Consider the following 42,099-nt stretch of genomic DNA (forward strand, 5'->3'; position numbering starts at 1 on the left):
GGAAAAAGCCTGGGTCCCCGCTTTCGCGGGGATTTTACGGGAGGGGGCAGGCTCCCCGCTCGTAACTTCCCTCGCCCCCCAACACCGCCTTCCTGGGCCTTGTGCCCAGGATCCATCGTTCAGCCGCTCAGACCTTGGCAGGACGGTCGAGGTCTGAGCGGTCGCCGGCATGGGCCCTCGCCACGGGGGCGAGGGAGGCGGAGTTTTGTTGCTGGGTGCAGAGACGGCCGGCGTCGCGGAAGCTGAAAACGGCCCCCCTCCGGCCCTGCGGGCCGCCTCCCCCAGAGGGGGAGGATCAGCACGCGGCCTCCCCGCCCCCGCGGAACAAAAAACGGCGGGTCCTTGCGGACCCGCCGTTGATTACCGTCAGTCCCGGCGATCCGAAGACCGCCGGGGCGAACGCCGAGCTGCTTAGAAGCGCAGCTTGGCGCCGACGAAGTAGGAACGACCCAGGATGTCGTAGGTGTTCGGGTCGGTGTTGCCGTCCGGCGAGTTGTCGAACACCGGCGGCTTCTTGTCGCCGAGGTTGCGAACGCCGCCGAAGACTTCGACGTTGTCGTTGACGTTCCAGCGGGCGCTGACGTCGTGGTAGAAGTAGGCGTCAACCGCGCTGTAGCCGCCATCCTCGAACTCGGGGATGTTGCCCTGGTTGTCCATCTCGCCGATGTAGGTGCCGGTGTAGGCCAGGCGGACCGGGCCGACATCGTAACCAACGCGCAGGCTGGCCTTCCATTCCGGCAGCGAGGCCGAGATGTTGTAGGCGCCGATGGTGCCCTTGTAGTCGATGCCGTCCAGCTCGTAGCTGTCGAGATAGGTGGTCGACAGGTCGAACTGCAGCTTGTCGCCCCAGACGCCGCCGGCCCACGGCACGTTCCAGCCGTACGAAACGGCCACGTCGATGCCCTTGGTCTGCAGCGACGACACGTTGCCGAGCGGCGCGCGGGCCTTCAGGTTGCCGGCCGGGTCGCGGTAGATCAGCGGCAGGTTGATGCCCGAGTCGAAGCAGGCCGACGAGGTCAGGCTGCCCGAGGCGAAGCAGGCCGAGACGATGCCCGAGACGCCGCCACGGATCGTGCCGATGTAGTCGTCGATCTTGATGTCGTAGTAGTCGACCGTGGCGCTCAGGCCCGAGATGAAGCTCGGTTGCCAGACGACGCCGAAGGTGACGGTTTCCGACTTTTCTTCGTTCAGGCTCGGGTTGCCGTAGAAGAACGACTCCGTCTGGGTGTTCTGGGCGACGAAGTTGCCGGCGACCGGATCATAGCCCAGCTGAGCGGTACAGAAGGTGCGCACCGCGGCGGTCAGGGTGCGCGCGGCGCCCGTGCCCGGGTTGACGGTGGTGCAGGGGTCGAGCACGGCCGGGAAGCCCTGGTCGCCCGACTGGTACAGTTCGAACACCGACGGGGCGCGGCTGGCCTTCTGGAACATGGCCCGCAGCTTGACGTCGTGGATCGGCTTGTACTCGACGCCGACCTTGTAGCTGTAGACGCTGCCGACCGACGAGTAGTCGGAATAGCGGCCGCCCAGTTCCAGGCCCAGGTAGTTGGCGCCGGTCACGTCGGCGATCAGCGGAACCACGGCTTCGGCGTAGAGTTCGCCGACGCTGGAACCACCGCCCACGGCCTTCTCGGCGTTGAAGCCGAAGATGTCGCCCGAGTTCTTGGCGGCGTCCGGGGTGAAGGCCAGGGTGTCTTCACGCCATTCGGCGCCGACGGCCACCGACAGGTCGCCGGCCGGCAGCTTGAACAGCGGGCCGGTCGCGTAGACCGAACCGACGTTGCGCTCGAACACGGTCAGGTCCGAGAAGTTCAGGCGCACGAAGTTGGCCGCGGCGCTCGAGATGTTGCCGGCGCCGAACAGGTTCAGCGGGGCGCAGGTCGGGAACAGGGCCAGCGAGGCGGTCGAGCAGCTGGTGGTGCTGGCGCCGGCGCCCGAAGCGATCGCCGCGGCGACCTTCGAACGCGAGACGTCGTTCTGCACGCCGACGCGGAACTCGGTGCGGCCGAAGCTGTAGAAGGCTTCACCGGTCCAGCCGTGACCCAGGTCGGCCTTCAGGCCGAGGTTGATCTGATAGAGATCCGAGTCGCGGGTTTCGACGCGCGGACCGACCTCGGCCATACGACGATCGACGAAGATGTTCGCGGTCGGGTTCGGACGGGTGGCCAGCAGGGTGGCCAGGGCCGGCGTGACGAAGGCGTTGTTGTACGGCACCTGGATGCCGGTGGCCGGGGTCGGCGCCAGCTGGGCGGCGTTGCGGCTGTCGGCGTAATAGAGCTCGGCGGTGGCGGTCAGCCAGTCGGCGATCTCGTAGTTGCCCAGGGCGGTGATGTTGAAGCGCTCGCCGGGCGAGAGCAGGTTGTTGACCGGCGAGAAGTTGTAGCGGTCGCCGGCCAGGGTGTTGACGAACGGACGCGGGGTGCCGTCCGGGTTGAAGCCGTAGCGCACGTTCAGCGGGCTCGAGGTCGAACCGCCGAAGGGGTTGGTGCCGATGGCGTTGGCCGCGCCGGTCACGCCCGTGCCCGAACCGCCGGCGTTCGAGACCAGCGACCACGGACGGTCGCTGTTCGGCAGGATCTTGTCGCGGCTGTAGTAGTTGGCGTAGGCGGTCACGTTGCCCTTGCCGTCCGGCGTGTTGGCGCCGATCAGCACGTAGCTGTTCGTGGTCTTGCCGTCGCCGATTTCAGTGCCGCTCCACTGAGTGCCGACTTCGACGCCTTCGAAGTCCTTCTTCAGCTGGAAGTTCACGACGCCCGACAGAGCGTCCGAACCGTACACGGCCGAGGCGCCGCCGGTGACGATCTCGACCTTGTCGATCAGGGCGGTCGGGATGTTGTTGAGGTCGACGGTGTTCGAACGCGTCGACGGGTTCATGCGGTGGCCGTTGACCAGCACCAGGGTGCGAGACGCCCCCACGCCGCGCAGGTCGACGGTGGCGGTGCCGTCCGACGGGTTGTTCGAGGCGGCGGTCAGGCCGGGCATCACCTGCGGCAGGCGGTTCAGCACGTCTTCAGTGGTGGTCGAGCCGGCCGCCTGAATGGCTTCCGAGGTCACCGTCGAGATCGGGCTGTTGGCCACGTAATCCTGGCGGGCGATGCGCGAACCGGTGACGACGACGGCTTCGATTTCGGTCGAATCGCTCTCCGGCGCGGTCTGGGCCGAAGCCACCCCGGCGCTGGCGGCGGCGATCGCGAGACCGCTGATGATGGTCGTCGTCAGGAGGCGCTTACGCGTCATCTGAGTCTTCAATGGAATCCCTCCGAGAATGGGCCGCGCCTGGCGATGTCGCCGGCCCTTCGCCCACGTCTTGCAATCCCAGGCTGCTCACAGCCCGGTTGGGCCGGACGTTAGGAGCGCCCCCTCGGAGCGGTCAATTCCGATTACTGTTATGTAACGTGAAGCATCCTTTCTGTCGCAAATTGAACACACCCCTGTCGCCTTGATGGCAGATAGGGGCGCTTTCGAACCGCGATGCATAGCCAAGCTTGGGTCGGAAGGTCCAAATATGGCGCCTTGGTGGCAAAACTCTCCACTTTGAAATAACGCAGCTATCGAAATATGTTCTCGCATCGCTACATAATTTCGGAACAATGTTGCGCCTTCGGCGTTGCTGAACGCCTTCGCGGGAACACAATCTGAACGCGTGTCTTTCGAGTCACGCTCGCGACTTCGCCGCCCTCCGATTCCTCTCCGCCCCTGACTGGAAGTCTTCATGCGCTTCATCCGCCTGCCGCTCGCGCTTCTCGTCCTCGCCGCGACGGCGCCCGCCGCCCTGGCCGCGCCGGCCGCCGAGAAGGCGCCCCAGGCCGGGGCGCTGGGCGCGGTAGCGGCCTGCCGGGCGGTTCCCGAGGCTGCCGCCCGCCTGGCCTGCTACGACAAGGCGGCCGCCGACCTCGTGGCCGCCGACGCGGCCGGCGACATCGTGGTGCTGGACCGGCAGAAGGTGGAAAGCGTCAAGCGCGAGGCCTTCGGCTTCAACCTACCCAAGCTCGACCTGTTCGGCGGCAAGGGCGACCAGGCGCCGGCCAGCCTCGACCGCATCGAGGGCGTGGCCAAGCAGGCCTGGCAGAACGGGGCCGGCGGCTGGACGATCGTGCTGGAGGACGGCGCCAAGTGGGACCAGGTCGGCCGCGATCCGGTGCGCCGCGCGCCCAAGGCCGGCTCGAAGATCTCGATCCGCCGGGCCTCGATGGGCAGCTTCTTCCTGAACGTCGACGGCCAGACGGCCATCCGCGCGCGACGGATCGACTAGGCGGCGGGTCGGACAAGTCGAGCGGAAGGGCTTGCCCAAGGCGCGCGCGCCGCGCATCTGAAGGGTTCGAGACGTTCCTTCCAGAGGCTAAAGCGCCCATGACCGACTTCCGCCGCGTCACCGACAGCCTGTCGGTCAGCCCCCAGATCACCGTCGAGGACGTGGCCCGGGCCAAGGCCGAGGGCTTCACCCTGATCGTCAACAACCGTCCGGACGGCGAGGATCCCAGCCAGCCGACGGGCGCGGAGATCGAGGCGGCGGCGAACGCCGCGGGCCTTTCCTACGTGCACGTGCCGGTGCGCGGCGGACCGACCCAGGAGCAGGTGGACGCGGTGCGCGAGGCTGTCGAGGCGGCCGGCGGACCGGTCCTGGCCTTCTGCCGCTCGGGCACCCGCTCGATCGTCACCTGGTCGATCGGCCAGGCGCTGTCGGGCGCGGCCGATCGGGAAACGCTGGTGCGACAGGGCTATGAGGCCGGCTACGACCTCTCCGGCGTCCTGCCGCACTAAGTAAAGGCCTCAGTAGCCGCCCAGCGTGGTGACGCGGGCGGCCATGGGGCTGGGTTCGGGCTCGCACGAGGCCAGCACGAACTGCGCCGCAATGAGACACAGCACGGCGAAGCACGCGCGCTGGAGCCGTTTTGAGACAAAAATCGCCGCGTCGGCCGCCATGATCCGTACTCCACAGGGTTTACGGTTCGTTAAGCGCAAGACCGGCGCCGCTCAGGATGGGTCGCGATGATCCCCTTCGTCCGCGAGATCGAGTTCGAATACGGCCGCTGCGACCAGGTCTCGCCGCTGATCCGGCGGGTGATCGCCGACAATCCGGGGCCGTTCACCTACACCGGCACGGGGACCTACATCGTCGGCCGCGGGACCGTGGCGGTGATCGATCCGGGTCCGGACCTGCCCGCGCACCTGGACGCCCTGCTGGCGGCGATCGAAGGCGAGACGGTGAGCCACATCCTGGTCACCCACCACCACGCCGACCACTCTCCCCTCGCCGGACCGCTGGCGCAGCGGACCGGGGCGCGGATCTGGGGCAGGCCGGCCCCGGCCGCGCCGGTGGCCGAGGAGACGGGCGTCAAGCTCGACGCCGAGGACGACGGCCATTTCCGGCCCGACATCGAGATCGCCGACGGCGACGTCTTCGAAGGTCCAGGCTGGACGCTGGAGGCGATCACCACGCCCGGCCACACCTCCAACCACGTCTGTTTCGGCCTGAAGGAGGAGAACGCCCTCTTCAGCGGCGACCACGTCATGGGCTGGTCGACGACAGTGATCACCCCGCCCGACGGCGACATGGGCGATTATTTCGAAAGCCTGGCCAAGATCCAGGCGCGGGACTTCCAGACCCTGTGGCCGACCCACGGCTCGCCGGTGCGCGAGGTCGCCCCGTTCCTGCAGGCCTATGTCGACCACCGCCGGGCGCGGGAAGCCCAGGTGCTGGGCGCGCTGGCCAACGGCCCGGCGCGGATCCGGCAGATGGTGCCGGTGCTCTACGCGGCGGTGGACCCGAGACTGCACCCGGCCGCGGCGCTGTCGATGCTGGCGCATCTGATCCAGCTGGTGCGCGAGGGGCGGGTGACGTGCGACGGGGCGCCGGGGCTGGAGAGTGAGTATCGGTTGGCGGGGTAGCGCTGGCTCCCTTCCGCCTTCCCGCTTCTTTGCTTCCCTCGCCCTTGTGGCGGGGGCCCATGCCGGCGACCGCTCAGACCTGGGCCGTTCGATAGAGGTCTGAGCGGCTGAACGATGGATCCTGGGCACAAGGCCCAGGAAGGCAAAGAGAGGGATAGGCGCGAACGACTACAAGCGCGCCCTCACCGTCGCCCGCAGCGTCCGCGGCGCGCCGGGGAAGATCCAGACGGGGCTGTAGGAACTCTGGGCGTAGTGCTCGTCCAGCAGGTTGTCGACCTCCAGGCGGGCGTCGAGCCTGGGGGTGATCGCGTATTCCACCGCCGCCTTGGCCTTCCAGTAGGACGGCAGGATCAGACCCGAGCCGTCCAGCGCCCCGGCGCGGTCGCCGACGTAAGAAGCGCCGACCGTCAGCGACCACTTGTCGAACCGGCCGACGGCGAAGGCGCCGCCCGAGTGTTCGGGCACGTTCAGCACCGCGTCGGTGGCGAAGGCGACGTCGTCGGCGACCGCGTCGGTCCAGCTGTAGTTGACGACGACGCGCCAGGCGGCGCTGACCTCGAACGATCCGTCCAGCTCGACGCCCCGGCTGGTCAGCTTGCCGACCGGAGCCAGGAAGCTGGCGTCCACGGGGTCGTTGGCCAGGATGTTGCGCTTTTCGATGTCGAACACCGAGACCGCCAGGTCGACGCCCGGCCAGGCGCCGGCGAGGCCCAGCTCCCAGCCCCTGCCCTTCTCGGGCGCGAAGCCCTCGCCGGTGCGGCCGGTGCCGGAATTGAGCAGGAACGAGCGGCCGTAGCTGGCGTGGGCGGTCAGGGCGTCGGTCAGGCGGTAGCGGGCGCCGAACCGGTAATCGACGGGCGAGCCCTCGCCCCGGCCGACCGCGCCGGTGCGGTTGTTGCGGATGGTCTGGCGATAGCGATCGACCCGCGCGCCGGCGAAGACACCCAGGCGGTCGGACACCTGCCACAGGTCCTGGGCGTAGAGGGTGGCCACGCGCCGGGTCTCGCGGTTGTCGGTGAAGGGCAGCAGCGACAGGGCCGTGCCGTCATAGACCGGCGCGTCGATCGAGATGGCGTAGGGCGCGGCGGCGCTGGGATTCCGGCGCAGCAGGCCCTCGTGGTAGTCGAGGGTGTAGCCCTTCACGCCGATGTTGAGGTGATGGGCGCCCAGGCGACCGTCGAGTTCGACGCGGCCCGACAGGTCCTCGACGCTGTAGTCGCGCTGGCGGCGCTGGCGCCACAGCTCGCGGCCGACGAGGCGCGACTGGTCGCTGGAGAAGCCCTTCATGTCGCCGGTCCGGTAAGCCGCGCCCGCCGTCAGCCGCCAGTCGGGCGACAGTTCGTATTCGCCGGTGACCTGATGGCGCTCGTTACGGAAGCGGGTCGTTCCGTCGCCCGGCTCGCCGAAGAAGCGCGAGCGCGGGATGGCCAGGGCGTCGCCGTTCACGGCCGGCACGCCGCGATCGAAGGGCGCGTCGAAGACGGTGAACTCGCCGACATAGGTCAGGCGCAGGGCGTCCGTCGGCCGCCAGGTCAGGGACGGGGCGATGGCGCGGCGGTGCAGGTCGACATGGTCGCGCCAGCCGTCGCTGTGTTCGTCGGCCACGACCAGGCGGGCGGCGATCGTGTCGGAGAGCGGGCCGGTCAGGTCGAGCTCGGCCCGGCGCAGGCCGTAGGAGCCGACGGTGGCCGCCACGCTGCCCGCGCGGGCGAACTGCGGGGTCTTGGAGACGATGTTGACGCGGCCGGCGGGGTCGATGTCGCCGAACAAGGCGCCGGCAGGACCTTTCAGGATTTCGACCCGCTCGGCCGTGGCCGGATCGCGCGGCGGGGCCAGGCCGCGATTGGCCAGGAAGCCGTCGACATAATATTCGGCCCCGCCGTCGGGCGTGCCGAGGAAGCCGCGGATGGCGAAGTTGTCGAGGAAGCCGCCGCGATTGTTCTGCTGGGAGACGCCGCTGGTCAGCTCCAGGGCGTCGGCCAGCCGGCCCGCCCCGACCGCGTCGAGCAGGTCGCGCTCGACCGAGCGGCTGGAGGGCGAGGTGGCCTGGGTGATCTCGCCCGCGCCCAGGGTGGCGTCGCGGGCCGCGCCGCGCCGGCCCAGGATGACGATCTCGCCCACGGCATGGGGTTCGGCCTCGACAGCCTCGGTCGACGGCGAGGGTTCGGCGGCCGATAGGGCCAGCAGGCACGCGCTGACGCAGCTCCACGACAGGGGCAAGATGCAACTCCATTTGTAATGTTATTACATATCAGCTATGCCGCAGACACGATGCTGTCAACCGCCCCTTCCCCCGCCTCTTCTTCCGGCCGGATCGCCGCCATCGACGCCCTGCGGGGCCTGGTCATGCTGCTGATGATGGTCGACCACGTGCGGGAGTTCTTCTTCATCCACGCCCAGGTCTCCGACCCGATGGACGTGGACGCGACGCAGCCCTCGCTGTTCTTCACCCGCCTTTCCGCCCACCTGTGCGCGCCGGTGTTCGTGGCCCTGACCGGCCTTGCCGCCTGGCTCTATGGCCGCAAGCAGGGCGGCGAGGATCCGCGCGCCATCGCCAGGGCGGCCAGCGGCTTCCTGTTCAAGCGCGGCCTCTTCCTGGTGTGCCTGGAACTGACCTTCGTCAGCTTCGCCTGGACCTTCGACCTGACGCCGAAGACCTATTACCTGCAGGTGATCTGGGCGATCGGCCTGTCGATGATCGCCCTGGCGGCGCTGGTCCATCTGCCGCGCGCGGCGATCGCCGCGGTGGGGCTGGTGGTCGTGCTGGGCCACAACCTGCTGGACCCGATCAGCATCGCGCCGGGCCAGCCCGGCCACGCGCTGTGGGCCATACTGCACGACCGCGGCTTCATCGACCTGCCGTGGGGCGCGCGGGCGCGGACCTCCTACCCGCTGCTGCCGTGGATCGGTGTCGCCGCCCTCGGCTATGCCATCGGCCCGTGGTTCGTGGCGAGCTGGCGCGACCGTCGCAACCGCCTGCTGCTGACGGGCGTCGGCGCCCTGACCCTGCTCCTGCTGCTGCGCAATCTGAACGGCTATGGCGAGACGCCGTGGGTTCATGGCGTCGACGCCGTGCGCACGGCGATGAGCTGGCTGAACTTCACCAAATACCCGCCCTCTGCCGACTTCCTGCTGCTGACGCTGGGGGTCGGGGCGCTGCTGCTGGCGGTGCTGGAAAAGGTCCCGCCCCGGCTGCTCGCCCCCCTGGCGGTGCTGGGAAGCGCGCCGCTGTTCTTCTACCTGATCCACCTCTACGGCCTGCACCTGCTGCAGCTGGCGGCGGTCGCGACGCTGGGGCCCAACCAGGGCGAGGTCTGGAGCCTGCCGGGCGTCTGGGCGATCTGGCTGACGGCGGGGGTCGTGGCGGTTCCGTGCTGGTGGGCCTGCCGCTGGTTCGGACCCGTGAAGCGGGCCAGCCGGCAGCCGTGGATGAAGTATCTGTAGGCAAACCTCTTTTCTCCTTTTCTCCCGTCATTCCCGCCCTCGTGGCGGGAAACCCTGGTTCCGTTCGCACGTGAAGCGCCAGCGGATCGCCGGCGATCCGCCCCACCCGCACCTGCGGCTGACAGAGGGGTTCCCGCCACGAGGGCGGGAATGACGGGAGAAATGAAGAGACGGCGCACGACGGATTGCCTTGCCGCCGCCCCCTCGACAGACCCTCGCCCGGTAGGCGAAATACGCCCCGCGGCGTTTCTCCCGCGCCGAGGCGGTCAGCGTAAGAGTTCATGTTCACCAGCGACGAGAACGCCCGGCTGGCGGCGCTGCACGAATACGGCCTGGTCGACACCCCGCCGGAGGCCGCGTTCGACCGCATCACCGCCCTAGCGGCCGAGCTGTTCGACATGCCGATCGCCGCCATCACCCTGATCGACGCCGAGCGCCAGTGGATCAAGTCGATCGTCGGGCTGGAGCCGGGCGGCACGCCGCGCGAGGACGCCTTCTGCCACTACACGATCCAGTCGGACGAGGTGACCGAGGTGCTCGACCCCGAGCACGACGAGCGGTTCAGCAGCAATCCCTTCGTCACCGACGACCCGAACATCCGCTTCTACGCCGGCGCGCCGCTGCGTCTGCCCAGCGGCCATCGCCTGGGGGCGCTGTGCCTGATCGACCGCAAGGCGCGGCCGCCGCTGTCGGCCGAGGAGAAGCGCCGGCTGGAAGCCCTGGCCCAGATCGTCGTCACCGAGATGGACCTGCGCCTGCTGGCCGCCCGCAGCGAACTGCTGACCCGCCAAGCCCAGGCGGCGACCGAGGCCAAGAGCGAGTTCCTGGCCAACATGACCCACGAGCTGCGCACGCCGCTGACCAGCGTGATCGGCTTCAACGGCCTGCTGGCCGCCTCGCCCAACCTGCCCGACAAGGAGCGGATGCTGGCGACCAAGGCCAAGGGCGCGGGCGAGAAGCTGCTGACCATCGTCAACGACGTGCTGGACCTGGCCCGCCTGGAAGCGGGGGCGAGCGATCTCGCCGACGCGCCGATCGACGTCGCCCCGATCGCGCGCTCGGCCGTCGAGCTGTTCGCCGAACGGGCGCAGGACAAGGGCGTGGCCCTGACGCTGGAGATCGGATCCGGCCTGCCGACGGTGAGCGGCGACGCCGCCCGCCTGCGCCAGATCCTGGTCAACCTGCTGGGCAACGCCCTGAAGTTCACGGAGAGCGGCGAGGTCTCGCTGCGGGTGGCCGCCCGTGACGGCGCCTTGGCCCTGGCGGTCGGCGACACCGGGGTCGGCATCCCCGCCGACCAGCTGGACCGCATCTTCGAGCGCTTCGAGCAGGTGGCCGGCACGGCCCAGCAGTTCGGCGGCACGGGCCTGGGCCTGGCCATCTCGCGCCGCCTGGCCCGCCAGATGGGCGGCGAGATCACGGTGCAGAGCCGGCCGGGCGAGGGCTCGACCTTCACGTTGACCCTGCCGGCCGCGACCTAGGCGCCCCGCGCACGAGGCGAAACACGGCCGATACGCGGGACATCGACCGACACGCTCGCATTGTTCGCCGTAAGCGCGCGCTCATACCCGCGACGTCTAACCCGGCTGGACTGACCCACGGGCCGCAGTCGGCGGCCGTGGAAGGCGGCCAGCATGTCGATCTACGAAACCGTCTACAGACTGATGGTCTCCCTGCCCTCGGCCGACGGCGAACTGCGCGAACCGGTCAGGGCCGCCATCCGCAGCGCCGGCGGCCGCAACCGCCAGATCATCCTGTCCTATCCGCCCAAGGTCGCCGGCACCTTCATGCGCACGGCGCTGATCCACCTGCTGGAGAAGCACTACCAGGCGGGCCTGTCGCGCGGCTCGTACGCCAATTCGGACCACGCCCGCGATCCCTACTTCCCGCTGCTGCTCAACCAGCACCTGGCCCGGGGGCCGCGCCCGCAGGCGTCGGTGATGCACCTGCACATGTATCCGAGCCGGCATGCGACCGACATCCTGGAGGTGTTCGGGGTTTCGGTGGTGACCGCCTCGCGCGACATCTTCGACACCCTGGTCAGCCTGCGGGACATGCACGAGAAGGCCGAGGCCGAGGGCCGGCGGATGGACGACGCCCTGCTGCATTCGGGCCGCAGCTATTATGACATGAGCGTCGAGGAGCGCCGCCACAGCCTCGTCCACGTCGCGCCGCTCTGGTACGCGCGGTTCTACGGCCAGTGGCTCGACTACCAGCGCCGCTGCATCGCCGAGGGTCGGCGCGCGCCGCTGTGGATCGGCTACGAGCAACTGCGGACCGATCCCCGCGCGGTGCTGTCGCGGATCGCGGGGCACGTCGATCCCGACCACGCCTACAGCGCCGCCGAACTCGACTCGGCCCTGGCCCGCAGCCTGGTCGACAAGGAGAGCGTGCGTATCAACAAGGGCGTCTCGGGCCGCGGCGAGGCCTTCTTCTCCGAGGCGGAGAAGAAGGCCGTCCGCGCGATCCTGGCGCCGGTCGGCGAGGAGGCGCTCGCCGAGCTAGGCGTCCTCTAGGCGCGCGGCCTGAAGCGGGGTCGCCCGTCCCATGCGCGCGCCCAGATGCTCGGCCAGGCGGATCGACAGCGCCACGATGCTGAAGGTCGGGTTGGAGATGCCGCCCTGCGGGAACACCGACGAGCCGGCGACATAGAGGTTGTCGAGGCCGTGGACCTTGAGGTCGGCGTCGACCACGCCCAGGGTCGGGTCGGCCGCCATCCGCGTCGTGCCGATATGGTGGCCGTTGACCACCAGCTGGCTCTTCAGGTCGTCCCACGACGGGTAGTAGATCTGGCCGCCCAGGGGACCGATCGCCTCTTGGAACAGGCGGGTCGAGATCTCGTAGGTCGCCTGGTCGCCGTCGCCGACCTCCCAGCGGATCTTCGTCTGCGGCTGGCCGAACACCGGATCGACGGTGTCGGCCAGGGCGACGAAGCTGTCGTCGTTGGGCAGCATCTCGAAATAGTAGGAGGCGGTGTAGGGGCGGAACCAGCAGCTGCCGATGCCGTGCGCGCGCTGGGTCTCGGCGCTGGGCGAGAACCGACCCTGGACGGTGACGCCGTTCGGGTCGCTCCAGCCGCCGGAACCGGCGCCTCGCAGCGCCTCGCCGGTCAGCAGCCGGGTCTCGGCCTCGTTCAGGAAGGTGCTGCGCACGCCGATGGCGTTGCTGTTGCTCAGCGGATGGCACTGGAAGTAGCGGCCGACCTGGCCGTGGGCGTTGCCGGCGTCCGACAGCAGCAGCTGGCGGGCGTTCTCGACGGCGCCGCAGGCCAGGACATAGGCGTCGGCCTTGATCGTGAACTCGGTGGCCTTGGTCGGCGGCGAGCCCGTGTTCAGCGAGGCGACGCGCAGGTCCTGCACGACGCCGCCGGCGTGGCGGATCTCCAGCAGGCTGGCGTTGACGATGACCTCGGCGTCGCTGTCGCCGATCGTCACGCCGTCGAAGGTGCGGGTGGCGAAGTTCAGATAGGCCTTGCCCATGAACTGGTACATCTCGGTGTCGAAGCCGGGGATGTCGGGAACCTCGGCGCGCAGCACCCCGGCCCAGTACTCGGCGGTGAAGTCGTCGCTGTAGAGGGCGCACAGCGCGGCCGCCTGGGCGTAGTAGGGCTTCAGGTCCTCGTAGGTGATCGGCCAGCCGGGAAAGCCCGGCCGCGCCTCGAAGCTGATCGGATCCAGCGACCGCGACTGGCCGCCCCAGTGGGAAGAGGTGCCGCCGAACACCCGCTCGCGCTCCCAGGCGCGGCTCGACTGGCCCAAATAGGGCAGGACCAGGAACTCGCGCTCATTGGTGGCGAACAGCCCCTCGGCCTGGCCGGCGTAGAGCAGCGACTTCTCGGGCCAGCTTTCCTTGTAGGGCACGTTTCGGCCGCCCTCGATCAGCACGACCTTGTAGCCGGCCTTCTGCAGCAGCCAGGCCGCCGTGACCCCGGCCGGGCCCGTGCCGATGACGCACACCTGGGCGGAGATGACGCCGCCGTCGCCGATGTCCTTGCCGTCCGTGATCATGAGAGCCTCCCGATCGCTCTCATGTAGAATGCGGCAAATTGCGCGCTTTGGTTGTGTAGAAGTTCACACGATCGACAGCGCCTAGTCGGAGGAACCAGGCGGCCCGGATCACGCCATCGGCGGTTCCCGCGGAGGACTGAACGATCAATGCGCCGACCGATCGGGACGGCCTGTCGATCCACATCGCCCTGTCGGCGCGCCAAGCTTCCGACAAAACCATCCCGAGCAAAACGTCCAGAACAAATCAAAGGACGAAATTACAAAAATTCCGGACGCATAACGCTCAAATTACATCAGCTATATTACTATTTCTCACGTATAAATCATGAAGATAACTAAAGTCTTTTATACTCAAGAGCTCAACGAACTTGGTATCGACTGTCCCCAGCGTTCCGAGCCGAACGATTGCTCGCGAAAGCAAGATGATGCTTAGGTAGGCGGGATTGCTCCGCACCCGGTGGTCGTTCCACGGCGGAAGATCGTCGGCGACGGTGACTATGCGCATCACGCCCTCGCGGTGCACGGTTCCATCCGCATCGACGTAGCCACCAGGCAGAGTGAATGCGAACTCGTTCTGCTGATCCTTCATGAGGCCCCCCTCTTTCTCACTTTCCAGTATGGCGGATCGGACGGAGTTCAGCCGCCGATCGCCTTGAGCACGCCCGCCACGCGGCCGCAGTTGCGGCCGAGATCGCCGCCGGCGTCGCGGGCGATCGAGCGGACGTCGACGCGGGCGCCGGCGCTGTCGGGGCGGACGCGGACGACCAGGTCGTCCTTCATGCCGAACCAGAAGCTGGCGCCGGCGGCCTCGATGCGGCCGTCGTTGGGATCGTCGGTGACCAGCCTCAGGCCCTTGGCCTGGACGGCGGCCTTGGCGGCCTCGTAGACGTCGGCCGGCGTGCGGTCGAGCACCAGGGTCTTGGCGGCCGGGCAGGTCTCGGCGTTGACCTCGGCGACGCGGCGGCCGGCGAACAGCTCGGAGCCGACCGGCAACTGCGGGTCGTCGATCACCGGCGCCGAGGCCTCGCCCCGCGCGGCCATGACGGTCTCGGAGAAGCCCAGCGGGGCCTTCCAGTCGGTGGCGACGTCGCCGACGGGCGCGGCGCGGCCGCCGACGCCGGTGGCCAGGAACAGCACGCCGAGGGTGGCGATGGTGATCGCCAGGGCCAGCAGGGCCCGCTTCCAGTGGCGCTGGATGCCGCCGATCATCGCCACGACGACGCCCAGCGCCCCCGTGCCGAGGCTCAGCCAGGCGACCAGCGGTGCGAGGTCCCGGGTCATCAGGTCGTAGGCGACCGCCTTGTCGAGCAGTCCGAAGCGCGCGCCCAGCGCCCCGACCACGATCAGCGCAGCCGGGATCAGGGCGATGACCACCGCCCCGATGAGGATCGGCGAAGCCCAGCCGCCCTTCCCGCCCGTTTCAGCCTTGGCCGTCTTGGCGGCCTTGGCCTTGCGGGATTTGGACGGCTGGATCGGCATGGCCAGCGGCGCTTCTTCGGCCACGAACACCGGCGGGGCGTCGAAGGCCGTCTCGGGCGTCGGCTCCAGCGGCTTGGTCTCGGCCTCGACCAACGGCTCGTGCGGGAAGACGTCTTCCGGCGCGGGCGGTTCGGCGGGTTCGGCCACCTCGGCGACGTGCGCGACCGGGGTCGGCTCGGGATCGGGCAGCGAGGCGGCCAGGGCCTCGGCGCTGATCGGCTCGGCTTCGGCTTGCGAGGCCAGGACCTCGGGCTCGTGGACGGGCTCGACGGCCGCTTCAGCCACGTCTTCCGGCGCCTCGACCGGATCGGGCGCGTATAGCACCGGCGCGCCGGCGCCGTCGGCGGCGGCCAGGGTGGCGGTTCCGGCCGCGGCGGCGGCGATGGTCGGCAGGACGTAGTGCTTCATCCGCTGGCGGATGACCTTCTTGTCGATCTTGCCGGTAGCGCCCAGCGGGATCTCGTCGACGAAGACGACGTCGTCGGGCATCCACCACTTCGCGATCTTGCCCTGCAGGAAGTCGAGGAACTCCTCCTTCGTGGCGGTCTCGCCCTCCTTCAGCTTGACCAGCAGGATCGGGCGCTCGTCCCACTTGGGGTGGGGCACGCCGATCACGGCGGCCAGGGCGGCCTTGGGATGGCCGACGGCGATGTTCTCGATCTCGATCGTGCTGATCCACTCGCCGCCGGACTTCACGACGTCCTTGGCGCGGTCGGTGATCTGCATGAAGCCCATCTCGTCGATGGTCGCCACGTCGCCGGTGTCGAAGAAGCCGTCGGCGTCGAGGATCTTGCCGCCGGCGCCCCGGAAGTATTCGGCGGCGATGATCGGCCCGCGGATCTTCAGGTGACCGAAGGCCTTGCCGTCGTGCGGCAGCGCTTTGCCCTCGTCGTCGGTCAGCTTCAGCTCGACGCCCATAGGCGGGCGGCCCTGCTTGAGGCGATAGGGCATCTGCTGGTCGTAGGGCAGCTGCTCCAGCGCGTCGGTCATGGTCGACAGCGTGCCGACCGGCGAGGTCTCGGTCATGCCCCAGGCGTGAACCACCTCGACGCCGTACTTCTCGTGGAAGGCGCGGATGATGCTTTCCGGACAGGCCGCGCCGCCGATCACCACCTTCTTGAGGGTCGAGATAGTGCCGTTGGTGCTTTCCAGGTGCTGCAGCAGCATCTGCCAGACGGTGGGCACGGCGGCCGAGAAGGTGACGCCCTCGGTCTCGAGCAGCTCGTGGATCGCCGCCCCGTCCATGCGCGCGCCCGGCATGACGATCTTGGCGCCGGTGGCCGGGGCCGAGAACGCCACGCCCCAGGCGTTGGCATGGAACATCGGCACCACCGGCAGGATCACGTCGCGCTGCGACAGGCCCATGACGTCGGGCTGCATGGTGATGAAGGTGTGCAGGAAGTTGGAGCGGTGCGAGTACATCACCCCCTTGGGGTCGCCCGTCGTGCCCGAGGTGTAGCAGAGGCCGGCGGCCGTGCCCTCGTCGAACCCGCCCCAGACGCAGTCGGCCGACTGCTCGGCGACCAGGTCCTCGTAGCAGAGCAGGCCCTTGAAGTGTGGGGCCTCGCCGGCCGGCCGGAAGTCGGCCGGCATGTGGTCGCGATCGGTGAACACCACCACGTGCTCGACATTGGGCAGGCGCGGGATGATCCCGGCGATGATCGGCAGGAAGGTCAGGTCCGTAAAGATGAGCTTGTCGCCGCCGTGGTCGGCGATCCAGGCGATCTGCTCGGGGAAGAGGCGTGGGTTGAGCGTGTGGCACACCGCCCCGACGCCCATGATCCCGTACCAGGTCTCGATGTGGCGGGCGGTGTTCCAGGCCAGGGTGCCGACCCGGTCGCCGGGCTTGATCCCGAGCGTCAGCAGCAGGTTCGACACCCGCTTGGCCCGGTCGTGGATCTCGCGATAGGTCGTGCGGACGATGGGCCCCTCGACCGACCGGGTGACCACCTCGCGGCCGCCGTGCCACTGGGCGGCGTGGTCGATGATCTTGTCGAGCGTCAGAGCGCCATGCTGCATCAAACCTTGCATCGAAACCGCTCTCCCGCGTCCTGCTTATCGTTGTTCAGGAGAGGCTAGCGGCCGTCGCCGCCCCGCGCAACGCATGGCGCGCCTCAAGCGAACCCCAGGGAAGGTCATGCTTATCCCAGGCGGCGAGCGGACTTTGCGTCCATCTGCACGCAAGTGTAGAGTTTAGCCTCCTCCACACGGCCGCGCTGATCGGCCGCACCGCCCGTTCACTCCCAGAACGCCGTTTTGCGGCTAGCTTCAGCGTCGACTGTTTTGACCCGCGTACGAGACGGGAGCGCAAGCCTTGAGATGGCTCGACGCGCTAGGCGCAGACGAACGGCTGGACGAAGTGGCGGCGGACACCCACCGCCTGATGACCGTGCGCATCGTGTCGGCGGCCGTGGTCGCCCTGGTGGTCGGCGCGGCCCTGGGTCCGGTCATGGCCGTCGCCTGGTTCGCCTCGCTCACCGCCTGCGAGACCCTGGCCTGGACGGTGACCCGCCGCTTCAAGCCCGGCATGCCGACCACCGACCGCCTGCGCGCGGCCTTCGTGCTGGCCTCGATCCCGATCAACGTGGTGTGGACCTGGCTGGCCGCGGCGCTGTGGCTGTTCCCCGACGCCGACCTGCGCATCGCAGCCCTGGGCGTGTGCGTGGGCGGCATCATCTTCACCCAGAACTTCCGCCACCAGCCGCTGAGCCTGCTGGTTATCACCGCCGCGCCGCCGCTGGCCAGCCTGGTGATCTTCCCGTTCTTCCTGCATGCGCCGCACGGGGTGGGCCATCCGACCAACAAGTGGGCGCTGGTCATGGTGGTGGCCACGACGATCAACGCCATGCTGCTGAACCGCGCGGCGGCCCGCCGGATGGACGCCCTGACCCGCGGCCTGCGGCAGGAAAAGGAGCGCGCCCTGGCCGCCTCGCAGGTCAAGTCGGTATTCGTGGCGACCATGAGCCACGAGATGCGCACGCCGATGAACGGCCTGCTGGGCCTGGCCCACGCCCTGAAGAGCACCGATCTGGACGAGCGCCAGCGCGACTATGTCGACCTGATGCTGCAGTCGGGCGACAGCCTGATGCAGCTCTTGACCGACGTGCTCGACATCTCCCGCCTCGATGCCGGCGAGACCGAGCTGACGCCCTGCGACTTCGACCTGCACGACCTGGTCCACGCGGTGGCCGACGCCTGGACCGACATGGCCATGGCCCGCGGCCTGACGGTGGACGTGCGCATCGATCCATCGGCCCCGCAGCGCCTGAACGCCGACCCGGCGCGGATCCGCCAGGTGCTGGGCGGACTGATGTCCAACGCCCTGAAGTTCACGCGGCTGGGCGGGGTGACGATCGAGGTTTCGAGCCAGGGCGACGCGCCGGACGGCCTGGAGACGATCGCCGTGCGCATCACCGACACCGGGCCGGGGATCGATCCGGCCCATGCCGAGAGGATCTTCGAGAGCTTCACCCAGGCCGACGAGACCGTCTCGCGCGCCCATGGCGGCATGGGGCTGGGCCTGACCATCGCCCGGGCCCTGGCCCGGCGGATGGGCGGCGACCTCAGCCTGGAGCCCGCCCCGCGCGGGGCGAGGTTCCTGTTCCTGATCCGCGCCCCCCAGCCGGCGCCCCCGCCCCTGCCGGCCGCCATGCCGCAGACGGCCAACGAGGACGACGAGGTCGCGCCACGCGTGCTGATGGCCGAGGACAATCCGATGAACCAGATGGTCGTGCGGCTGATGCTGGAGGCCGCCGGCGTCGACCTGACGGTGGTCGAGGACGGCCGCCAAGCCCTGGACGCCCTGCGGGCCTCGCGCTTCGACTGCGTGCTGATGGACATCAACATGCCGGTGATGGACGGGGTCACGGCCCTGTCGGAAATCCGCTCCGGCGCGGCCGGCCCCGCCGACACCCCGGTGATCGCCCTGACCGCCTCGGCCATGACCGGCGACCGCGAACGCTTCCTGAAGCTGGGTTTCGACGAGCACCTGGGCAAGCCGGTCAAGCCGCTGGACCTGATCGCGGCCATCGTCGCGACGCTGGACAGGACGCCCCCGCCGCAGGCGGCGGTGGGATAGCCGGGATCCTTCTCCCCTTGCGGGAGAAGGTGGCGGCCGAAGGCCGACGGATGAGGGGTCTCTCAGACGTGAGACGCTTCACCCGACACGACTGCTGTCGCGGCTTTGAGGTCTGAGAGACCCCTCACCCGACCTCGCTCTGCGAGGCCACCCTCTCCCGCAAGGGGAGAGGGATCACCCCATCTGTTCCGCCAGCGCCCGCGCCTCGTCCTCGAAGGCGCTGACCGTATCCACGCGCCGCCAGTCGATCTCCCCCGTATCCCGCACCAGCTGGCTTTCCAGCACGGCGACGTCGGCGTCGGAGGCGTCGTTGACGCGGGCGGCGACGCGGGCGCGGAGGACTTCGGGCGGGGCTTCCAGCCAGACGCCCTGGAAGGCGACGTCCAGTTTCTTGGCCAGGGCCTCGGCGCGGGCGCGCTGCTCGGGCTTGATGAAGACGGCGTCGACCACCACCGAGCGGCCGGCCTTCAGCACGAACTCGGCGTCGCGGAACAGCTCGTCATAGACCTTGTCGCTGACCTCGGGGGTGTAGGCCTCCTTGGGCAGGCGCTCCAGCGAGGGAACGTTCCACAGGCGCTTGCGGATCTCGTCGGTGCGCAGCACCACCGCGCCGGGGGCAGCCCCCAGGCCCGGCGCGCAGACGCGGGCGAAGGTCGACTTGCCCGAGCCCGACAGGCCGCCGGTAGCCACCAGGCTGACCGGCTTGGGCGCTAGGTGCTCGATGGCGGCGGCGAGATAGGCCCGCGCGGCCTCGTCGTCGCCGGTATAGGCCCAGACGTGGGTGCGCACGGCGGCGCGAACGCTGAGCATCAGCGGCAGGGCCGCCAGACCGGTCCACAGGCCCTCGCCGAAGGTGCGGGCGGCCTCGTCGAGATAGGCGTTCAGCACCCGGCCGGCGGCGTCGCGGCGACGGCGGAAGTCCAGGTCCATCAGCAGGAAGGCCAGGTCGTACTGCACGTCGATGTCCGACAGGGCGTCGTTGAACTCGATGCAGTCGAAGAGGATCGGCCTGCCGTCCTCGATCAGGATGTTCCCCAGGTGCAGGTCGCCGTGGCAGTGGCGGGCGAAGCCCTCGGTCGCGCGGGCGTCGAGCTGCGGACCCAGGCGCTTGAGGGCCAGATCCGTCTCCTCGACCAGCCGCTCGACGGCTTGCCCACCCAAGCGTGAAGCCAGGCCTCGCAGCAGGTTGGCGTTGGAGGCGATGGTGTAGCCCAGGGCCGAGACGCCGCCGCCTTCGGGGCGCAGCGCGGCGCCGGCGTGGAACTGGGCGACGGTGCGGCCCAGCGAGTCTTCCAGGGCGTCGTCGATGGCCCAGGGCTGGGAGGCCAGCACGGCCTCGCCGTCGAAGCGGCGCATCTCCAGCACGTACTCGACGACCTCGCCCTGGCCGTCGATCTCGACCCCGCCGTCGGCGGCGCGGGTCAGCTGGCGCACGGCGCGATAGATGTCGGGGGCGGCGGCGCGGTTGAAGCTGAGTTCGCGCTGCAGGGCCCAGCGGCGCAGCTCCAGCGTCGAATAGTCGAGGAAGCCGAAGTCGACCGGCCGCTTCACCTTGAAGGCGGACTCGCCCACCAGGAACACCCGCGCGCACGAGGTCTCGATCGTCTGGTCGGCCTTCGCACCGAGCCAGGCCGCGATTTCCTGTTCGCGCGCCGCTTCCGCGTCCTTGATCACGCCGTCCAACCTCGTCTTCGACCGCCCCGATCGGCGGCGCCGGGGCGTCCCATAGCGCAAAGTTCGGTGCAAGTCCTCGCGGACGCTTGCTACATCTACTTATACGATAGTAGCGTTTGATAACCACAGTCTGATGTTGAGGCCACCATGCTCATCGGCTCCGGCCTGAAGCGCTCCGAGCACAAGAAGGCCGAGATCCTGGCGGCGGCGCGCGAGATCTTCCTCAAGGAAGGCTACGCCGACGCGGGCATGGAATCGGTAGCCCGCGCCGCGGGCGTCTCGACCGCCACGCTCTATGCCTACTTCCCAAGCAAGGCCGAACTGTTCCGCACCGTCGTCGTCGACAGCGTGCGCAGCATGGCCGAGCCGGTGCGCGAAAGCGCCAAGGCGGTCGGCGACGCCCGCGCCCGGCTCACCGCCCTCTCCCGCGCCTACGCCACCTTCTTCGCCACGCCGGAGACGCGGGCGATGTTCCGGATGGTGACCTCCGAGCGGCGGCGCTTCGAGGGGGTGGCCGACCACTTCCTGGGCGCGGCGCGCGAGTCGCTGGGCGGGGCGGCGATCCAGGTGGTCAGGGAACTGAGCGAGTCCGGCGACCTCAAGGTCGACAAGCCCTCATGGGCGGCCGGCCAGCTGATGGGCATGCTGGACCACGCCACCCTGGTGCTGGGCCTGTCGGCCGGCGACGAGGTGCAACCCGACCGGCCGGTGGCCCAGATCGCCGAGGACGCCGTCGAGACCTTCCTGGCCCGCTACGCGACCAAGTGAGGCGTCCGGACGTGACGCGAGAGCGCGACATCAACCGCCCCAAAGCGCGCCCTATCAGGGGAACAGGCGCCTGGTCGTCCAGGCGCCGTCGACGCGGTCATAGACCAGGCGCTCGTGCAGGCGGAACGGCCGGTCGCGCCAGAACTCGATGACCTGCGGCACGATGCGGAAGCCCGACCAGTGCGGCGGACGCGGCACCTTGCCGATCAGGCCGTGCTTGAGGCCCATCTCGGCCACGCGGCGCTCCAGCGCCAGGCGGTCGGGCAGCGGCCGCGACTGGTCGCTGGCCCAGGCGCCCAGCTGGCTGTGGCGGGCGCGGCTGGCGAAATAGGCGTCGGCCTCGGCCTCGCTGACCGGCTCGACGACGCCGCGCACCCGCACCTGGCGGCGCAGCGACTTCCAGTGGAACAGCAGGGCGGCCTTGGGATTGGCGGCCAGCTCCACGCCCTTGGCGCTTTCCAGGTTGGTGTAGAAGACAAAGCCCCGGCTATCGACGTCCTTCAGCAGCACCATGCGCGAGTCGGGCATGCCGGACTCGTCGACCGTCGAGACGGTCATGGCGTTGGGATCGTTGGGCTCGGACTTGCCGGCCTCGGCCAGCCACTCGCCGAACAGGTGGATCGGGTCGCCCTCCGGCAGCAGCGGCGGCGGGGTCGCGTTGGTCACCTGGGAGACGTAGTCGTCCTCGCTGGGCGAGGCGGGGATCAGCGGCGCGTCGGTCATGGTGCTGGATATAGGCCCGCGCGCGGCGGTGGACCATGCTTGACCGACACGTACGCGCCCCTCAGTTTCGCTCCCATGACTCTCGCCGCCCGCGCCCGCCTCGCCTGGATCCCGCTCGCCCTGTGGGCGGTCTTCGTCGCCTGGAAGGTCACGGAGTTCGCGATCGAGCGCCCGCCGACGACCTTCGGCTTCTGGGCGGGCAAGGTGTTCATCGCCGCCTTCCTGGTTCCCGCCGGCTACGCGGCCTTCGCCTTCGCGCGAGGATGGGGCCGCCGCGCCCGGACCGAGGGCCCGCAGGTCGAGCTGCCGGTCACCTGGCACAAGCGTAGCGGCTCCTGGCTGGTGATCGGCATGTTCGGGCTGATGGCCCTGATCTTCGGCGTCCTGTCGCTGATCGCCGCAAGGGTCTGACCGAAAGTCTTAACTTAACCCGGCGTTGACCAAGTCCGCGCGAGGGTCGCGGCATGACCGCCGCCCAGGCCCCTTCCCTGTCCCTTTCCGCCGCCCGCGCCATTCTGGGCGTCGCGCCCGGCGCCGACGAGCGCGAGCTGCGCGCGGCCTATCGCGAGGCGGCCAAGCGCGCCCACCCCGACCGTCCGGGCGGCGACGCGGCCCTGTTCCGCGACGTGCTGGCGGCCTACCGCATGCTGCAGGGCGCGGACGCGCCGGCGCCCATGGGCTTTCCCCCCGCCACCGTCGAGACCCCGGCCATGCCGAGCCAGGCCTGCCTGGACATCGACGCGGCCTTCGCCTTTTCCGGCGGCGCGCTGGAGATGCAGGTCGGCGATCGCCGCCTGCGCCTGACCCTGCCCGCGGGCCTTCGCCAGCGCGACACCGTGCGGGTCGGCGACACCCTGCTGACCGTGCGCATCAAGGCTGATCCCGCCGCCATGGTGCGCAGCCACGACCTGTGGCTGACCGTGCAGCTGGACGCCAAGGTCCTGGCCGAGGGCGGCCGCGTGGAGCTGGACACGATCATCGGCCCGCGCACCGTGTGGATCTCGACCAAGGCCGCCGAGCGGGGCCTGGTGCGCCTCAACGGCCAGGGCCTGCCGGCCCGCGCCGCCCATCCGGCCGGCGACCTCTTCCTGCGCCTGGAGCGCACCGGAACCGTGCACGAAAGCGCCGCCCGCTCGCAGCTGAAGCGCTTCGCGGCCGCCTGGGCGGCTTAAGGCCTCACTCCAGCGTCATGCCCGGCGTCCAGCCGCTGGCGGCCAGGAAGGCGCGGGCGTCCGAGACCGTGAGGATCTCGCGCAGCGCCGCCTGCTTGTCCGGGGCCTTGTCGTAATAGGCCTTGGCGATGCGGTAGCCGACCCAGTAGCCGAGGTCGGCGGGCTTCTCGAGCGTGGAATTGTAGAACCAGGCCGACAGGTCGGTCTTGTCGAGGTCGGCGGCGAAGGCGGTCTCGATCTCGCGCTCGCGGCCCCTGGTCAGCGGTCCGAAATAGACATAGGCCGGGCGGCCCAGCAGCAGCGCGGTGACGAACTCGGCCCCGCCCTCGACAAGCGCGCTTTCCAGCACGGTCGGCTGCTGTTTCTCGGTCAGCAGCGGGTTCTGCTGGGCGTGGGCGTATTCGTGGATCAGCACGCCGACGAAACGGCTCTCGACGTCGGGATCGATGAAGTCGACGGTGCACAGCGCCTCCAGCCCCACCTGAACGCCGGTGACCGGGCTGCCGATGGCGATCGGCTTGCCCCGGCCGACGGCGACGGTCACCGACGGCACGAGCGCCTGCGGATACAGGACCGCGAACCTGGCCAGGGCCGTATCGACCCGGCCCTTCACCCGCGGCAGGGTCGCGGCGCAGTCGCGGGCGCGCAGATAGAGCTCGGGCCGGGCGGCGATGGTCTCGGCCAGGCGGGTCGCCGTGGTGCGACGAGCCTCGAAGAAGGTGCGCAGGCCCGGCGAGCCGGCGTCGATGTAGCGGCTCTGCAGCTGCTCGGCGCTGGGCCGGCCGCCGGTCTCGTCATAGAGGCGGTAGAAGAGATCGACGTCGGCGGTGTCGAGCGTCGCCTTCTGCGGCTGCGCCCAGGCCGGGCCGGCCAGCGCGACGGCGACGGCCAGGCCCGCCTTCAGAAACCAGGATCCCACGCGCCCCTCCCCCATCTTTCGAGATGGGCGAGGCTGACCCGCGCCGGCGGTCAAAATCAAGCGCGCGAAAAATCGACGACGTCGCTCTTGTTTTTATATCGCGCACGATTAAATCGTACTCACCAATTCAATCGCAGGAGCGAACCCGATGAGCACTCTCTACCAAACCCGCGCCACGGCCACCGGCGGCCGCGAAGGCGGCGTCCGCAGCGCCGACGGCCTGCTGGACGTGCGCCTGGCCATGCCCAAGGCCTTGGGCGGCAAGGAAGACGGCACCAATCCCGAGCAGCTGTTCGCGGCCGGCTACGCCGCCTGCTTCCAGAGCGCCATGGCCTTCGTGGCCCGCCAGCAGAAGATCCCGCTGACCGGCTCGACCGTCACCGGCGTCGTCGGCCTGGCCGCCCAGGAAGTCGGCTTCAAGCTGGAAGTGGCGCTGGAAGTCGAGACCCAAGGCCTTTCGCAGGAAGCCGCCGAAGCCCTGGTTGCCACGGCGCACCAGGTCTGCCCCTATTCCAACGCCACCCGCGGCAACATCGACGTCGCCCTCAGCGTAAAGGCCGCATGAGTTCCGAAACGGACAAACCCAGGCATGACGCGGTCGAGGTCTTGCGCCTCGACCGCCAGCTCTGCTTCGCGCTCTACAGCGCCGCCAACCGGGTGACGCGGCTCTACCGGCCGCTGCTCGACGCGCTGGGCATCACCTATCCGCAGTACCTGGCCCTGCTGGTGCTGTGGGAGAAGAGCCCGCGCACGGTCGGCGAGGTGGGCGAGGCGCTGGACCTGGAGTCCAGCACCCTCACCCCCCTGCTCAAGCGCCTGGAAACCGCCGGCCTGATCGCCCGCGGCCGCGATCCACAGGACGAGCGGCGGGTGATCGTGTCTTTGACAGACGCGGGCGACGCCATGCGCGACAAGGCGCTGGAAGTGGCCGAGCAGTTCTTCTGCAAGCTGGACACGCCGCTGCCGGAGCTGGTGGAGCTGCGCGAACGGCTGAAGCGGCTGGCGGTTTAGGGACGATCCTCCCACCCTCCCCGCCTCCCCTTTAATCCCGTCATTCCCGCCCTTGTGGCGGGAACCCCTGGTTCCGTCCGCACGAGAAGCGCCAGCGGATCGCCAGCGATCCGCCCCACCCGCCCTTGCGGCTGACAGAGGGGTTCCCGCCACAAGGGCGGGTATGACGGGAGTATGGGATGGGCTGTGCGCCTCTGCGTCCCCTGCCCCCATGGCGCACGCGCCCCCAACCCGCTAAACCCGCGCCCATGCTGCGTCTTTCCGAACTGAAGCTGCCCCTGGACCATCCGCCGGAGGCCATGGCCCCGGCCATTTGCGCGCGCCTGGGGATCGAGCCGGCCGACCTGCTGGACGTCAAGCTCTGGCGGCGCGCCCACGATGCGCGCAAGAAGTCGGCGATCCTGATGATCTACACGGTCGACGTCGCCCTGCGCGACGAGGCCGCCGTGCTGGCGCGGTTCGCCGCCGACCACCAGGTGCGGGCGACGCCCGACACCGACTACCGCTTCCCCGCCCGTGCGCCGGAGGGCTTCGACGGCCCGCGTCCGGTGGTGATCGGGGCCGGTCCCTGCGGCCTGTTCGCCGGGCTGGTGCTGGCCCAGATGGGCTTCAAGCCGATCATCCTCGATCGCGGCAAGGTGGTGCGCGAGCGCACCAAGGACACCTGGGCCCTGTGGCGCAAGAGCGAGCTGAACCCGGAGTCGAACGTCCAGTTCGGCGAGGGGGGCGCCGGCACCTTCTCGGACGGCAAGCTCTACAGCCAGATCAAGGATCCGCGCTTCCTGGGCCGCAAGGTGCTGGAGGAATTCGTCGCCGCCGGCGCGCCCGAAGAGATCCTGACCGAGGCCCACCCGCACATCGGCACCTTCCGCCTGGTGCACATGGTCGAGAACATCCGCGCCCTGATCGAGAGCCTGGGCGGCGAATACCGCTGGGAGCATCGGGTCGAGGACTTCGACATCGAGACCGCCGAAGACGGCGCCCGCCGGCTGAAGGGCCTGCGTCTGTCGACCGGCGAGTATCTGGAGACCGGGCACGTGGTGCTGGCCGTCGGCCACAGCGCCCGCGACACCTTCGAGGTCCTGCACGAGCGCGGCGTCCATATCGAGGCCAAGCCGTTCTCGATCGGCGTGCGCATCGAGCACCCGCAGTCGTGGATGGACAAGGCGCGGTTCGGGGCCTGCGCCGGCCATCCGGACCTGGGCGCGGCCGACTACAGCCTGTCGCACCACTGCTCCAACGGCCGCACGGTCTACAGCTTCTGCATGTGCCCGGGCGGCACGGTGGTGGCGGCGACCTCGGAGCCGAACCGGGTCGTGACCAACGGCATGAGCCAGTATTCGCGCAACGAGCGCAACGCCAACTCCGGCTTTGTCGTGGCCATCGATCCAGAGCGCGACTATCCGGGCCACCCGCTGGCCGGCGTCGAATTCCAGCGCAAATGGGAGTCCCTGGCCTTCACCGCCGGCGGCGGCGACTACAAGGCCCCGGCCCAGAAGGTCGGCGATTTCCTGGCCGGCCGGCCGTCTGAGGCGCTGGGCGAGGTGTCGCCGTCCTACAAGCCGGGGATCAGGATGACGGATCTCTCCGAATGCCTGCCGCCCTTCGTGCTGGAGGCCATGCGCGAGGCCTTGCCCGTCTTTGGCCGCCAGATCGCCGGCTACGACCACCCGGACGTGCTGATGACCGGGGTCGAGACCCGCACCTCATCGCCGATCCGCATCACCCGCGGCAAGGACCTGCAAAGCCTCAACACCGCCGGCCTGTTCCCGGCCGGCGAAGGCGCGGGCTACGCCGGCGGCATCCTGTCGGCGGGCGTGGACGGCATCAAGATCGCCGAGGCCGTGGCCGCGGCGTACGTGGAGAAGGGGTGGGCGGCGGAGGCTTAGGAAAACCCTCTCTCTTAGAGAGAGGAGGGGCCCGCCGCCAAAGGCGGTGGGAGGGTGAGAGGTTTCACCGCCGGCCGGCAAATCCCAACGCGTTCCGACGGGCTTCCAGACGCCGCCCCCTTATTCCCGTCATTCCCGCCCTTGTGGCGGGAAACCCTCTGTCGGCCGCAAGAGCGGAAGGGGCGGACTGCCGAGCAGTCCGCTTGCAGTTCAGGTGCGAACGGAACCAGGGGTTCCCGCCACAAGGGCGGGAATGACGGGAGATTGAAGTGGCCCCCAGAGCTCTCCTGAACAGTCAAATATCAATGTTCACATTACCACTCGCGTGACGAGAATTCTCACTCACACCCGCTTTTCGCGACTAAAGATGGTGAAAATCAGCGATATCGGAACTTAACCTTGTTGCGCTAGGCTGAACTCTAGTCGGCGTTTTCCAGGGATTTCGATCGTGACCCAGGCCTCAGGCCGCGAAGCCTTGCTCGTGGACGCCAGTTCGTTCTTCGAGGTCTCGCTCGACCTGCTGGTCATACGAGACCTGCAAGGCACGGTGCTGAAGGCCAGCCGGTCCTGGCAGACCAAGCTGGGGCACAGCCCCGAGGACATGGAAGGCCGCCCCCTGCTGCGGCTGGTCCATCCGGAAGACATGCCGGGCACCCGGGACAGCGTGGTCGAGGTCGAGACCCGGCGCGACGGCGATCCCGTCCTCGGCTTCATCAACCGCTACCGCCATGCCGACGGCCACTACCGCACGCTGGAATGGCGGGCCCAGCGGGCCGGCGACCGCATCTACGGCGTGGCCCGCGACGTCACCGACCGGGTCGCGGCCGAGCGCCACCTGCTGGAGGCCAAGATGGCGGCCGAGGCCGCCAACCGGGCCAAGTCCGACTTCCTGGCCAATATCAGCCACGAGATCCGCACGCCGTTGAACGGCGTCATCGGCATCATCGACGCCCTGTCGCGCACGACGCTCACCCCCGAGCAGGCCGAGATGGTCGGGCTGGTGCGCGATTCCGGCGCGACCCTGGAGCGGCTGGTGTCCGACTTCCTCGACGTCTCCAAGATCGAGGCCGGCCAGCTGCAGCTGGAGAACCGCTCGTTCAACCTCGACCAGGCGCTGCGCCCCGGCGTCGAGGTGCTGCGCCGCCGCGCGCAGGAGAAGGGCCTGACCTTCACAATCGAGCGCCCGGCCCTCACCGGCGGCCGGCATCTGGGCGACGGCCTGCGCCTGAGCCAGGTGCTCAACAACCTGCTGTCCAACGCCATCAAGTTCACCGACGAAGGCGGGGTCACCTTGCGCGTCGGCTCGGAGGAGATCGCCGGCGAGACCCGCCTGACCTTCGAGATCGAGGACACCGGCATCGGCTTCAAGGCAGACCAGGCCGGGGACCTGTTCAACCGCTTCAGCCAGGCCGACCAGTCGATCAGCCGCCGGTTCGGCGGTACGGGCCTGGGACTGTCGATCTGCCGCTCGCTGGTCGACATGATGGGCGGCGAGATCTCGGCGACGTCGCGGCCGGGCGTCGGCAGCCGCTTCGTCGTCACGCTCAGCCTGCCTCGCCTGCAGGAGGCCGTCGAAGCCAGCGCCGACGTCGATCCCGTCCCGTTCGAGCCGATCGCCCTGCCCGACCAGCCGCTGCGCGTGCTGCTGGTCGAGGACCATCCCACCAACCAGCGCGTCGCCCAGCTGATCCTGGCCTCGCAGGGCGCCCAGGTGGTGACCGTCGAGGACGGCCTGGAGGCGATCGCCGCCTTCGGGGACGGCGCGTTCGACGTGGTGCTGATGGACATGCAGATGCCGCGCATGGACGGCCTGACCGCCACCCGCGCCATCCGCGCCCTGGAGGCCGAACGCGGCGCGACGCGCACGCCGATCGTCATGCTCAGCGCCAACGCCCTGATGAAGCATCGCCACGAAGCCCTGGACGCCGGCGCCGACCTACACGTCTCCAAGCCGATCACCGCCGCCAACCTGCTGGCGGGCATCCAGGCGGCGGTGGCTTAGGCCGGATCGGCAATCACCTGGCCGCCTCCAAATCCGTCCTTCCCCGCGAAGGCGGGGACCCAAGCTGGCATTCAGGACTTGGCGCGGCCGTGGGTCATCTCCAGACGCGGCTTGGATCCCCGCCTTCGCGGGGATGCTCGGATGAAAGAGCAGCCCAAGGAACCTGACCTAGCGCAGCAGCGACACCGGAGCGCCGACGGGCACGACGGCCGCGCGGCCGGTCCTGGCGTCGACCAGCACGTCGTGGGGGCCGCGCACGTCCTGATCGGTTCGCGTCTGCAGGCGCCAGACGCGCCCCTCCCGTTTCGGTTCGCTGGCGGTGTAGGGCATGTCGGAGAGGCGCAGCGTGTTGTAGGCGATGCCTTCGGCGGCGTCCGCGTCGGCGTCGCGCAGGCGCACCTGCCAGGCCAGCATCTCGGGATGCAGCGCGGCCCAGGTGATGGGCGCGCAGCCGTACCAGTCGCAGCGGCTGGCCTCGGCGACCATCGGCACGGGGATCGTCAGGGCCAGAAAGGCGGCCGCATGGGCCATGCGGCGTCGCCAGATCCAGAACCCCGCGCCGGCCAGGCCCACGACCCCGGCCACGACGGTGAGGATCGACAGCACGGCCCAGGCGTCGAAAACGTCGCTGCGGGTGGCGATGTACCAGAGATAGTCGGCGCCGCCCCAGATGGCGGCCATGGCCCCGATCGCGAGATAGACGGCCAGCAGGGCGAACAGCACCCAGCCGACGATCCTCGCCCACCTGGTCTTCTTGTTCACGAGCCGCCCTCCCCGCCGAGCAGAGAGACTAGAGCAAGCGCGCAGGTTGACCAGCCCACGACGCGCACACAAAAAGGCCCGGACGATCGCTCGTCCGGGCCTTCGTCGTTTCAGTCCGTCAGGCCGATCAGGCCGCTTCGGCCTGTTCGGCCGACTCTTCTTGCTTGGATCCGGCCGATCAGGCCGCTTCGGCCTGTTCGGCCGGCAGGCGGATCAGGTAGTCGAAGGCCGACAGCGAGGCCTTGGCGCCCTCGCCCATGGCGATGATGATCTGCTTGTACGGCGTGGTCGTCGCATCGCCGGCCGCGAAGACGCCCGGCATCGAGGTCTCGCCGCGGTAGTCGACCTCGATCTCGCCGCGGTTGGACAGGGCGACGTTCGAGTCCTTCAGCCACTCGGTGTTGGGCACCAGGCCGATCTGCACGAACACGCCTTCCAGGTCGACGCGGTGGGCCGTGTCGTGGTTGCGGTCCTTGTAGGACAGGCCGTTCACCTTCGAACCGTCGCCGTGGATCTCGGTGGTCATGGCCGAGGTGACGATGGTGACGTTGGGCAGGCTGGCGAGCTTGCGTTGCAGCACCGCGTCGGCGCGCAGCTGGCTATCGTACTCGATCAGGGTGACGTGGGCGACGAGGCCGGCCAGATCGATGGCCGCCTCGACGCCGCTGTTGCCGCCGCCGATCACCGCGACGCGCTTGCCCTTGAACAGCGGGCCGTCGCAGTGCGGGCAATAGGCCACGCCCTTGTTCTTGTACTCGGCCTCGCCGGGCACGTTGACGTTCCGCCAGCGGGCGCCGGTGGACAGGATCACGGTGCGCGACTTCAGGCTGGCGCCGTTCTCGAGCTTGACCTCGATCAGGCCGCCCGGGGTCTTCGGCGCCACCAGGCCGACGGCCTTCTGCAGGTTCATCACGTCGACGTCGTACTGCTTGACGTGCTGCTCCAGCGCCGTGGCCAGCTTGGGGCCTTCGGTGTGCTGGACCGAGATGAAGTTCTCGATGGCCATGGTGTCGAGCACCTGGCCGCCGAAGCGTTCGGCGGCGACGCCCGTACGAATGCCCTTGCGGGCGGCGTAGACGGCCGCGGCCGCGCCGGCGGGACCGCCGCCGATGACCAGCACCTCGAAGGCGTCCTTGGTCTTGATCTTCTCGGCGGCGCGGGCTTCGGCGCCGGTGTCGAGCTTGGCCAGGATCTGCTCGACCTCCATGCGGCCCTGGCCGAACGGCTGGCCGTTCAGCAGGATGGTCGGCACGGCCATGACCTGGCGCTGCTCGACTTCCGCCTGGAACAGAGCGCCGTCGATGGCGACGTGGCGGATGCGGGGGTTCAGGGCGCTCATGGTGTTCAGCGCCTGCACCACGTCGGGGCAGTTCTGGCAGGACTGCGAGAAATAGGTTTCGAAGCTGTAGTCGCCGTCCAGGCCCTTGATGCGCTCGATGACCTCGGCGTCGAGGCGCGGCGGGTGGCCGCCGACGTGCAGCAGGGCCAGCACCAGCGAGGTGAACTCGTGGCCCAGCGGCAAGCCGGCGAAACGCACATCCGCATCACCAGCCGCGCGGGTGATGGCGAACGAAGGCTTGCGGGCGTCGTCGCCTGCCAGGTTCAGGCTGACCTTGTCGGACGTCGCCGCGACGTCTTCCAGCAGGGCCAGCATGTCCTTCGAACCCTTGTCGTCGCCGAGGGAGGCGACCAGTTCGATCGGCTGGCGCAGGTTCTGCAGATAGGTGCTCAGTTGGGTCTTCAGACCAGCGTCCAGCATGACGGGCTCCCAGAAAACGGAGGGGAGGAAAAGGTGCGTTCGATTGTCTTGGGGGAGGGTCGAACGCGGCGAACGATCGAGAGTTGCGCCGCCGCCCCAGAGGGGAGAGGAGCGGCGGCGCGGGGCAGGCTTTAGTGCTTAGATCTTGCCGACGAGGTCGAGCGAGGGGGCCAGGGTCTTTTCACCCTCTTCCCACTTGGCCGGGCAGACTTCGCCCGGGTGCGAGGCCACGTACTGGGCGGCCTTGATCTTGCGCAGCAGCTCGATGGCGTTGCGGCCGATGCCTTCGGCGGTGGTCTCGGTGAACTGGATCACGCCTTCCGGGTCGATCAGGAAGGTGCCGCGGTCGGCCAGGCCGACGCCCGGACGCATCACTTCGAAGTTGTTGGTGATCGTGCCCGAGGGGTCGCCGACCATGTGGTACTTGATCTTGCCGATGGCCGGCGAGCTGTCGTGCCAGGCCTTGTGCGAGAAGTGGGTGTCGGTCGACACGGCGTAGATCTCGACGCCCAGGCGGGTGAAGACGTCGTAGTTGTCGGCCAGGTCTTCCAGTTCGGTCGGGCAGACGAAGGTGAAGTCGGCCGGGTAGAAGAAGACCACCGACCACTTGCCCTTCAGGTCGGCGTCGCTGACCGTGACGAACTTGCCGTCCTTGTAGGATTGGGCGGTGAAGGGTTTGATCTCGGTGTTGATCAGCGACATGAGACGCTCCGTTGGAAAGGATGCGTCGTAGGTATCGCGCCGCAGCAAATAGGTCCAATCGATAAAATCAGTTCGCGAGATAGATATTCCCTATAGTCCTGTCAGGACGCCTTCCGCTCAAGCTTAGCCATGCTGATAGCTTGCGGGCCATAGGGTTCGGCGGGCGGCAGGCAGCGCACCAGGACCTCGGCGACAAGGCTCGGGTCGGACGCGATCGGCGGCGGTTCGCCGAACACCGTACGCCAAAGTTCGACCAGTTCTTCGCAGGTGCGGTCGGTCACATGAAATCCTCGTTTCCGAGGAGGGAAAGCGTTATGCGGCAAGGGGTTGCTGGTTAATAAGCGAGGCTGGAGCACCTTTTTCCGCACCCTACCCTCCTCCCGTCATTCCCGCCCTTGTGGCGGGAAACCCTGGTTCCGCTCGCAAGTGAAGCGCAAGCGGACTGCTCAGCAGTCCGCCCCACTCGCCCTTGCGGCTGACAGAGGGGTTCCCGCCACAAGGGCGGGAATGACGGGCGTTGGAGTTACTTGAGGGGCAGTTCGAACGGCGTCGCGGGCAGGCGGTTCTGGCCATAGAGGTTCAGCACAGGGCTGTCGGCCCAGGCGAAGCGGACCTTCACGGCGGCGTAGCCGGCCGGGACGGTCAGGCGGACCTTGGCGCCGTCCACGCTCGCATCGACGAAGCGGCACGACTCGGCCGCCTCGCAGAGTTCGAACTCCGCAGGGCGCGCCGATCCGTAGACCACCGCCGGCTGGTCCAGCGTCACGACGACGTCGGCGCCGTCGCGCACGGCCGAGACCGGCGCGGGGCCGGAGGCGTTCAGCGCGCTCTCGCCATAGGCCAGCTTCCTGGCCAGGCCGGCTAGGCGCAGGCCGACCTGCAGCTTGTCGGCCGGGTGGATGTCGTAGGGCGAGCCGATGTCGACGGCCGAGGCCAGGCCGGTGTTCGGGTCGGCGGCGACGGTGCGACGCTGGACGTCGCGCAGCTCGGCCCAGCGCGAGACGCCCGGCTTGTCGGTCTGCGGGCCGAAGCTGGCCAACTGCACCATCAGGAACGGCGCGTCGGGCGCGGCGAATTCGCGGCGCCAGTCGGCGATCAGGGCCGGCATCAGGCGGGCGTATTCGGGGGCCTCGGTGACGTTGGCCTCGCCCTGGTACCAGGCGAAGCCCTTGACGCCGTAGGGCGCAAGCGGGGCGATCATGCCGTTGTGCAGGGTCGACAGGCCAGACGCCCCCAGCCACGGCGCATGCGGCGGCAGGCCGGTATCGGAGAGGTTGGTCGAGACCTTGTAGCGCCAGCTGGCGCCCAGCGGCACGAAGGAGCCGTCGGCCAGCTTCAAGCCCTTGTCCTTGGCCGGCCCCCAGGCCCCGCCGCCGCCGCCGGCGTCGATCGCCCGCACGGCCACGACATTGGCGCCGGCCTTCAGCACGCCGGCCGGGATGACGTAGGCGCGCTTGGCGTCCCAGCCCTCCTGCGAACCGACGGCGCGGCCGTTGACGAAGGTGGTGTCGATGTCGTCGACGGGACCCAGCACCAGGGTGGCGCCCTGCGCCGCCTGGGCCTTGGTCAGGGTGATGGTCGCCCGCAGCCAGATCGTGCCGTCGAAGGTCTCCAGGCCCTGATTGGTCTCCCAGAACTGCTCGGCCGGCATGGTCTTCCAGGCGCGGTCGTCGAAGCCCGGCTTGGCCCAGTTGGCCGCATGCGGCTCGACCCTGGCGGCCCAGCGGTCGAGCATCGCGCCCCAGCGGGCCATGCCCTTGGCGGGGTCCTGGGCGTAGTCGGCCAGCACCGACAGGCCCTCGTCGTAATTGCCCAGCGCCTTGAGGCCCTGCCCGCTGATCCAGTCCTGGATCACCGAGCCGCCCCAGGTGGCGTCGATCAGGCCGACCGGCGCGCCGGTGGTCTTCTTGATCTCGCGGCCCATGAAGTAACAGGCCGCCGAGAAGTTGTTGGCGCTGTCGTAGCTCGACGTCTTCCAGACGGCGTAGGCGGGCAGCGTGTCGCTCGGATGCGGCAGGCTGGTGCGGCCGGTCTGCAGCAGGCGGATCTGCGGGTCGGCAGCGTTCTGCGCCTCGGCCTCGCCCTGGAGCGCGCGGCGCAGCGGGTATTCCATGTTCGACTGGCCCGAGCATAGCCAGACGTCGCCGACCAGCAGGTCGGACACGGTCTGGGTCTCGGCTCCGGCCTTGACGGTCAGGGTCAGCGGCGCGGCGCCGGCGGGGCGGGCCGGAAGCTGGGCGGACCAGCGGCCTTGCGCGTCTGCGGTGGCCGTGACGGCCTGGCCGGAAAGATCGATGGAGACGGCGGCGTTCGGGGCGGCGACGCCCCAGACGGCGATCGGCCGGTCGCGCTGGAGCACGGCGTGGTCGGTGAACACCGAGGCCAGCAGCGGCGCGGCGGCGGCGGGGCCGGCGACGGCCAGGGCGGCTGCCCCGGCGAGCAGGTGACGGGTCAGGCGCACGCGAGGTCTCCGCTTAATCACAACTCAAATCGTCATCCCGGCCGGAGCGAAGCGTAGAGCCGGGACCCAGGGGCGACCGCAGTGCGCCGGCCCCTGGGTCCCGGATAGCCGCTGCGCGGCTTCCGGGATGACGGCAGTTTATAGACTTCAATCCGCCTTGGCCGGGCAGGTCGTGCCGGTCGGGTCGGTGGTCAGCTTCACGCCGCTGATCGAGACCGTCAGGGTCCCGGCCGTGGCCAGCGAGAACGGGGCCTCGACCTTGGTGACGTCCGTGCCGGCGGCTTGGAAGCATTTCAGCGGCACCTTCAGGCTGATCCACTCGCCGGCCTTGGCCGAGGCCAGCACCGAAGTGACGTCGAGCTTGCCGGCGCCGATGGACAGCGTCGTCTTGGCCGAAGGCGCGGCGTCGACGCGGTAGGCAATCTGCAGGGCGATCTCGGCGTTGGTCTGGAAAGTCAGGTCGAAGGCCTTGTCGGCGGCGATCTCGGCCGCGGCGGGCACGCCGCCGCCGAAGGTCAGCTGGCGGCCGGCCTCCTGCACGTTGCCGGCGTCGATCGGCTTGATGTGCACCGAGGTGGTCGGCAGCAGGCGGAACTCGAACGGCGCGGGGGTCTTGCCGCCGACGAAGTAGTTGCTGTCGTTGGCCGCGATGGCGGTGACGCCCGAGACTTCCGACAGCTTGGCCACCTTGCCCGGCTTGGCGTAGCTGAGGCCGTAGCCGTAGGCGAACAGCGGCGAATAGGTCTTGTCGCCCTTGTTCAGCGAGGTCTGGGCGGCGGTCTTGGGCCAGCTGAACGACAGCTTGCCGTTGAAGTCGCGACGGGCCTTGCCGGCCTTGTCGCCCACCAGAACGTCGGCGATCCCGCCGCCTTCCGAGCCCGGCAGCCAGGCGGCGACGAAGGCGTCAGAGGCGTTGATCTCGGGGTTCACCCACAGCGGACGGCCCGACAGGAACACGGCCACCACCGGCACGCCGGCGGCCTTCAGCTTCTTGAGCAAAGCCAGATCGGTCTTGTCGCCGGGCTGGTATTCCAGGGTCTTCAGATCGCCCACGCCCTCGGCGTAGGGGGTCTCGCCGAACACCACGACCGCCACATCGGGCTTGTCGCTGAACGAGCCGTCGACGCTGAGCGTGGCGCTGCCGCCCGAGGCCTCGACCGCGTCCTTGAAGCCCGAATAGATCGACTGGGCGTTGGGGAAGTCGCTGTTCTTGTTGTCGGTGCCCTGCCACGACAGGGTCCAGCCGCCCGACTGCTGGCCGATGTCGTCGGCGCCCGAGCCGGCCACCAGCACCTTCGCGCTGGCCTTGATCGGCAGGACGCCGTTGTTCTTCAGCAGCACCAGCGACTTGGCCACGGCCTCGCGGGCGACGGCGCGGTGATCGGCGTTGCCGACCACGCCCTCGCGGCCTTCCCACGGACGGGCCGTCTGGAAGAGGCCCAGCTTGGCCTTCACGCGCAGGATGCGGCGTACGGCGTCGTCGATGCGGGCCATCGGGATCTCGCCCGACTTGGCCTGGGCCAGCAGGTTGTCATAGAGGCCCTTCCAGCTGTCGGGGGCCATGTACATGTCCAGGCCCGCATTGGCGGCCTGGGCGCAGTTGGTCGGGGTGCAGCCGTCGACCTGGCCGTGGCCGTTCCAGTCGCCGACGATGAAGCCGTCGAAACCCATCCTGCCCTTCAGCACGTCGGTCAGCAGCGACGTGTTGCCGTGCATCTTCTGGCCGTTCCAGCTGTTGAACGAGGCCATGATGGTCATGGTCCCGGCGTTGATGGCCGGAACGTAGCCCTGGGCGTGCAGGCGGATCAGCTCCTGCTCGGAGACTTCCGTATTGCCCTGGTCCTTGCCGTTGGTGGTGCCGCCGTCGCCCAGGAAGTGCTTGGCGCTGGCCGCCACGTGGCCCTTCTGCAGGGCCTGGCCCTCGCTGACGGCGCCCTGCAGGCCCAGGATCATCTCGCGGGCGTACAGGCTGACGATCTGCGGATCTTCCGAATAGCCCTCGAAGGCGCGACCCCAGCGGTCGTCGCGCGGCACGGTCAGGGTCGGACCGAAGGCCCAGTCGAAGCCTGACACCGCTGTCTCCTGGCCGGTAGCGGCGCCGATCTTGCGGATCAGTTCAGGGTCATGGGCGGCGCCCAGGCCGATGTTGTGCGGGAAGAGCGTGGCGCCGACGACGTTGTTGTTGCCGTGCACGGCGTCGATGCCGAACATCAGCGGGATGTTCGTGCCGCCGCGCTGGGCGGCGGCGTCGCGGAAAGCCTTGACGGTGTCGACCCAGGGGCCGACCGGCGAGCGGTCGGGCGCGCCCAGGGGCGGCGAGCTGCCGCCGGCCAGGATCGAACCCAGCGGATAGGTCTTGAGGTCGTCGGCCTTGATCGAGGCGGTGTCGGCCTGGATCATCTGGCCGATCTTCTCCTCGAGCGTCATCTTGGCCAGCAGGCCGTCGACGAAGGCCTCGGTGGCCGGATCGACCAGGCCCTGGCTCTTGGCCGCGGGCCACAGGGCCGGATGGGCGGTGCTCTTGGGACCGTCGGCGGCGAACGCCGGAGCCGACAGAAGGGTGGTCGCCATCAGGGCGATGGTCAGGGTCCTGGTCTTCATTTTCCCCCGCTCTTCCTTGCGCTTCGACGGTCTGAAAGCCGCCTGAATGTTACCGGTATCGAAAGCTCGACGTCGATCCATACACGGTCTAATTAATACGACAAACACTGAGACAACGAATTTTGGGGAGATGATGCATGGGGGCCATTCGCGACGCGCTGCTGGCGGGAGCCGCCTTGACAGCGCTGTATGGGGCGGAAGCCTCCGCCGAAACCCGCACCCTCTCCTCCCCTGACGGCGCCATCTCCGTGCAAGTCTCCGACGAGTCGGGACAGGCGCGCTACGCCGTCGCTTACAGGGGCAAGCCCCTGATCGCGCCCTCGGGCCTAGGCCTGGAGCTCTCCAAGGGCGGCCGCTTCTCCTACGGCGTGAAGATCGTCGGCGCCGAGACCGGCTCGGGCGAAGACGCCTACGACCTGCCGGCCGCCAAGGTCAGTCACGTCTCCCAGAAGCGCAACGAACTGGCGGTCGACTTCCAGGAGGAAGGCGGCCGCCGCTTACGGGTGTTGTTCCGCGCCTACGAGCAGGGCGTGGCCTTCCGCTACGTGCTGCCCCAGCAGGAGGCGACGGCGGCGACCAACGTCAACGACGAGGTGACCGGGTTCTCGTTCCCCAGGGATTACGGCTGCCACGGCCTCAACCTCGGCAAGTTCGGCACCAGCCACGAGGGCGAGTTCGACGCCGTCCAGGCCTCGAAGTTCCGCGAGCACAATCTCTATGACGCCCCGGTGGTCTGCCAGGGCGACAACGCCGCCTTCGCCATCGCCGAGGCCGACCTGAAGGACTGGGCGGGCATGTACCTGACCGGCCGGGGCGACGGTCGCCTTGGCCTGTCGGTCAAGCTGTCGCCGCGCCTCGACGGCTCGGGCACGGCGGTGAAGACCCGGATGGGCGCCGACGTCGTCTCGCCCTGGCGGGTGATCATGATCGCGCCCAAGGCCGGCCAGCTGGTCGAGAACACCCTGCTGACGACGCTGAGCGCGCCGTCGGTCGTGGCCGACACCAGTTGGATCAAGCCCGGCAAGGCCGCCTGGGACTGGTGGAACGGCCCGGCCCTCAAGGCCGTGCCCAACGCCGGCATGAACCCGGAGACCATCAAGGCCTATATCGACTTCGCGGCGAAGAACGGCCTGGAATACATGCTGATCGACGAGGGCTGGAACGTCGGGGCCGGCGGCGCCTCGGTGGTGCGGCCCGGCGCGGACGTCACCCGTCCCAAGCCCGAACTCGACCTGCCGGGCCTGGTCTCCTACGGCCAGGACAAGAAGGTCGGCATCTGGCTGTGGCTGAACTGGAAGGCGCTCGACGCCCAGATGGACGAGGCGCTGCCCCTCTATGAGAAGTGGGGGATCAAGGGGATCAAGGTCGACTTCATGGACCGTGACGATCAAGCGATGGTCGACTTCTACCACCGCCTGCTCAAGCGCGCGGCCGAGCACCACCTGATGGTCGACCTGCACGGCGCCTATCACCCGACGGGCCTGATCCGCACCTATCCGCACTACCTGACGCAGGAAGGCGTGCTGGGGGCCGAGTACAACAAGTGGAGCGCGCGGATCACCGCCACCCACAACGTCAATCTCGCCTACACCCGCATGCTGCTGGGGCCGATGGACTACACCCCCGGCGGCTTCCGCAACGTGACGCCCGACAAGTTCGAACCGCGCGACAGGCTGCCCTTCGTGCAGACGACGCGGGGCCAGGCGCTGGGGATGTTCGTGGTCTTCGACAGCCCCTTCGCCATCGTCGCCGACAGCCCCGACACCTATGCCGAAAGCCCCGAGGGCCTGGACTTCGTCTCGGCCGTGCCGACCAGCTGGGACGAGATCCGCTACGTGACCGGCGAGATCGGCCAGTCGATCGTCGTCGCCCGCCGCAAGGGCGACGAATGGTGGATCGGCGCGCTCAATAACGAGACCGCCCGGACGGTGAAGGTTCCGCTCGACTTCCTGGGCAAGGGTTCGTGGAAGGCCGACGTCCGTGAGGACGGGGCGACCCCGACCAGCCTTGCCGGTTCGAATCCCACCCTCTCCGCCACCTCGACTCTGACCCTGAAACTCGCCGCCAGCGGCGGCGCGGCCGCGCGCCTGACGCCGGTTCCCTAAGCCCATCCCTGGACCGAAGACCCCGCCCTTCGACAAGCTCAGGGTGAGGCCTTCTTACTGACCCGCCTAGCAGTAGCCCTCATCCTGAGCTTGTCGAAGGACGAGGGCGACACCACCGCCAGACTGACGAGACCGACCATGCCCTTCACCCGCCGCGCGCTTCTGGGCGCGACCGCCGGCCTCGCCGCCTCGCCCGCTCTCGCGGCGCCCCGTGGACCGTTCAAGGCCAGCTGGGAGTCGCTGGCGGCCGGCTACAGGACGCCCGACTGGTTCCGCGACGCCAAGCTCGGCATCTGGTCGCACTGGGGCCCGCAATGCGTGCCCGAATACGGCGACTGGTACGGCCGGCAGATGTACCAGCAGGGCAACCCCTTCTACGAACACCACGTGAAGACCTACGGGCACCCGACCAAGTTCGGGTTCATGGAGTTCATCCCGCGCTGGAAGGCGGAGGCCTGGGATCCCGAGGCGCTGATGAAGACCTACGTCGCCGCCGGGGCGAAGTTCTTCATGTCGATGGCCAACCACCACGACAACCTCGACATGTTCGACAGCCGCCACCACGCCTGGAACACCACGCGGGTGGGGCCGAGGCGCGACATCGTCGGGACCTGGGAGAAGGTGGCTCGCAACCACGGCCTGAGGTTCGCCGTCTCCAACCACGCCGCCCACGCCTGGCACTGGTGGCAGACGGCCTATGGCTACGACGCCGAAGGACCGCTGAAGGGCCAGCGCTACGACGCCTTCCGCCTGACCAAGGCCGACGGCAAGGGCAAGTGGTGGCAGGGCCTGGACCCGCAGCAGCTCTATACCGGCCGCAACATGGTGATCCCCGATGGGGTGGGTTCCATCGCCGAGGCCAACGCCTGGCACGACAAGCACGACGGCGAGTGGCTGGAGACCCCGCCGCCCAACAACCCCGCCTTCGTGCGCAACTGGCTGCTGCGCCAGAACGACCTCGTCGACCGCTACAAGCCCGACATGGTCTATTTCGACAACTACGCCCTGCCGCTGGGCCAGGCGGGGCTCGAAGCCACCGCGCACTTCTACAACAACGCCGTCCGCCAGACCGGCCGCACCGACGTGGTGGTGACCGGCAAGAAGCTCACCGCCTTCCAGCGCAAGGCCATCGTGGAGGACGTGGAGCGCGGCTTCTCCGACCGGCTGCGCGACGAGCCCTGGCAGACCGACACCTGCATCGGCAACTGGCACTACGACCGCGGCCTCTATGAGCGCAACGGCTACAAGACCGCGAAAGACGTGGTGCAGCGGCTGACCGACGTGGTCAGCAAGAACGGCACGCTGATGCTGTCGATCCCCCAGCGCGGCGACGGCTCGATCGACGACAAGGAGGCCGCGGTGCTGGCCGACATGGCCGGCTGGATCGCCGTCAACGGCGAGGCGATCTATTCGACCCGTCCGTGGAAGATCTACGGCGAGGGGCCGACGCGCCTCGTCGAAGGCATGCAGAACGAGGGCGACGCCAAGCCGTTCGAGGCCCGCGACATCCGCTTCACCACCAAGGCCGGCGCGCTCTACGCCCTGCCGCTGGTCGAGCCCGGGCGGGAGATGGTGATCGAGAGCCTGGCCGTCGGCGCGCCGCATGCGAGCGGCGAGGTGCGGCGCGTGTCGCTGCTCGGCGGCGATCCCCTGCCCTTCACCCGCGACGGCAAGGGCCTGAAGATCACCCTCCCCGAACGCCGCCCGGCCTTCACCCCGGTGGTGAAGATCGAGGGACCGGGGCTGGCCTAAGGGTTTCAAACACCCGTATGCTCCCTTCCGAAACCGAGGAAGCATACGCCATGACCGACCTTTCCGGCCGCACCGTGCTGATCACCGGCGCCTCGTCGGGCATCGGGGCGAACCTGGCCAAGGCGGCCGCGGCGGCCGGCGCCCGGGTCGCCCTGGCCGCGCGGCGGGCCGACAAGCTGCAGGCCCTGGTCGACGAGATCGGCGCGGCCGGCGGGACCGCCCTGCCCTTTTCGATGGACGTCGAGGACGAGGCCTCGGTGATCGCCGCCTATGACGCGGTCGAGGCCGCCTGGGGCGCGCCGGACTCGGTGATCGCCAACGCCGGGATCAACGTGCGGGCCTCGGCCCTGGACATCGCCATCGAGGACTTCGACAAGATCCTAGGCGTCAACACCCGGGGCGTGTTCCTGACCGCCCGCGAGGGCGCGCGGCGTATGATCAAGGCCGGCGTCGAGGCCCGCGGCCGGGTGCTGCTGGTGGCCTCGATCGGCGCGCACAAGGTGCTGCCGGGCATCACCGCCTACTGCGCCTCCAAGGCCGCCACGGCCCACATGGGCAAGAGCCTGGCCCGCGAGTGGGCGAGCAAGGGCATCAACGTCAACGTGCTGTGCCCGGGCTACATCCGCACCGAGCTGAACGACGACTGGTTCGATACCGAGGGCGGGCAAAAGCTGGTGTCGGGCTTTCCGCGCAGGCGGCTGATGGACACCTCCGACCTTGAGGCGACGGCGCTCTACCTGGTGTCGGACGCGGCGCGGGCGGTGACGGGGTCGGTGATCACGGTGGACGACGGGCAGTCGCTCTAAGATCCTCCCCCTCTGGGGGAGGTGTCGGCGAAGCCGACGGAGGGGGGGGTGTGGCTGATGAGCCCGCCACCGCCTCGAAAGCTGAAAACGGGGGGGGGG

Annotated in this window: 32 protein-coding genes and 2 pseudogenes; 19 read left to right on the top strand and 15 right to left on the bottom strand. The window is 69.1% G+C overall.

The window, feature by feature from the left end; translation table 11 throughout:
• Positions 1-411 precede the first annotated feature (411 nt).
• Entirely contained in the window at positions 412-3,234 is a 2,823-nt protein-coding gene (locus AC07N1_RS22185) for a TonB-dependent receptor plug domain-containing protein (protein ID WP_494673759.1), read from the bottom strand.
• A 475-nt stretch (positions 3,235-3,709) separates the two neighbouring features.
• On the opposite strand from AC07N1_RS22185, the gene AC07N1_RS22190 reads away from it, so the two are divergent.
• The gene (locus AC07N1_RS22190) at positions 3,710-4,249 is read left to right on the top strand and encodes a hypothetical protein (protein ID WP_494673760.1); all 540 of its coding nucleotides are present in this window, start codon (positions 3,710-3,712) and stop codon (positions 4,247-4,249) included.
• A gap of 98 nt (positions 4,250-4,347) precedes the next feature.
• Positions 4,348-4,758 carry a TIGR01244 family sulfur transferase gene (locus AC07N1_RS22195; protein ID WP_494673761.1) on the top strand — a complete coding sequence of 137 codons (411 nt, stop codon included), beginning with the start codon at positions 4,348-4,350 and terminating at the stop codon, positions 4,756-4,758.
• Positions 4,759-4,767: 9 nt separating this feature from the next.
• On the opposite strand, the gene AC07N1_RS22200 is transcribed toward AC07N1_RS22195, so the two are convergent.
• Entirely contained in the window at positions 4,768-4,920 is a 153-nt protein-coding gene (locus AC07N1_RS22200) for a hypothetical protein (protein WP_110121857.1), read from the bottom strand.
• A gap of 66 nt (positions 4,921-4,986) precedes the next feature.
• Between AC07N1_RS22200 and AC07N1_RS22205 the strand changes: the two genes are divergently transcribed.
• Positions 4,987-5,886 (top strand): MBL fold metallo-hydrolase, encoded by a 900-nt coding sequence (locus AC07N1_RS22205; protein ID WP_494673762.1) that lies wholly within the window; start codon positions 4,987-4,989, stop codon positions 5,884-5,886.
• Between the two features lie 168 nt (positions 5,887-6,054).
• Here the strand turns inward: AC07N1_RS22205 and AC07N1_RS22210 are convergent, their stop codons facing one another.
• On the bottom strand, positions 6,055-8,106 hold the full coding sequence (locus AC07N1_RS22210; RefSeq protein ID WP_494673763.1) for a TonB-dependent siderophore receptor: 2,052 nt from the start codon (positions 8,104-8,106) through the stop codon (positions 6,055-6,057).
• A gap of 51 nt (positions 8,107-8,157) precedes the next feature.
• On the opposite strand from AC07N1_RS22210, the gene AC07N1_RS22215 reads away from it, so the two are divergent.
• From AC07N1_RS22215 to AC07N1_RS22225, 3 genes are all read left to right on the top strand, one after another.
• Positions 8,158-9,330: an acetyltransferase domain-containing protein gene (locus AC07N1_RS22215; protein WP_494673764.1), complete on the top strand. Its 1,173-nt coding sequence runs from the start codon at positions 8,158-8,160 to the stop codon at positions 9,328-9,330.
• 281 nt (positions 9,331-9,611) lie between these two features.
• A complete protein-coding gene (locus tag AC07N1_RS22220; protein WP_494673765.1) occupies positions 9,612-10,811 on the top strand; it encodes a GAF domain-containing sensor histidine kinase in 1,200 nt (399 codons plus the stop codon).
• Positions 10,812-10,964: 153 nt separating this feature from the next.
• Positions 10,965-11,846: a hypothetical protein gene (locus tag AC07N1_RS22225; RefSeq protein WP_494673766.1), complete on the top strand. Its 882-nt coding sequence runs from the start codon at positions 10,965-10,967 to the stop codon at positions 11,844-11,846.
• Here AC07N1_RS22225 and AC07N1_RS22230 read toward each other — a convergent pair.
• The 3 genes from AC07N1_RS22230 to AC07N1_RS22240 all read right to left on the bottom strand — a co-directional run bounded on the left by AC07N1_RS22230 (position 11,832) and on the right by AC07N1_RS22240 (position 16,847).
• Positions 11,832-13,337, bottom strand: coding sequence for a GMC oxidoreductase (locus AC07N1_RS22230; protein WP_494673767.1), 1,506 nt, complete (start codon positions 13,335-13,337; stop codon positions 11,832-11,834). The two genes, AC07N1_RS22225 and AC07N1_RS22230, sit on opposite strands and share 15 nt — an antisense overlap.
• A gap of 283 nt (positions 13,338-13,620) precedes the next feature.
• A complete protein-coding gene (locus AC07N1_RS22235) occupies positions 13,621-13,926 on the bottom strand; it encodes a hypothetical protein (protein WP_494673768.1) in 306 nt (101 codons plus the stop codon).
• A 47-nt stretch (positions 13,927-13,973) separates the two neighbouring features.
• The gene (locus AC07N1_RS22240) at positions 13,974-16,847 is read right to left on the bottom strand and encodes a long-chain-fatty-acid--CoA ligase (protein ID WP_494673769.1); all 2,874 of its coding nucleotides are present in this window, start codon (positions 16,845-16,847) and stop codon (positions 13,974-13,976) included.
• A gap of 283 nt (positions 16,848-17,130) precedes the next feature.
• Here AC07N1_RS22240 and AC07N1_RS22245 point away from each other — a divergent pair, with 283 nt between their 5' ends.
• Positions 17,131-18,894 carry a response regulator gene (locus AC07N1_RS22245; RefSeq protein WP_494673770.1) on the top strand — a complete coding sequence of 588 codons (1,764 nt, stop codon included), beginning with the start codon at positions 17,131-17,133 and terminating at the stop codon, positions 18,892-18,894.
• A gap of 174 nt (positions 18,895-19,068) precedes the next feature.
• Here AC07N1_RS22245 and AC07N1_RS22250 read toward each other — a convergent pair whose 3' ends face one another.
• The gene (locus tag AC07N1_RS22250) at positions 19,069-20,568 is read right to left on the bottom strand and encodes a bifunctional aminoglycoside phosphotransferase/ATP-binding protein (protein WP_494673771.1); all 1,500 of its coding nucleotides are present in this window, start codon (positions 20,566-20,568) and stop codon (positions 19,069-19,071) included.
• Between the two features lie 147 nt (positions 20,569-20,715).
• On the opposite strand from AC07N1_RS22250, the gene AC07N1_RS22255 reads away from it, so the two are divergent.
• Entirely contained in the window at positions 20,716-21,336 is a 621-nt protein-coding gene (locus AC07N1_RS22255) for a TetR/AcrR family transcriptional regulator (protein ID WP_494673772.1), read from the top strand.
• A 54-nt stretch (positions 21,337-21,390) separates the two neighbouring features.
• Here AC07N1_RS22255 and pdxH read toward each other — a convergent pair whose 3' ends face one another.
• A complete protein-coding gene (gene pdxH, locus AC07N1_RS22260; RefSeq protein WP_494673773.1) occupies positions 21,391-22,059 on the bottom strand; it encodes a pyridoxamine 5'-phosphate oxidase in 669 nt (222 codons plus the stop codon).
• Between the two features lie 75 nt (positions 22,060-22,134).
• Here pdxH and AC07N1_RS22265 point away from each other — a divergent pair, with 75 nt between their 5' ends.
• On the top strand, positions 22,135-22,470 hold the full coding sequence (locus tag AC07N1_RS22265; RefSeq protein WP_494673774.1) for a hypothetical protein: 336 nt from the start codon (positions 22,135-22,137) through the stop codon (positions 22,468-22,470).
• 53 nt (positions 22,471-22,523) lie between these two features.
• Entirely contained in the window at positions 22,524-23,231 is a 708-nt protein-coding gene (locus AC07N1_RS22270) for a DnaJ domain-containing protein (protein WP_494673775.1), read from the top strand.
• Positions 23,232-23,235: 4 nt separating this feature from the next.
• Here the strand turns inward: AC07N1_RS22270 and AC07N1_RS22275 are convergent, their stop codons facing one another.
• A complete protein-coding gene (locus AC07N1_RS22275) occupies positions 23,236-24,150 on the bottom strand; it encodes a DUF2268 domain-containing putative Zn-dependent protease (RefSeq protein ID WP_494673776.1) in 915 nt (304 codons plus the stop codon).
• 148 nt (positions 24,151-24,298) lie between these two features.
• Between AC07N1_RS22275 and AC07N1_RS22280 the strand changes: the two genes are divergently transcribed.
• From AC07N1_RS22280 to AC07N1_RS22295, 4 genes are all read left to right on the top strand, one after another.
• Positions 24,299-24,715: an organic hydroperoxide resistance protein gene (locus AC07N1_RS22280; RefSeq protein WP_110118053.1), complete on the top strand. Its 417-nt coding sequence runs from the start codon at positions 24,299-24,301 to the stop codon at positions 24,713-24,715.
• Complete coding sequence (locus AC07N1_RS22285) at positions 24,712-25,161, top strand: MarR family winged helix-turn-helix transcriptional regulator (RefSeq protein ID WP_494673777.1); 450 nt, start codon at positions 24,712-24,714, stop codon at positions 25,159-25,161. Before AC07N1_RS22280 ends, AC07N1_RS22285 begins: the two co-directional genes overlap by 4 nt.
• Before the next feature lie 248 nt (positions 25,162-25,409).
• On the top strand, positions 25,410-27,050 hold the full coding sequence (locus tag AC07N1_RS22290) for an NAD(P)/FAD-dependent oxidoreductase (RefSeq protein ID WP_494673778.1): 1,641 nt from the start codon (positions 25,410-25,412) through the stop codon (positions 27,048-27,050).
• Positions 27,051-27,498: 448 nt separating this feature from the next.
• Entirely contained in the window at positions 27,499-29,052 is a 1,554-nt protein-coding gene (locus tag AC07N1_RS22295; RefSeq protein ID WP_494673779.1) for an ATP-binding protein, read from the top strand.
• A gap of 168 nt (positions 29,053-29,220) precedes the next feature.
• Here AC07N1_RS22295 and AC07N1_RS22300 read toward each other — a convergent pair whose 3' ends face one another.
• The 5 genes from AC07N1_RS22300 to AC07N1_RS22320 form a co-directional block, all read right to left on the bottom strand.
• Positions 29,221-29,814 carry a hypothetical protein gene (locus AC07N1_RS22300; protein WP_494673780.1) on the bottom strand — a complete coding sequence of 198 codons (594 nt, stop codon included), beginning with the start codon at positions 29,812-29,814 and terminating at the stop codon, positions 29,221-29,223.
• A gap of 178 nt (positions 29,815-29,992) precedes the next feature.
• Positions 29,993-31,573, bottom strand: a complete 1,581-nt coding sequence (gene ahpF, locus AC07N1_RS22305) for an alkyl hydroperoxide reductase subunit F (protein ID WP_494673781.1) — start codon at positions 31,571-31,573, stop codon at positions 29,993-29,995.
• 138 nt (positions 31,574-31,711) lie between these two features.
• On the bottom strand, positions 31,712-32,275 hold the full coding sequence (ahpC, locus tag AC07N1_RS22310; RefSeq protein WP_454761490.1) for an alkyl hydroperoxide reductase subunit C: 564 nt from the start codon (positions 32,273-32,275) through the stop codon (positions 31,712-31,714).
• Positions 32,276-32,376: 101 nt separating this feature from the next.
• A complete protein-coding gene (locus tag AC07N1_RS22315; protein WP_494673782.1) occupies positions 32,377-32,556 on the bottom strand; it encodes a hypothetical protein in 180 nt (59 codons plus the stop codon).
• Positions 32,557-32,798: 242 nt separating this feature from the next.
• The gene (locus AC07N1_RS22320) at positions 32,799-34,736 is read right to left on the bottom strand and encodes a sialate O-acetylesterase (protein ID WP_494673783.1); all 1,938 of its coding nucleotides are present in this window, start codon (positions 34,734-34,736) and stop codon (positions 32,799-32,801) included.
• A gap of 33 nt (positions 34,737-34,769) precedes the next feature.
• On the opposite strand from AC07N1_RS22320, the pseudogene AC07N1_RS22325 reads away from it, so the two are divergent.
• Positions 34,770-34,841, top strand: a pseudogene (locus AC07N1_RS22325) (hypothetical protein); the annotation flags it as partial.
• 42 nt (positions 34,842-34,883) lie between these two features.
• Here the strand turns inward: AC07N1_RS22325 and AC07N1_RS22330 are convergent.
• Positions 34,884-37,337, bottom strand: coding sequence for a glycoside hydrolase family 3 protein (locus AC07N1_RS22330; RefSeq protein WP_494673784.1), 2,454 nt, complete (start codon positions 37,335-37,337; stop codon positions 34,884-34,886).
• A gap of 137 nt (positions 37,338-37,474) precedes the next feature.
• On the opposite strand from AC07N1_RS22330, the gene AC07N1_RS22335 reads away from it, so the two are divergent.
• The 4 genes and pseudogenes from AC07N1_RS22335 (at position 37,475) to AC07N1_RS22350 (ending at position 42,000) form a co-directional block, all read left to right on the top strand.
• Entirely contained in the window at positions 37,475-39,442 is a 1,968-nt protein-coding gene (locus tag AC07N1_RS22335) for a glycoside hydrolase family 97 protein (protein WP_494673785.1), read from the top strand.
• A 27-nt stretch (positions 39,443-39,469) separates the two neighbouring features.
• A pseudogene (locus tag AC07N1_RS22340) lies at positions 39,470-39,552 on the top strand (hypothetical protein); the annotation flags it as partial.
• A 28-nt stretch (positions 39,553-39,580) separates the two neighbouring features.
• Positions 39,581-41,194, top strand: coding sequence for an alpha-L-fucosidase (locus tag AC07N1_RS22345; protein WP_494673786.1), 1,614 nt, complete (start codon positions 39,581-39,583; stop codon positions 41,192-41,194).
• Positions 41,195-41,244: 50 nt separating this feature from the next.
• Entirely contained in the window at positions 41,245-42,000 is a 756-nt protein-coding gene (locus tag AC07N1_RS22350; RefSeq protein ID WP_494673787.1) for an SDR family NAD(P)-dependent oxidoreductase, read from the top strand.
• The last annotated feature ends 99 nt before the right edge of the window (positions 42,001-42,099 follow it).

This window comes from Caulobacter sp. GW821-FHT09B11, from assembly GCF_059418205.1.

Coding starts and splice junctions, on each gene's coding strand:
- AC07N1_RS22185 (WP_494673759.1), bottom strand. CDS start 3,234: ATGACGCGTAAGCGCCTCCTGACGACGACCATCATCAGCGGTCTCGCG.
- AC07N1_RS22190 (WP_494673760.1), top strand. CDS start 3,710: ATGCGCTTCATCCGCCTGCCGCTCGCGCTTCTCGTCCTCGCCGCGACG.
- AC07N1_RS22195 (WP_494673761.1), top strand. CDS start 4,348: ATGACCGACTTCCGCCGCGTCACCGACAGCCTGTCGGTCAGCCCCCAG.
- AC07N1_RS22200 (WP_110121857.1), bottom strand. CDS start 4,920: ATGGCGGCCGACGCGGCGATTTTTGTCTCAAAACGGCTCCAGCGCGCG.
- AC07N1_RS22205 (WP_494673762.1), top strand. CDS start 4,987: ATGATCCCCTTCGTCCGCGAGATCGAGTTCGAATACGGCCGCTGCGAC.
- AC07N1_RS22215 (WP_494673764.1), top strand. CDS start 8,158: ATGCTGTCAACCGCCCCTTCCCCCGCCTCTTCTTCCGGCCGGATCGCC.
- AC07N1_RS22220 (WP_494673765.1), top strand. CDS start 9,612: ATGTTCACCAGCGACGAGAACGCCCGGCTGGCGGCGCTGCACGAATAC.
- AC07N1_RS22225 (WP_494673766.1), top strand. CDS start 10,965: ATGTCGATCTACGAAACCGTCTACAGACTGATGGTCTCCCTGCCCTCG.
- AC07N1_RS22230 (WP_494673767.1), bottom strand. CDS start 13,337: ATGATCACGGACGGCAAGGACATCGGCGACGGCGGCGTCATCTCCGCC.
- AC07N1_RS22235 (WP_494673768.1), bottom strand. CDS start 13,926: ATGAAGGATCAGCAGAACGAGTTCGCATTCACTCTGCCTGGTGGCTAC.
- AC07N1_RS22240 (WP_494673769.1), bottom strand. CDS start 16,847: ATGCAAGGTTTGATGCAGCATGGCGCTCTGACGCTCGACAAGATCATC.
- AC07N1_RS22255 (WP_494673772.1), top strand. CDS start 20,716: ATGCTCATCGGCTCCGGCCTGAAGCGCTCCGAGCACAAGAAGGCCGAG.
- pdxH (WP_494673773.1), bottom strand. CDS start 22,059: ATGACCGACGCGCCGCTGATCCCCGCCTCGCCCAGCGAGGACGACTAC.
- AC07N1_RS22265 (WP_494673774.1), top strand. CDS start 22,135: ATGACTCTCGCCGCCCGCGCCCGCCTCGCCTGGATCCCGCTCGCCCTG.
- AC07N1_RS22270 (WP_494673775.1), top strand. CDS start 22,524: ATGACCGCCGCCCAGGCCCCTTCCCTGTCCCTTTCCGCCGCCCGCGCC.
- AC07N1_RS22280 (WP_110118053.1), top strand. CDS start 24,299: ATGAGCACTCTCTACCAAACCCGCGCCACGGCCACCGGCGGCCGCGAA.
- AC07N1_RS22285 (WP_494673777.1), top strand. CDS start 24,712: ATGAGTTCCGAAACGGACAAACCCAGGCATGACGCGGTCGAGGTCTTG.
- AC07N1_RS22290 (WP_494673778.1), top strand. CDS start 25,410: ATGCTGCGTCTTTCCGAACTGAAGCTGCCCCTGGACCATCCGCCGGAG.
- ahpF (WP_494673781.1), bottom strand. CDS start 31,573: ATGCTGGACGCTGGTCTGAAGACCCAACTGAGCACCTATCTGCAGAAC.
- ahpC (WP_454761490.1), bottom strand. CDS start 32,275: ATGTCGCTGATCAACACCGAGATCAAACCCTTCACCGCCCAATCCTAC.
- AC07N1_RS22330 (WP_494673784.1), bottom strand. CDS start 37,337: ATGAAGACCAGGACCCTGACCATCGCCCTGATGGCGACCACCCTTCTG.
- AC07N1_RS22335 (WP_494673785.1), top strand. CDS start 37,475: ATGGGGGCCATTCGCGACGCGCTGCTGGCGGGAGCCGCCTTGACAGCG.
- AC07N1_RS22345 (WP_494673786.1), top strand. CDS start 39,581: ATGCCCTTCACCCGCCGCGCGCTTCTGGGCGCGACCGCCGGCCTCGCC.
- AC07N1_RS22350 (WP_494673787.1), top strand. CDS start 41,245: ATGACCGACCTTTCCGGCCGCACCGTGCTGATCACCGGCGCCTCGTCG.